Origin of the sequence: Pseudomonas sp. P867 (assembly GCF_019891455.1) — a bacterium.
GTDB classification, from domain to species: domain Bacteria; phylum Pseudomonadota; class Gammaproteobacteria; order Pseudomonadales; family Pseudomonadaceae; genus Aquipseudomonas; species Aquipseudomonas synxantha_A.
The window spans coordinates 1-57671 of record NZ_JAFLXB010000019.1; the positions used below are offsets into that span (position 1 = coordinate 1).

Sequence of the window (57671 nt, forward strand, 5' to 3'; positions counted from 1 at the left end):
AGATCTCTCCGAAGCGGGAGGCGAATTCTACAGCGTTACACGCTGCTGTCAACACCTCTTTTTCAACTTCCTTTTGGCTTCGATGAACTGAAGCAACCTGCTGCCGAAAACCACGTAACTCATTGTTTACCAAGGAGTTTTCCGTTTCGACTGCGCCGGAAGTGGGGCGAATTATAGACAGATATAATTCGCCGTCAACATCTATTTTCAGACTTATTCGGATTTGAGCGTAATTCGCGCGAACGCCTTCTTGCCCGCCTGACAAACGTGTGTGGCGCCCAGTTCATATATAAATGTGCGATCAACCACCTCACCATCTATACGCACACCACCCGACCCCAGGAGATCACGAGCGACCGCCGAGTTCTTCACCAAGCCCGCCTTATTAAGGACAGCCGCAATCGGCATAGCCTCGGCAGCGGTCAGTTCAATCTCCGGCAGATCATCCGGCAGCTCACCATCCTTCATACGGTTACCAGCGGCACGATGCGCACTGGCAGCAGCCTCTTCGCCATGGAAGCGCGCGACAATCTCCTCAGCCAGCTTGATCTTCACATCACGCGGATTGGCGCCCGCCTCTACGTCCGCACGCAACGCATTGATTTCGTCCATCGAGCGGAAGCTCAACAGCTCGAAGTAACGCCACATCAGCGCATCAGGAATGGAAACCAGCTTGCCGTACATTACGCCCGGCGCCTCCTGGATACCGACATAGTTACCCAGGGACTTGGACATCTTCTTGACGCCATCCAATCCTTCCAGCAACGGCATAGTCAGAATGCACTGAGCCTCCTGACCGTATGCGCGCTGCAACTCACGCCCCATCAGCAGGTTGAACTTCTGATCGGTACCGCCCAACTCAACATCCGCACGCAGCGCCACCGAGTCATACCCCTGGACCAATGGGTAGAGGAACTCATGAATCGCGATCGGCTGATTGGTGGAGTAGCGCTTGTCGAAGTCATCGCGCTCGAGCATACGTGCCACGGTGTACTGGGAGGTCAGGCGAATAAAGTCTGCCGGCCCCATCTTGTCCATCCAGGTGGAGTTGAATGCCACCTCAGTCTTGGCCGGATCAAGGATCTTGAACACTTGGGTCTTGTAGGTCTCGGCATTATCGAGAACCTGCTCACGAGTCAGCGGCGGGCGCGTAGCACTCTTGCCGCTGGGATCACCGATCATTCCCGTGAAGTCACCGATAAGAAAGATGACTTGATGGCCCAGCTCCTGGAACTGACGCAGCTTATTAATAAGCACGGTATGACCCAGGTGCAGATCCGGCGCAGTCGGATCAAAGCCAGCCTTGATACGCAGGGGCTGGCCACGCTTAAGCTTTTCGATCAGCTCAGCTTCAACCAACAGTTCTTCCGCACCACGTTTTATCAGCGCTAGCTGCTCTTCAACCGACTTCATAACAGACCCGCAAGGCTCAGATTCAAAAGGGAACCAACCATACAAGATCAGGGACTAATTACAAGTTTTGCCCTGCGCACGGACACCGTTCAGCGAGCCCAGCATTCGCGAGCTTGCGCCACAGATGATTTGGTTATATTTTATACAGTTATTTCATCTTCATCATGTCATTCATCTTTTCCATTTCATCTTCAAAGTCAAATTACCTATGACCACTGAACCGTCTAAAGCGCCGCCGCTTTACCCGAAGACCCACCTGCTCGCCGCAAGTGGTATCGCCGCCCTTCTCAGCCTGGCACTGCTGGTATTCCCTTCCAGTGACGTAGAAGCCAAACGAACATCCCTGAGCCTTGATCTGGAAAGCCCAGTTGAACAACTGACACAAGATCAAGACGCTTCCGACGCCCAACAAGCCACAAACACTGCAACTGAATCACCTTTCGCACAGATCGAAAGCGCTCCCGAAGACACCCAGCAAGCCGCCCAGGAAGCACCTGCGGCAGCTGCCGCAAAGAATCCCCAGCATCGCGAAGTCATCGTGGGCAAAGGCGACACGCTATCCACCCTGTTCGAAAAGGTTGGGCTGCCTGCCACCGCTGTGAATGAAGTGCTGGCCAGCGATAAGCAAGCCAAGCAATTCACCCAGCTCAAACGCGGCCAGAAGCTTGAATTTGAACTGACGCCAGACGGCCAGTTGAACAACCTGCACACCAGCCTCAGCGACCTGGAAAGCATCAGCCTGAGCAAAGGTGCCAAAGGCTTCGCCTTCAACCGCATCACCACCAAGCCGGTTATGCGTTCCGCCTACGTACACGGGGTGATCAACAGCTCCTTGTCACAATCGGCTGCCCGAGCCGGCTTGTCCCACAGCATGACCATGGACATGGCCAGCGTATTTGGCTATGACATCGACTTCGCTCAGGACATCCGCCAGGGCGACGAATTCGATGTGATCTACGAACAGAAAGTGGCCAACGGCAAAGTGGTGGGCACTGGCAATATTCTTTCTGCGCGCTTCACCAACCGCGGCAAAACCTACACAGCCGTTCGCTACACAAACAAACAAGGCAATAGCAGCTATTACACGGCCGACGGCAATAGCATGCGCAAGGCCTTCATCCGTACGCCCGTGGACTTCGCCCGTATTAGCTCGCGTTTCTCCATGGGCCGCAAGCATCCAATTCTGAACAAAATTCGCGCACACAAGGGTGTGGACTATGCCGCTCCGCGTGGCACACCCATCAAGGCGGCGGGCGACGGCAAGGTACTGCTGGCGGGGCGCCGGGGTGGTTACGGCAATACGGTGATCATCCAGCACGGCAACACTTACCGTACGCTATACGGCCACATGCAAGGGTTCGCCAAGGGCGTCAAAACCGGCGGCAACGTGAAGCAAGGTCAAGTGATCGGCTACATCGGCACCACCGGCCTGTCCACCGGACCGCACTTGCATTATGAGTTCCAGGTCAACGGCGTACACGTCGACCCCCTGGGTCAAAAACTGCCAATGGCCGATCCGATCGCCAAGGCCGAACGCGCACGCTTCATGCAACAGAGCCAGCCGTTGATGGCACGGATGGATCAAGAGCGCTCCACCTTGCTGGCTTCGGCGAAGCGTTAAGGTATGCCGCTCTATATCGGTGTGATGTCCGGAACCAGCCTTGATGGACTGGATATCGCCCTTATCGAGCAAGGTGCGGCGATCAAGCTGATCGCCACGCACTACATCCCGATGCCAGACACCTTGCGGGCTGAACTTCTGAGCCTGTGCGCCAGCGGCCCGGATGAAATCGCCCGCTCGGCAATCGCCCAGCAACAGTGGGTAACACTCGCCGCGCAAGGCATCCGGGCCTTGCTGGAGCAAAACCGCTTCAAGCCTCAGGACATCCGCGCAATTGGCAGCCATGGGCAAACGATCCGCCATGAACCCGCTCGAAGCTTTACCGTGCAGATCGGCAACCCTGCCCTGCTCACCGAGCTGACAGGGATCAGCGTAGTCAGCGACTTCCGCAGCCGTGATGTTGCCGCCGGAGGCCAGGGAGCCCCTCTGGTTCCAGCGTTTCATGAAGCTCTGTTTGGCGAGCACACTGGCAATCGCGCAGTGTTGAATATCGGCGGGTTCAGCAACCTCAGCCTCATCGAGGCGAACAAGCCTGTAGCGGGTTTCGACTGCGGTCCCGGGAATGTTCTTCTGGATGCGTGGATTCACCACCAGCGCGGTGAACACTTCGACCGCGACGGGCAATGGGCCGCCAGCGGCAAGGTTCAGCCTCAACTACTCAACGCATTGCTCAGCGACCCGTTCTTCTTGACCAAAGGCCCCAAAAGCACAGGTCGCGAAGTGTTCAATCTGGCCTGGCTGCAACAGCACCTGAGCCCGTTGCCCGTCTTTGAGCCCGAAGACGTGCAGGCCACTCTGCTGGAGCTGACGGCCCTCACCATCGTCGAATCTCTGCAAAGCGCACAGACGAGCACTGAGACGTTACTCATCTGCGGCGGCGGCGCGCACAACACGATGCTGATGAATCGGCTGACCGCGCTATTGCCTTCTACTCACGTCAGTAGCACAGCCACTTACGGGGTAGACCCGGACTGGGTCGAAGCCATGGCCTTCGCCTGGCTGGCGCACTGCTGCCTGGAAGGCATCGCCGCCAACCGCCCTAGCGTAACCGGCGCCCGTGGGTTACGGGTGCTCGGCGCCATCTACCCGGCCTAAACTGGCTTCAGACAGCAAAACGCCGCTTGGCCCATAAAAGCCAAGCGGCGTTTCTGTATCCGCTACCGATCAGATCGAGAACGAAGATCCGCAGCCACAGGTAGTGGTGGCATTAGGGTTCTTGATCACGAAACGCGAACCTTCCAGACCTTCCTGATAATCCACCTCGGCACCAGCCAGGTATTGGAAGCTCATCGGATCCACGACCAGGCTGACGCCCTCGCGCTCGACGATGGTGTCGTCATCGGCCACATCTTCATCGAAGGTAAAACCGTACTGAAACCCTGAACAACCGCCGCCCGTAACAAATACGCGCAGCTTCAAGCGATCATTACCCTCTTCATCGACCAGGCTCTTCACCTTGTGCGCAGCACCGTGGGTGAATTGCAAAGCCGTGGGGGTGAAGGATTCAACGCTCATGCTGATAATCTCCCGGCGTAGCGCCGCCATATGCGTAATGACCGGCATTATCCGCTTCTCCTAGAAAAGCGGTCAACTATTGTTACGGTATATCAATCTGTGCAGCCGCCATAAAAACACGAAAGGCCCGATCACCGGGCCTTTTGCGTAACCACCAGACTGCGTTAAGGCAACATTCCCGCGTGGGCCAGGCCCAACTTCTCATCCAGACCGAACAGGATGTTCATGTTCTGCACCGCCTGGCCCGACGCGCCTTTGACCAGGTTGTCGATCACCGACAGCACCACAACCAGGTCGCCATCCTGCGGACGATGCACGGCGATACGGCACACATTGGCACCACGCACACTACGAGTCTCCGGGTGGCTGCCCGCCGGCATCACGTCGACGAACGGCTCATTGGCATAACGCTTTTCAAACAGCGCCTGCAAGTCGACCGAGCGATCAGTGACGGTTGCATAAAGCGTGGAGTGAATCCCACGGATCATTGGCGTCAGGTGCGGCACAAAGGTCAGCCCCACATCCTTGCCCGCGGCGCGACGCAACCCCTGGCGGATTTCAGGCAAGTGGCGATGGCCTTTTACCGCATAGGCTTTCATGCTTTCCGACGTTTCGGAGTACAAAGACCCCACCGCCGCACCACGACCAGCGCCGCTGACGCCCGATTTGCAGTCGGCGATCAGGCGCGACGCATCCGCCAAGCCAGCTTCCAGCAATGGCAGGAACCCCAACTGTGTCGCCGTCGGATAGCAACCTGGTACCGCAATCAGGCGTGCTTGCTTGATCTGCTCACGATTGACTTCCGGCAAGCCGTACACCGCCTCCTCCAACAACTGCGGCGCTCCATGAGGCTGACCGTACCACTTGGCCCACTCATCGGCGTCCTGCAAGCGGAAGTCGGCCGACAAGTCGATAACCTTGGTGCCGGCCGCCAGCAACTCACCGGCCAGTGCATGGGCGACACCGTGAGGCGTGGCGAAGAACACCACGTCGCACGCGCCCAGGGTCTTGATGTCCGGCACGCTGAACGCCAGGCCGTCATAGTGGCCTCGCAGGTTCGGGTACATATCGGCCACGGCCAGCCCAGCTTCGGATCGGGAAGTGATGACCGCCACCTCAGCTTGCGGATGCTGAGCCAACAGACGCAGCAATTCGACACCGGTGTAACCGGTGCCGCCGACGATACCGACCTTGACCATAAACCTGCCCTCAACGAACCCACTGGAAAGCCGTCGATAATAGGGGCCGTATCGTCCTGCGACAACCGTCAACGTGACGTACGGGCGCATGAGCCACTACTATCTTCGCTACCGTGAACCTGGGAATAACCAAAATGCTCTATCTATGGGTCAAAGCCTTCCACATCGTCAGCATCGTCTGCTGGTTTGCCGGGCTGTTCTACCTGCCGCGCCTGTTCGTCTACCACGCCCAAAGCGAAGACAGCGTCAGCAAGGAGCGCTTCAGCGTTATGGAGCGCAAACTGTACCGCGGCATCATGGGACCGGCGATGATTGCCACACTGGTCTTCGGTATCTGGATGCTGGCGCTCAACCCCGGCATTTTCCAGTCAGGCGCGTGGATGCACGCCAAACTGACCCTGGTCGTTCTGCTGATCGGCTACCACCATATGTGTGGAGCGCAGGTAAAACGCTTCGCCCGTGGCGAAAACACCCGCAGCCATGTCTTTTATCGCTGGTTCAATGAAGTACCGGTTCTGATATTGCTGGCTATCGTAATTTTGGTCGTGGTCAAACCGTTCTAGTTTCAATTACTCGGGGGAACTTCCAATGTCGCTGCCCGCTTTACTGGAACAACATCTGCGCCTACCCGTCGTGGTGGCGCCGATGTTTCTGATTTCCAATCCGCAACTGGTCCTGGCCTGCTGTCGTAATGGCGTGGTTGGCAGCTTCCCGGCGCTCAACCAGCGTGAAAGCAGTGGTTTCAGGGCCTGGCTGGAAGAAATCGAAGCGGGCTTGGCCCAGTTGGACAACCCTGCTCCCTATGCTGTGAACCTGATCGTGCACAACAGCAACCCACGGTTGGAAGCAGACCTGGCAATCTGCGTAGAGCACAAGGTACCCATCGTCATCACCAGCCTCGGCGCGGTAAAGGAACTGGTCGATGCCGTCCACAGCTACGGCGGCCTGGTGTTTCATGACGTCACCACCCGGCGACATGCCGAGAAAGCCGCTGAGGCGGGCGTCGATGGCCTGATTGCCGTAGCCGCGGGTGCCGGTGGCCACGCTGGCACCTGGAGCCCCTTCGCTCTGATTGCCGAGATTCGCCAGTTCTTTGATAAAACCCTGCTGCTGGCCGGTTGCCTCAACCACGGCCACGAAATTCTCGCCGCCCAGTTGCTGGGCGCCGACTTGGCGTATTTCGGCACGCGCTTTATCGGTACTACCGAAAGCCACGCGCCAGATGCCTATAAAGAGATGCTGCTCACGTCGCGCGCCGCCGACATCGTGCACACTCCGGCAGTTTCCGGCGTACCTGCGAGCTTTATGCGCCAGAGCCTGGAAAATGCCGGTTTCGACCTCGCCGCGCTGCAAGGCAAAGGTGAAGTCAATTTCGGTTCCAAGCTCAAACCATTGAGTGATGAGGCCAAAGCGTGGAAAACTGTATGGTCAGCGGGCCAGGGCGTCGGTGAAATCGATGATTTACCCAGCGTCGATGAACTCGTCGCCCGCCTGGATGCCGAATACCGCAAAGCACGCGAGCATGCCGCGCAACTGCGCTGGCCACGCTGACCTACTGCACGGCCCGCCGATTGGACGGGCCTGCACACCCTCCCTGATTAAGTGACAAGGATGCCCGCATGAGCGACAACCGTTTCAAGATTGTGTTTGACGGAGCCTTGCTTCCGGGTGTCGAAAGCACCACCGCCAAGCTGAACCTCGCCGAGCTGTTCAAGAGCGATGTCGAGGCGATCGAAAAACTCTTTACCGGCCGCCCGGTCGCGCTCAAACGCGATCTTTCCCGCCCCGATGCCGAAACCTACCTGACGGCATTGAAAAACGCCGGGGTCGACGCACGCATCGAAGCCGAACAGCCCGTGGCGTTCAGCCTCGCTGAAACCCACGAGACGAGCTCCCCTGGCTCCGACTTTTCCCGCTCCGAAGCTTCGCCTTATGCCCCGCCACGCGCAGCGGTTGGCGATGACTTGCCGGAGTTCGCCACACTCAAGGTCTTCACCATCCACGGGCGCATCGGGCGCCTGCGTTATCTGGCCTGGACACTGGCGCTGACCGTCGCGTTGCTGGTAGCCGCAGGCATCATCAGTACCGTCGGCTTCGCAGTGGCGACAGCCTCGCCAACCATAGCCATCATCCTCGGCTCGCTACTGGGTTTCGCACTGTTTGTTACTCTGGTAGTCGTGAGCGTGCAAATCGGTGTGCAACGCTTGCACGATATGGGCTGGTCTGGCTGGCTGTACTTGCTGAACCTGGTTCCAGTGGTCAATAGCGTGTTCCCTATCCTGTTGCTGGTATTGCCGGGGAACGCGGGTGCCAACCAATACGGCGCACCGCCACCACCGAATTCTACTGCGGTGAAAATCCTGGCCTCGCTGTGGCTGGCGTTTATTCCATTGATGCTCATCATCGGCCTGACCCTGGGCATGAACGGCTACCTGGATCAACTTGAAGCCAACATGGACAGCAGCTACGAAAGCAGCTCAATGACCTCCGATGAAGGCGCCGATCAAAGCGTCATCACTGATGAGGCCGCAGAGCAAAGTGCTGACGACGCAGCCGAACCTGTAGACTCTACGCAACAGTGAAGAAACGCCCGCCTGCCTGTGACGCCACTGTCACAGGCAGGCGACGTTGCGATGGAGAAAGGCATGACCCGTTACGCTCTGATCACCGGCGCCTCCAGCGGCATCGGCCTGGCTTTGGCCGAAGCGCTGGCTCGACGCGGCCGCAGCCTGATTCTCGTGGCCCGTCAACGTGATCAGTTGGAAAGCATTGCCATCGAACTGACCCAACGCTTCGGTGTCGAGGTGTTGTTTCGTGCCTGCGACTTGGGCGAGCCGCTGCGTTTGTCCGGTTTTTTGCTGGAACTCGAAGAAGGCGAGCGGCAGATCGACCTGCTGGTCAACTGCGCAGGCATCGGCACCAGCGGGCCATTTTTGGCCCAGGACTGGATGACCGAGCAAGACCTGATCGAAGTCAACATCCTGGCGCTAACCCGTATGTGCCATGCCCTCGGCAACTCCATGGCGCTGCAAGGCGGCGGGCAGATACTCAATGTCGCTTCGATCGCCGCCTTTCAGCCAGGCCCGTGGATGAGCAGCTACTACGCCAGCAAAGCTTATGTATTGCACTTCTCTGAGGGCTTGCGCGAAGAACTGAAGACCTGCGGCATCAAGGTTTCAGTGCTGTGCCCCGGCCCTACGCGCACCGCGTTCTTCGGCACTGCGCAGATGGACACCGCAAAACTCGACCGCAGCCAGCAGCTAATGAGCCCGGAGGAAGTCGCGCTCTACACCGTACGCGCGCTGGAAAAGAACAAAGCCATCATCATTCCCGGGCGCCGCAACCGCTGGCTGGCATTCAGCCCACGTTTCAGTCCACGCTGGCTGACCCGCAAGATTGCCGGCGCCATCAATAAAGCCTATTGCCCACGCTAACCGCCTGATTACACTTACCTAGACTTTCACCCTGGAGAAACAGCTGTGGATACTCTGTTCACCAAGATCATCAACCGAGAAATACCCGCCAGGATTATCTATGAAGATGATCAAGTCCTCGCCTTCCACGATATCGCCCCACAGGCGCCGGTGCATTTTCTGGTTATTCCGAAAAAGCCGATTCGTACCCTCAATGACTTGACCGAGGAAGACAAAGCCCTGGCCGGCCATATTTTGTTCACCGCCCAGCGCCTGGCCGTGGAACAGGGCTGCGAAAAAGGCTTTCGTGTGGTGATGAACTGCAATGAAGACGGTGGGCAGACTGTCTACCACATCCATATGCACGTGCTGGGTCAACGTCAGATGAACTGGCCGCCGGGTTGAGTGCCCAGGGTCAAATTGACTCAGCGCAAACGCTTCGTCCTCTCTTGCGGTAAACTGGCCGCCGAGATTCTTCCCGGAGGTCAGCATGACTACCCAACGTCACTACTCGCCGATTGACCGTCTGCTGCTGCAAGCCGATATGGCCATGCGCACGCTGTTGCCATTCAGTGGCCAACCGTACCGCCCGTCACCGGCCATCGTACAGCCCGATGCCCAGATGAGCGAAACGGACACCCGCCATGTCGCCGGCCTGATGCGCATCAACCACACCGGCGAAGTGTGTGCCCAGGCGCTGTATCAAGGCCAGGCGTTAACTGCCAAATTGCCGCAGGTACGTGCAGCGATGGAGCATGCGGCCGAGGAAGAGATCGACCACCTGGCCTGGTGCGAACAACGTATCCGCCAATTGGGCAGCCACCCCAGCGTGCTGAACCCGCTGTTTTACGGTTTGTCATTTGGTATCGGCGCCGCCGCTGGTTTGATCAGCGACAAAGTCAGCCTCGGATTTGTCGCCGCGACAGAACATCAGGTGTGCAAGCATCTGGATGAGCATCTTGAGCAACTGCCGGCCGAAGATGAAAAATCCCGCGCCATCCTTGAGCAGATGCGCATCGATGAAGAACACCATGCAGATAGCGCGCTGGACGCAGGCGGTTTCCGCTTTCCAGCACCGGTGCGCTTCGGCATGAGCGTTTTAGCCAAGGTCATGACCAAAAGCACCTACAGGATCTAAACCCAAAAAAGGGCGCTCGAAGCGCCCTTTTTTTTGCCAATTGCCGCAATCAGCCCAACTCGATGATTTCATAATCGTGAGTGATGGCCACACCCGCGGCCCCCAGCATGATCGACGCCGAGCAATACTTCTCGGCCGACAGCTCGATGGCACGCTTGACCTGGGCTTCCTTCAACGCCCGGCCCTTGACCACGAAATGCATATGGATCCTGGTAAATACCTTGGGGTCTTCAGTGGCGCGCTCGGCTTCCAGGAAGGCTTCGCAGCTTTCCACTGCCTGGCGGGACTTCTTCAAGATGCTGACCACATCAAAATTGCTGCAACCGCCAACACCCAGCAGCAACATTTCCATCGGGCGTACACCCAGGTTACGGCCACCGGCTTCCGGCGGACCGTCCATGACCACCACATGGCCACTGCCCGACTCACCGAGGAACATGGCTTCGCCCGCCCATTGGATGCGTGCCTTCATCGCCCAGACTCCACTGCTAAAAAAGGGTCGCCAGCTTAGCACAGGCCCTTGAAACAGCAGCGCCCCGGATAAAATCGATAAATGACTGCGTTTGCCGCTAAATTGGCTAATCGAGGCAGAATGTGTCTGGTAAGCTGGCGCCAAATAAATGGCGCATTGCCATGATTCTTACAGCCGGCATCAATGCCGATGCCGCTGGATAAAAACAACGCCACTTACACCGTGCAGTCTTTTCGGGATACAACCATGGTTGCTCTTACTCCCACACCCAAGATCAAGAACCTCGACAAGCTGTTGATGCATTGTCAGCGTCGGCGTCATCCGGCCAAGCACAACATCATCTGCGCCGGCGAGCGCTCGGAAACCCTGTTCTTCATTATCAAGGGCTCAGTCACCATCCTGATCGAAGATGAAGACGGTCGCGAAATGATCATTGCCTACCTCAACACCGGCGATTTCTTCGGAGAGCTGGGGTTGTTTGAACAAGCAGGCAAAGAACAGGAGCGTAGCGCCTGGGTACGGACCAAAGTCGAGTGCGAGGTGGCCGAGATCAGCTATGCGAAATTTCGCGAATTGGCCCAGCATGATCCGGATATCTTGTATGCCCTGAGCGGCCAGATCGCCCAGCGCCTGCGCGACACTACGCGCAAGGTCGGCGACCTGGCGTTCTTCGATGTGACCGGTCGTGTGGCGCGTTGCCTGTTGGAGTTGTGCAAGCAACCCGATGCCATGACCCATCCCGACGGCATGCAAATCAAGATCACCCGCCAGGAGATCGGGCGCATTGTCGGTTGTTCGAGGGAGATGGTCGGCCGCGTGCTCAAGGACTTGGAAGAGCGCAACCTGGTACACGTCAAAGGCAAGACGATGGTGGTATTCGGCACCCGTTAAACCGGCAGGAAGCTGGCCAGCATCTGACGGTACAAGGTATCGAGCCGATTGATCGCATCCGGTGCCGGAAAGGCTTCGTGCAGCGCGATATGGCTCTCGGCGCGAACCCGCTGCTCCAAGCCACGGGCTTGATTGAAGCGGTTGACCGCCGCAATCAACTCCTCACGATCATTCTCCAGCAACATCGCCCCATGCACCAACCCGACCGGGCGGCCACCGCTTTGCCGCCAACGCTGGGCCGTGCCCACCATTTTGCGACCATTGAGATTGACGTTGTAACGACCGTCGCAAAAGGCACCGTCAATTTCGCCGACGGATGCATCGCCGCCCAATTCAATCAATAGATCACAGATCGGTTGGCACAAGCGCTGATAACCCGTCTCGATGCGCCCTTGGTCGCCTTCGCTACGGGGCGGGGCATAGACCAGGGCGATATTGACCGTGGCGCCGGACTGCGGCACAGGCTCACCGCCGGTTTCACGCAGCAATACCGGCCAACCCGCACCGGCCGAGACTTGGCTCGCCGCCGCGAAGGCAGGCAGCCGGCTCAAACGGCGCGGCATGACCAGCGCTTGGTCGCTGGGCTGCCAGAACAGCAGCCCGAATTCCTGCTCATGCGCGCAAACGGCTGCCAATAGGGCTTGCTCGGCGGCAAGGCCTGCTTCGACAGTCATGATCACGGGCTGGAGCATCGAACACTTACCTATCTGAATAAACACAAAACCCAATATGGGAACTGGCTTGCCTGCGATAGCGGTGTGTCAGCTACACAGAGGTTGGCTGACCCGCCGCTATCGCAGGCAAGCCAGCTCCCACAGTTTCGAGCGTATTTCACATCAATCCAATGTCGAACTGCTGATCGTCGTACCGCGCTCCGGAAAGAACAGGCGCTGCAGTTCTGCTCCCGGGTTCTCGGCGCGCATAAATGTCTCGCCCACCAGGAATGAGTAAACGCCGCTGATTTCCATCAGTTCCACATCGGCACGGTTGACGATGCCACTCTCGGTAATCACCAGGCGGTCGCGAGGAATACGCGGCAACAGATCCAGGGTATTTTCCAGGCTGACTTCAAAGGTATGCAGGTTACGGTTGTTGACCCCCACCAGCGGGGTGTCGAGGGTTTTCAATGCGCGCTCCAGCTCATCGCCGTCATGCACCTCAACCAACACATCCAGGCCGACACTTTTGGCCACGGCCGCCAACTCCGCCATCTTCACGTCATCCAGCGCCGAGACGATCAGCAATACGCAGTCGGCGCCCAGAGCACGGGCTTCGACGATCTGGTACGGGTCAACCATGAAATCCTTGCGGATCACCGGCAACTTGCACGCCGCGCGAGCTTGTTGCAGGAATAGGTCGCAACCCTGGAAGTAGTCGATATCGGTCAACACAGACAGACAAGTCGCCCCGCCCTTCTCATAGCTGACGGCGATTTCAGCTGGTACGAAGTTTTCGCGGATCACGCCTTTGCTCGGCGAGGCTTTCTTGACCTCGGCGATCACTGCCGGTTGCTTGAGCTTGGCCTGGGCGATCAGAGCATTGGCAAAGCCACGCGGCGCATCAGCAGTTTTAGCCTGCGCCTCAAGCTCAGCCAGGCTCACACGGGCGCGGCGTTCGGCCACTTCCTCGGCCTTGCGGGCCAGGATCTTTTCCAGAACGGTTGGCACACTCATCCCTCATTCTCCATCTTGAATACGGCAGTGAATGCACCCAGCTCTTCGAGCTTCTCTCGAGCCAGACCGGTGTGCAGCGCATCGTGGGCCAACGCGACACCTTCCTTAAGACTATAGGCATGGTCGGCTGCGTAAAGTGCCGCGCCAGCATTCAGAACGATCATTTCCGCAGCTTTCTGACCGTTTTCGGTTTTGCGACGCCCCAGGGCATCGCGAATCAGTTCCAGCGAAGCTGCCGGGCTCTCCACTGCCAGACCGTGCAAACTCTGGCTTTTCATGCCCAAGTCTTCAGGCTCGACCCAGTATTCGATGACCTCGTCGTTTTTCAGCTCTGCAACAAAGGTCGGCGCCGCCAGGCTGAACTCGTCCAGGCCGTCTTTGGAATGCACTACCAGCACATGCTTGCTGCCCAAGCGTTGCAAGACTTCGGCCAGCGGCCGGCACAACGCCTGGCTGAACACTCCCACCACCTGATGCTTCACACCGGCCGGATTCGTAAGCGGGCCAAGCATGTTGAACAGGGTACGCAGGCCAAGGTCCTTGCGCGGGCCGGCCGCGTGTTTCATGGCGCCGTGATGAGATTGGGCAAACATGAAGCCTATGCCAACGCTGTCGATACAGCGCGCGACTTGCACAGGCGTGAGATTCAGATAGATGCCGGCCGCTTCCAGCAAGTCGGCACTGCCGCTCTTGCCGGACACCGCGCGGTTACCGTGCTTGGCAACGGTGCAACCAGCGGCGGCCACCACGAAGGATGACGCTGTCGATACGTTGAAAATATTCGCACCGTCACCGCCGGTGCCGACCACATCGACGACGCCGTCGAGGGTCTTGAGCTCAACCTTGTCCGCCAGCTCGCGCATCACCGAGACGGCGCCGACGATTTCGTCGATGCTCTCGCTCTTCATGCGCATTGCCATCATAAAGGCGCCGATCTGCGCGTCGGTGCATTGACCGGTCATGATTTCGCGCATCACATCGCTCATTTCAGCGGTGCTCAGGTCCAGATGGCCGACGATACGGCTCAGGGCAGTCTTGATATCCATGAAAAGTCCTTAGCGCGTGCCGCCGCTCTGCTTGAGAAAGTTGGCGAACAGCTCGTAGCCCTGCTCGGTCAGGATTGATTCAGGGTGAAACTGCACCCCTTCGATGTTCAGTGTCTTGTGACGCAGGCCCATGATCTCGTCGACCGAACCGTCTTCCAACTGGGTCCAGGCGGTCAGTTCCAGGCATTCAGGCAAGGTGTCACGCTTGACCACCAGCGAGTGGTAACGGGTCACCGTCACCGGCATGTTCAGGCCTTGGAATACACCAAGGTCCTTATGGAACACCGGGCTGGTCTTGCCATGCATCACCTGACGCGCACGCACCACATCGCCGCCAAACGCCTGACCAATGGACTGGTGACCCAGGCACACACCCAGGATCGGCAGCTTACCGGCGAAATACTGGATGGCTTCCAGCGAGATACCCGCCTCGGTCGGCGTGCAAGGGCCAGGCGAAACCACAATGCGCTCAGGGTTCAGGGCGGCGATTTGCGCAACGGTCAGCTCATCATTGCGCACCACCTTGACATCCGCACCCAGCTCGCCCAGGTACTGCACAACGTTGTAGGTAAAGGAATCGTAGTTATCAATCATCAGCAACATGTGGGTTCAAACCTCTTGAATTCACTGATTTCAAATGACCGCCTTCCAGAAGGGTAACCCGCTGCCAAACGCACGTTCCGGTTGCCGGGGTTGGCCGGCAAGGGGCGTCAGACACAGGGTGAAGAAGGCAGATCGGTACAGGTCCGGCCAGGCCGGCAGAGAAAAATGTCAGGCGCGCCAACGCCAACGGGCGTGTGCCTTGACTACTCGCATCAAGAGTTTGCTGATGATCAACACGGGGAGGGTCTCATTCATACGTTCAGGCACAGTAACGTAGCCTCGCCAGCGGTGCAATATGGAGCAGCAAATACGGGGGCCTGCGTAGACGCATTCCGCATATCTCTAAAGAAAATGCCGGAAGTTTTGCTAGTGTTTCGTTTCCTGCATAAAAACAACCAAATGGAATTCTCATGCTCAAACCAGCGTTTTTCACACCCCTTGCCGGCTGCCTCTTGGCACTGGCCTGCACCCAAGCCTTTGCCGCCCCGTCACCTTATTCAGCCATGGTGGTTTTCGGCGACAGCCTGGCCGATGCAGGCCAGTTCCCCGATGGTTCGAATGGCTCGACACTACGTTTTACCAACCGGACAGGTCCAAACTTCCAGGGTGAGTACGGCCTGGTTTCATCAACCCTGTTGGGCACCAAACTGGGTGTGGCCCCCAACGACTTGAATGCCTCCACCTCACCGGTTCGGGCGGCCCAAGGCTTGCCAGATGGAAGCAACTGGGCGGTCGGTGGCTACCGCACCGATAACATCCTGGACTCTATTACCTCGGTCTCCAACGCCGCGATCCCACCCGGAAATCCTGGCGGTGGCACAGTGTTGCGTAGTCGCCAGGGCTATCTACCGGCTAACGGCGGACGAGCCGACCCGAACGCGCTCTACTTCCTTTCCGGTGGTGGCAATGACTTCCTTCAAGGCCGCGTGCTCAGCCCCGCGCAAGCAGTCGCCGCAGGTGGGAGACTGGCCGACAGTGCCCAAGTGCTGCAGCAAGCCGGTGCGCGTTACATCATGGTGTGGATGCTGCCCGACCTGGGGCTGACGCCCGCCATCAACGGCACCCCACAGCAGGCCGCGACCTCTGCCCTGAGCAATATTTTCAACCAATCGCTGGTACAGCGCCTGTCGCAAATCGATGCCCAGGTTATTCCACTGAACATCCCGCTGCTATTGAACGAAGCCTTCGCCGATCCTGCGCGCTTCGGCCTCGCAACCGGGCAAAACCTGACCGCCACCTGCTTCAGCGGCAACAGCTGCACCGCCAACCCGGTCTATGGCATCGGCGGTACCAACCCGGACCCGACCAAGCTGGTCTATAACGACTCGGTCCACCCCACCGTAGCCGGGCAACAGCTGATCGCCGACTATGCTTACTCGCTGCTCGCAGCGCCCTGGGAGCTGACCTTGCTGCCGGAAATGGCCCAAGGCACGTTGCGCGCCCATCAGGACGAACTACGCAACCAATGGCAAGCAGACAACGGCCACTGGCAAGCCGTCGGCCAATGGCGCGCAATCGTGGCCGGCGGCGGTCAGCGCCTGGACTTCGATGATCAGAGCAGTTCAGCCAGTGGTGACGGCAGCGGCTATAACCTGAATATCGGTGGCAGCTACCGGCTTGATGACAATTGGCGTGTGGGCGTTGCAGCCGGCCTGTACCGGCAGACACTCGAAGCCGGGGCCAGCGACTCGGACTACAAGCTCAACAGCTACATGGGCACGGCATTCGCGCAATATCAGCACAATCAGTGGTGGGCCGACGCCGCGTTAACGGGTGGCAAGCTGGACTTCGACAGCCTCAAACGCAAGTTCGCCCTGGGCGTCAACGAAGCGTCCGAGAAAGGCGACACCGACGGTTGGCTCTGGGCCTTGAGCGCTCGCTTGGGTTACGACCTTGCTGCACCGGGTAGCGATTGGCACCTGTCACCCTTCGTCAGCGCCGATTACGCACGCGTCGAAGTGAATGGCTACTCGGAGAAAAACAGTCGCTCCACCGCACTGACCTTTGATGACCAACAACGCGACTCCAGGCGCCTGGGCGTCGGCCTGCAAGGTAGCTACCGCATCACCCCGCAAACCCAGGTATTTGGCGAAGTGGCCCACGAGCATGAGTTCGAAAATGACACCCAGAAGGTGAACATTTCGCTCAACAGTGTTCAGGGGATCGACTTCAAGCTGGACGGCTACACGCCTCGCAGCAACTCTGACCGTTTGAGCCTTGGGGTCAGCCACAAACTGACTCAGGAGCTGGCGTTGCGGGCGGCATATAACGTGAGGAAGGATGACAACCTGACCCAGCAAGGGGTCAATGTGGGGGTGAGTCTGGATTTCTAAATACCACGCAAAACAAATGTGGGAGCTGGCTTGCCTGCGATGGCGGTGGATCAGTCACTGAATATCTCGACTGATACACCGCCATCGCGGGCAAGCCCGCTCCCACACTTTTTATTCCAGCTTTAGTCTTGTGGGGTTTGCTCTGCCAGCGCCACAGCACGAAACATCGCCCGGCGCTTGTTCAAGGTTTCTTCCCACTCAAGGGCCGGCACCGAGTCCGCCACAATCCCGCCACCGGCCTGTACATGCAGTTCGCCATCCTTGATCACCGCGGTGCGGATCGCGATCGCAGTGTCCATATTGCCGTTCCAGGCGAAGTAACCGACGGCACCGCCATACACGCCACGCTTGACCGGCTCCAGTTCGTCGATGATTTCCATCGCACGGATTTTCGGTGCGCCCGACAAGGTGCCCGCCGGCAAAATCGCGCGCAGTGCATCCATCGCCGTCAGCCCGGCCTTCAGTTCGCCAGTCACGTTGGACACGATGTGCATCACGTTGGAGTAGCGCTCGATGACCATCTTCTCGGTCAACTTCACCGAACCGATTTCTGAAACACGCCCGGTGTCATTGCGCCCCAGGTCGATCAGCATCAGGTGCTCGGCGATTTCCTTGTCATCGCTGAGCAGGTCTTCTTCCAGCGCCAGGTCTGCCTCTTCGGTTGCGCCACGTGGGCGTGTGCCGGCAATCGGGCGTACGGTGATCAGGTTATCTTCGACGCGCACCAGCACTTCCGGCGAGCTGCCCACCACGTGGAAGTCGCCAAAGTTGAAGAAGTACATATACGGCGTCGGGTTGAAGCACCGCAGCGCACGGTACAGGTCGATCGGCGCGGCCTTGAAGTCGATGGACATGCGTTGTGACGGCACCACTTGCATGCAGTCACCGGCGAGGATGTATTGCTTGATGGTATCGACTGCGCGCTCGTAGTCATCCTGCGTAAAGCTGGAGCGAAACACCGGGTCGGCCGCAGGTGGGCGGCTCAGGTCAAGGCCGCGACGCGGGGTGATCGGCTGGCGGAGTTTTTCCAGCAGCGCCTGCAGACTGGCCTGGCCTTGCTCGAAGGCATCCGCTTGAGCAGGGTCGGCAAGGACAATCGCATGCATCTTGCCGGCAAGGTTGTCGAACACCACTACTGCGTCGGAGACCATCAGCAATATGTCCGGCACACCCAATGGGTCTGGGTTCGGACATTTCCCAAGACGCTTTTCGACATAGCGCACGCAGTCATAGCCGAAATACCCCACCAGGCCACCGTTGAAACGCGGCAGGCCGGCAATGGTCGGTACGTTGTAGCGCGCCTTGAACGCTTCGACGAAGGCCAGCGGGTCTTCAACGTCATGGCTTTCGATCTCTACGCCATCGTGGGTGATGCTGACATGATGGTCGTGCACGCGCAGCACCGTGCGGCATGGCAGGCCGATGATCGAGTAACGGCCCCATTTCTCGCCGCCCTGTACCGATTCGAGCAGGTAAGAGTTGGGCGCATCGGCAAGCTTCAGATAAATCGACAACGGCGTGTCGAAGTCGGCCAGGGTTTCGCAGGCCAGGGGAATACGGTTATAGCCGGCAGCGGCCAAACGCAGGAATTCTTCACGGATCATGGGGGAGCCTCGTGGCTTGAGGGTCAAACGGTCAGGTAGGCAAACGTGCCGCAGCGCGGCGAGAATCAGTCAGGCGCGCCAACGCCAGCGGGCCAGGGCCTTGATGACTTTCATCCAGAGTTTGCGAGTGACCACCACGATGGCGTTTCCAGAAGGGGACGGATCAATGTCGGGCAACGTTATCTCAGCGCCCGCTCCCAGGCAACCGGGGATTAGCAGGCGCAGATCATCAATCACCAGCGCCGGCGACTCTTCGGCAATCGGGCGCCCGTGGTTGTAGCCGTAGCTCAAGGCTACGCACTGTACGCCTGCAGCTTTTGCCGCCAGTACATCACTGCGCGAATCGCCGACAAACAATGACTGGGACGCCGGGATATTCGCCATTTTCATCACAAAGAACAGTGCGGCCGGGTCAGGCTTCTTCTGCGGCAAGGTATCACCACCGATGATCCAGCGAAAATAACGGCCGATTTTCATCTGGTCCAACAGCGGCGCGACAAAGCGCTCCGGCTTGTTGGTGATCAAGGCCATTTCCACACCCTGCTTGCTCAGCCATTTGAGAGTGTCACGCACGCCGGGGTAGACCACGGTGAGTTCGTGGCCGTTTTCGTACGCGACATTGAACAGCTCCAGAGCGTGCTCGGCTTCCACCTCATCGACACCCGAAGCGTCGATATTGTTGGCCAGGGCTCGGCGCACCAGCATCGGCGCGCCGTTGCCGACCCACTCGCGCACCGACTCGATCCCCGCCGGCTTGCGCCCCAGTTTGAGCAGCATCTGGTCCACCGCCGCTGCCAGGTCAGGCACCGAGTCGATCAGCGTACCGTCCAGATCGAACATCACCAGCCGTGGCAGCTTGCCGGGGAACAGCTGCTCGAAGCCGCTCATGGACGCGTCAGCGCCAGTTCGGCACGCATCGTGTCGATGACGGCCTGGTAGTCCGGTGCGTTGAAGATCGCCGAGCCTGCCACGAAGGTATCGGCGCCGGCGGCAGCGATTTCACGAATATTGTTGACGTTGACGCCGCCGTCGATCTCCAGGCGGATATCGCGCCCTGAGGCGTCGATCAGCGCTCGCGCTTCACGCAGCTTGTTCAGGGTGCCCGGGATGAATTTCTGCCCGCCGAAACCTGGGTTGACGCTCATCAGCAGCACCATGTCGACCTTGTCCATCACGTACTCAAGTACGTTCAGCGGAGTGGCTGGGTTGAACACCAAGCCCGCCTTGCAGCCGCCTTCGCGGATCAGTTGCAGGGTGCGGTCGACGTGCAGCGTGGCTTCCGGGTGGAAGGTAATGTAGGTCGCGCCGGCCTCGATGAAGTCACCGATGATGCGGTCCACGGGGCTGACCATCAGGTGGGCGTCGATCGGCGCGGTGATGCCGTATTTGCGCAGCGCTGCGCAGACCATCGGGCCTATGGTCAGGTTGGGTACGTAGTGGTTGTCCATGACATCGAAGTGCACGAAGTCGGCACCCGCGGCCAACACCTTGTCCACCTCCTCACCCAGGCGGGCGAAGTCGGCGGAGAGAATCGATGGAGCAATGACGAAGGGCTGCATGACGCACCTTTTTTGAGCTAAATCACGATGGCGCGCATTGTATACCTCATGCTTTGCTGCGCGCACCGTGACCTAACTCAACGGTTAGTAAGCCGCCCGGTAGATTTTCTCGATATCGGCCGCACTGAGCTGACGCGGGTTATTGCGCATCAGGCGCTCGATACCCGCAGCTTCCGTGGCCATGGCCGCAATGGCGTCTTCGGGCACCCCGAAACTGCGCAGCCCGGCGGGGATCTCGACGGCGGCGCATAGTCGCGTCATTGCCTCCACGGCCTGGTCGGCAGCCTCGTTGACACTCAGCCCCGTCACATTCACGCCCATGGCTTGGGCAATATCCTGCATACGTTCGACGCAGGCCAACTTGTTCCAATGCATGACGTACGGCAGCAACAGCGCATTGCTCACACCATGGGCAATATTGAAACGCCCGCCCAACGGGTAAGCCAGCGCATGCACGGCACCGACTCCGGCATTCCCGAATGCCATGCCGGCCATGAGGCTGGCGGTCGCCATGTCATCACGGGCCTGCAGGTTGGCCGGGTTGGCGTAAGCCTTGGGCAGCGCGTTGGCAATCAGCTTGATGGCGCCGATGGCCAGGGCGTCGGTGATCGGCGAGGCGTTCAGTGACAGATAGGACTCAATGGCATGCACCAAGGCGTCCACACCACTGGCCGCGGTGACACTGCGCGGGCAGGTCAGAGTCATTTGTGGGCTGATCAGCGCGACATCCGGCAGCAGGTAGTCGCTGACGATGCCTTTTTTCAGCTGTGCGGCCTTGTCGGAGAGGATCGCCACATTGGTCACCTCCGAACCGGTGCCCGCCGTGGTCGGGATGGCGATCAGCGGCGGGCCCTTGCGCGGCACCTGGTCGACCCCGAACAAATCCGCCAGCGCACCGTGGTAGCCGGCATACGCCGCCACGCTCTTGGCGATATCGATGGCACTGCCGCCGCCCACACCAATGAGGCCGTCATGCCCGCCTTCGCGGTACGCACGCATGCAGTCTTCAACGATGGCGATTTCCGGGTCGGGCAGTACGCGATCGAAGATTTCGTAAGCACGATCGCCCAGCTGTTCGAGGGCCAGGGCCACAGTGCCAGACTTGACCAGGGCCGCATCGGTGACGATCAGCGGGTTATCCACATCCAGCCGGGTCAGTTCCGCGGCCAATTGCTCGATGGCGCCCGCGCCGGTCAGCAGTTTATGGGCGATCTTGAATGAGGAAGTACTCATGTGCGCGGCCTCTTATGAATGATGGGCTGGCACAAGAATAGCTGCCCATCGCGTGTTGTCTGCCATTCACTGGTTGAATGGTCATCGCCGATAACCTGCTGGCAGAAAACCACGCCCCACATCACTGACAAATACTGACCAACCCATTAGGCTGCTCACATCACTTATGGCCGGAAATTAACGATGCTTTTTCTCCACCGTTCGGCACTGCCAACGTTGTGCCTGTCGCTACTATGTGCCAGCGCCCTGCCTGCTCACGCCGCCGACGCGCCCGCGCCCGCTGCCGAAAAACCTGCTGAGCGCCAACCTCTGCCCGAGCGCAGCCAGTCGCAAGCCAGCGCTCTGGAGCGCCAGATTCCGCAACCGGAACAACAACAGCTGCAAGCCGGTAGCGATTCGTTCCTGGCCCTTTGGAAACCCGCCAACGGCGCAGAGGCCGAAGGTGTGGTGATTATCGTACCGGGCGCCGGGGAGAACGCCGACTGGCCGCAAGCAATCGCCCCCTTGCGGCGCAAGTTACCGGATGCGGCCTGGGGCACCTTGAGCCTGTCACTGCCGGACGTAAATGTAGACACCTTGCCGCCACGGGTCATCGAACCGCCAAAAGCTGCGGTCGACACCAGCAGCAAGGACGGCAGCACGGCCGCCAAACCTGTCGAACAGGCCGCCAGCGCCGAGGCCGAAGGCACTGATCCGGCGGTGGTGCCGGATGCAGATGAACAGGACAAGACCGACGCCAAGCGCATCTTCGACCGCATCGACGCCGCCGTCGCCTTCGCCCAGACCCAAAGCGCCCGCAGTGTGGTGCTGCTCGGCCACGGCACCGGCGCCTGGTGGGCCGCACGTTACCTGAGCGAGAAACAGCCATCCCAGGTGCAGAAGCTGATCATGGTGGCCGGGAAGACGCCGGCAGCTCGCCAACCGGACCTGCAACAACTGGCGCCGAGCTTGAAGGTGCCCACGGCGGATGTGTTTTATCAAGACGCCCCCCAGGAACGCAAAAACGCGCAGGAGCGTATCCAGGCGGCCAAGCGCTCGAAGAATGACGGTTACAAGCAGGTATCGCTCACGGCGTTGCCCGGCAATAGCGCAGCAGAGCAGGAACAGTTGTATCGGCGGGTTCGCGGGTGGCTCAGCCCGCAGGGCGGCGCAGACTGATCATGCCTTCGAACCTGTTGTAGAAACAATGTGGGAGGGGCCTCTCAGGCCGACAGCCTCAGCGAAAATCCCGACGCTCGCGAATCAATGCATAAGCGTTATGCAGCTCCCGGGTGCGTTCGGTGGCTTCACGCACTTGTGCGGGGCTGGCGCCCGTGCCGGCGATCTTGTCCGGGTGGTGGCGGCTGAGGAGGCGACGGTAGGCACGCTTGATCACCGAGGGCTCAGTGGTCGCCGTCACACCCAGAACCCGCAACGCCTCCTGATAGGCTCCGCCACGATTGGCCAATGGCTTGCGCTGCGGCGCGTAATCAGTTGCCAGTGCCTGGAGTTGTTGCGGCGTCCAGCCCAGCCATTTGCCCCACAGGTCGATCAGGTCGCGCTCGGCGTCATCCGCCCGCCCGTCCGCCCAGGCCATGCGCCAACAGGCACGTAGCACGCCTTCCGCCGCATGGGGTTGCGCCTTGAGCACACGCAGGTAGCTGCGCACACGGTCGCTGCCAGACTTGCCTCGGTTGAAGGCGCTGATAGCGCGACGCTGGGCCGGCTCGGACATATCCAACGCGCGCATCTCCTGACGCGCCTGCTGGATATGCCCATCCACAACCCGGCCGTTACTCTTGGCCAACCGCCCCAACAGTACAAACAACAGCTCGTCGTTGCGCAACGCCGGGCGCCCGCCCAGGCGTTCACGCAACTGCGCCCAACTGTGCAGTTGCAGACGACGATCCAGCGCCTGCCCCAGCAATGCACCCAACAAGGCCCCCGGAATACTGGCAATGGCAAAGCCAGCCCCGGCGCCGATCAGCGTCCCTGGCCACAACATCCTACTGCTCCGCTGTCAGCAAGGTTTCGACTTGCGCCAGACGCTCCAGCGTCCCGACATCCACCCAGCGTCCCGTCATGTGCTCCCCCGTTACCAGACCTTTAGCCATGGCCGCACGCAACAGCGGCGCCAACTTGAAGGCACCGGCGCTGCAACCCGCGAACAATTTGGGGTCGAGCACTGAAATGCCACTGAAGGTCAGGTTATCGGCACCGGGCGCGGCATCATGAAGCAGACCTTTATCCAGGTAGAAATCCCCGCCTGACGGGTGGTGCTCAGGGTTGTCGACCATCACCAAGTGCGCCAGGCCCTGGATCGGCTGCCCGAGGCGGGTAAAATCGTAGTCAGTCCAGATATCGCCATTGACCACCAGGAAGGGGTCATCCCCCAGCAGCGGCAACGCCTGGAATATCCCGCCCCCCGTTTCCAGCGGCTCCCCCTCCGGCGAGTAGCGGATGCGCAGCCCGAACTGGGCGCCGTCACCCAAGTACTTCTCAATTTGCTGGCCTAGCCAGGCATGATTGATCACGATCTCGGTAAAGCCGGCCTTCGCCAAAGCTTCAAGGTGATACTCGATCAACCGCTTGCCGCCGGCTTGCACCAGCGGCTTGGGCGTATGCAGGGTGAGCGGACGCATGCGCTCGCCCTTGCCCGCCGCAAGGATCATCGCCTTCATACAATGGCCTCGGCGGGCTGGCGCAGGCTGGCGAGCAGTTCGCCCAGTTCGCTCAACTCGGGTCGGTCGGCGAGCACCGCGTCTATATAAGCAAAGAAACGCGGCACGTCGGCCAGGTAGCGCGGTTTGCCGTCACGGTGGCAAATACGCGAAAAAATACCGATGACCTTGAGATGACGCTGCACGCCCATCAGGTCGCTGGCGCGCAGAAAGTCTTCGAAGTCGTCCTGCACCGGGATCCCCAACTGCCCGGCGCGCTGCCAGTAGCCGTGTTGCCATTCACGCACACGCGCCTGGGGCCAACTGAGGAAGGCGTCCTTGAACAGGCAGGTAATGTCATAAGTCACCGGGCCGTAGACTGCATCTTGAAAATCCAGTACGCCGGGGTTCGGCTCACTGATCATCAGGTTGCGCGGCATATAGTCGCGATGCACCAGCACCTTGGGCTGCGCCAGGGCACTGTCGATCAATTTTTCGCTGACGCGTTGCCAGAGGGCTTGTTGCTCAGCGTCGAAGTCGATCCCCAGGTGACGGCGCACATACCATTCCGGGAATAACTCCAGCTCGCGACGCAACAAGGCCACGTCGTAGCTGGGCAATGGTGCGTCCATCGGCAATTGCTGGAAAGCCAGCAGCGCATCGATGGCATCGGCAAATAATTGATCGGCATTTTCAGCGTCAATCACATCCAGATAGGTTTTTCTGCCCAGGTCATTGAGCAAAAGAAAGCCACGAGGCAAGTCTTCTGCATAAATTTTTGGCACATTTATTCCTGATTTCGCCAGCAAATGCGCGATATCGACGAAAGGTTTGCAGTTTTCCTGGGGGGGTGGCGCGTCCATTACGACGAACGTATGGGCACCGCCCTCCCACCGGAAGTAACGCCTGAAACTCGCGTCGCTGCTGGCCGCGGTCAATGTGGCCGGGGGTACGGGGCCCCAGTCCTGAGCGTTGAAGAGGATCGGCAACTGCTCATCCAGCCAGACTTCCAGCTGTTGTAAACGTAGATCTTGCTCGGGCATTACAAGGGTCTCCGACGGCGCTAGCCGTCAAGCGGGGCATGCTTTATTATCACGCATCTTTTTCAGACCATCGAGAGGCGTGCGGCCCAAACCGCGGGCAGATGGCACGCAGGAAGCCCGGACTAATAAGATGGCATTGAAATCCCCCGCGTTTCGTAGAAAATTTCCGTTGCTGGTAACCGGCAGTCTGCTGGCCTTGCAACCTTTCGCCACCTCATTCGTGGTCGCCGCGGAACAGTATGACTGCTCAGTCTCTGCTTCGGGTGCCTGGGATTGCGCGCCGAAGACCGCCGCAGCCCCATTGCCACCGCGCCCGGTGCATGACGGTTCTGCCGTCAGCTCGGCCAACGGCACGCCGCAAGGCAAGGCTGGCGGCAGCGTCGACGCCGAGCCCAAGACCGTGCTGGTCACCGAATCCAAGGGCCGTGGCCTGCGCTCGCGCAGCGCCGACTACAGCCACCTGGACTGGGTGCCTCGCGACAAGCTGACTGCAGCGCAGCTGGCCGAGACCGGCCCTTACTGCGGCGGCGCCTACATCGAGCCGACTCGTCCTGGCATGAACGACAAGACGGACAAGAGCGATGCGCCGACCTTCATCGGTGCCAAGGCCTCGCGTTACGAGCAGGAACAGCAGGTCGCAACCCTGGCCGGTGACGTGGTCATGCGCCAGGGCAGCATGCAGCTTGAAGCGGACGAAGCCAGCCTGTACCAGGCCGAGAACCGTGGCGAGCTGAACGGCAAGGTGCGACTGCGCGACAACGGCGCGCTGATCGTGGGCGACCATGCCCAGGTCCAGCTCGACACCGGCGCCGCCCAGATCGACAACGCCGAATACGTGATGCACAAGTCGCGCATTCGCGGTAACGCCCTGTACGCCAAGCGTGCCGAGAACGCGATCATCCGTCTCAAGGACGGTACGTACACCACCTGCGAGCCGGACAGCAACGCCTGGCAGCTCAAGGGCAACAACATCACGTTGAACCCGGCCACCGGTTTCGGTACGGCCACCAACGCGACGTTGCGGGTCAAGAACATCCCGATCCTGTACACCCCGTACATCTACTTCCCGATCGACGACCGTCGTCAATCCGGCTTCCTGCCGCCGAGCTTCAGCACCGGCAGCGAGACTGGCTTTACGCTGGTAACGCCGTACTACTTCAACCTGGCACCGAACTACGATGCCACGTTGTACCCGCAATACATGACCAAGCGCGGCTTGTTGATGGAGGGCGAATTCCGCTACCTGACCAAGTCGAGTGAAGGCCAGTTTGGTGGGGCGTATCTCAATGATGATAGCGACGAGCGGAAGAAGCAGACCGATTACGAAAAAACCCGTTATATGCTCAATTGGCAGCATAAGGGTGGGTTGGATTCGCGCCTGACGACTCAGGTCGATTACACCAAGATCAGTGATCCGTTCTACTTCCAGGATTTGAAGTCGTATCAGGAAGGCGTTGAGAGCCAGGACTACCTGAATCAGCAAGGCTCGGTGACCTACCGTGGTGACAGCTATCAAGCTCGCGTGAATCTGCAGTCGTATCAATTGGCGACGATTTCGCAGATCACTCCGTATGACCGTTTGCCGCAGATCACCTTCAATGGTCAACTGCCGTATCACCCGGGTGGGCTCAACTTCTCCTACGAGACTGAAGCCGTAAGATTTGACCGAGACCTTCGAAAGGGTAATGTGGTCAATGAAGACGGCGGGCCGTTCAACGAAGATGGCACCATCGGTGAACGACGCCTGGATACCTACGTAAACGGCCTGACCCGTGCAAACGGAACACGCTTGAACGTAGCTCCCGCTGTCGAGTACCCAATGAACTGGAGCTATGGCTTCATTACGCCGAAACTCAAGTACGTCTATACCAAATATGATCTTGACCTCGATAGCATAGGCAAGGGTGACATTGTCCGCGCGCAGCAGGATGCTGCTCAGCCTGGCGCAGCCCCTTATGCCGGCGGCGTGTTCAAAAGTTCACAAGATCGTGCAGTCCCGATCGCCAGCATCGACAGCGGCCTCTACTTTGACCGCACCACCAATTGGTTCGGCAAGGACTACAACCAGACCCTTGAGCCTCGCGCCTTCTATCTTTACGTACCAAACAAAGATCAAAGCGATATTCCGGTCTTCGATACGGGTGAGTACTCGTTCAGCTACTCCTCCCTGTTCCGCGATAATCGTTTCAGCGGGTCAGACAGGATCGGTGATGAGAATAAGCTTTCCCTGGGCGTAACCAGCCGCTGGATCGAAGAAAACGGCTTTGAACGCCAGCGTGTTTCCGTCGGTCAGGCTGTGTACTTCAAGGATCGCGAAGTCCAACTGCCGGGTGTATTGGCCGCTGATCGCGACGATGCACGCTCAAACGTCTCGCCTATCGCTCTGGAATACGCGTTCCGCTTCAACCGCGATTGGCGTGCAACAGCCGACTACAACTGGGACCCGGAAAGCCACGCCCCTCGTTCGGGCAGCGCGATGTTCCACTACCAGCCGGAAGACAACCCGAACAAGGTCGTCAACCTCGGCTATCGCTATCGCAACGACCAGGTGGTCTACAACCAGCTGACCGGCAAATGGCAGTTTGGTGGTGATTACGGCCAACCAAGTGATCCGAACTATGTGAAGGATTACTACAAAATCCAGCAACACGACTTCTCGATGATGTGGCCGATCATTCCTCAGTGGAACCTGATCACCCGCTGGCAGTATGACTATGCCCGCAACCGCACCCTGGAAGCCTTCGGTGGTTTCGAGTACGACAACTGCTGCTGGAAACTGCGCGTCATCAATCGCTATTGGGTTTCCAACGACGAATACAGCCAGATCGCCCCGCTTAACGAAAAGGGTGACCACGGGCTCTTCTTCCAGATCGTCCTCAAAGGACTCGGCGGCCTGACCGGCGCCAAGGTAGAGAGCTTCCTCGACAAAGGCATTGAAGGTTATCGTGAACGTGAAGACAAAGCTTTCTGAGTGTTTGCGCCCGCTAGTGCTGGGCGCGCTGTTCCTGGGTACTGTTTCGGCACACGCCGCGGTTCAACAGCTGGATAAAGTAGCGGCCATCGTCGACAACGACGTGATCATGCAGAGCCAGCTGGACCAACGGGTCAAGGAAGTTCAGCAAACCATCGCCAAGCGTGGCGGTGGTGTGCCGCCGACCAGCGTCCTGGAACCCCAGGTACTGGAGCGTCTGATCGTCGAAAACCTGCAGTTGCAGATCGGCGAACGTTCCGGCATCCGGATTTCGGACGAAGAGCTGAACCAGGCCGTCGGCACCATCGCTCAACGCAACAACATGAGCATTGATCAGTTCCGCGCCGCCCTGGCTCACGATGGCTTGTCCTATGAGGACGCCCGCGACCAGATCAAGCGCGAGATGATCATCAGCCGTGTGCGCCAGCGCCGTGTGGCCGAACGGGTCCAGGTATCGGAGCAGGAAGTGAAGAACTTCCTGGCCTCGGACCTTGGCAAGATGCAGCTCTCCGAAGAACTGCACCTGGCCAATATTCTTATTCCTACCCCTGACGCCGCCAACTCCGAGCAACTGAATGCCGCTGCGGCCAAGACCCAAGCGGTGTACGACCGCCTGAAAGCCGGTGCTGACTTTGCCCAGACCGCCATTGCCGTCTCCGGCAGCGATAACGCACTGGACGGCGGTGACATGGGCTGGCGTAAAGCCGCACAGCTGCCGCCTCCGTTCGATCGCGAGCTGAGCTCCATGGAAGTCGGCGGCATCACCCAACCGGCACGTACCCCAGGTGGCTTCATTATCCTCAAGCTGCTGGGCAAGCGCGGCGGCGAGACCTCGCTGAAAGACGAAGTACACGTTCGTCACATCCTGGTCAAACCAAGCGAAATCCGTACCGAGGCACAAACCAAGGAACTGGCGCAGAAGATCTACGACCGCATCGAAAGCGGTGAAGACTTCGCCACCCTGGCCAAAAGTTTCTCGGAAGACCCTGGTTCTGCCCTTAACGGCGGCGACTTGAACTGGATCGACCCGAAAGCCCTGGTGCCCGAGTTCCAACAGGTCATGGCCGACACACCGCAAGGCGTATTGTCCAAGCCGTTCAAGACTCAATACGGCTGGCATGTCCTGGAAGTCCTTGGCCGTCGCGCCACCGACAACACCAACCAGGCCCGCGAGCAGCAAGCCCTGACCGTGCTGCGTAACCGCAAATACGACGAAGAGCTGCAAACCTGGTTGCGTCAGATCCGTGACGAAGCCTACGTAGAGAACAAGCTGCCAGGCGCCGAGCAAACAGGCACCGACCAGGCAACCCAGTGAAACCCCAGCGTTTCGCGGTGACACCCGGCGAGCCGGCCGGCATTGGTCCAGACCTGTGCCTGCTGCTCGCCTCGCAACCTCAGCCACACCCCCTGATTGCCATTACCAGCCGCGACCTGCTCCTTGAGCGGGCCGCGCAGTTGGGCGTGGCTGTCAACTTGCTGGAAGTGGCACCGGGCAATTGGCCGGACCTGCCCGCCCCGGCCGGCAGCCTGTATGTATGGGACACCCCTTTACAGGCCAAGGTGGTCGCCGGGCAACTGAACAAGGCCAATGCAGCCTTTGTGCTGGAAACCCTGACACGCGCCGGGCAAGGCTGCATCGACGGCGACTTTGCCGGCATGATCACCGCGCCCGTGCATAAAGGCGTGATCAACGAATCCGGCATCGCGTTTTCCGGCCATACCGAATTCCTCGCCGAGCTGACCCATACCGAACAGGTCGTGATGATGCTGGCGACCCGTGGCCTGCGTGTTGCGCTGGTGACCACACATCTGCCACTGCGCGATATTGCCGACGCCATCACCGCCGAGCGCATAGAGCGCGTCACGCGCATCCTGCATGACGACCTGCAACACAAATTCGGCATTGCCCGACCGCGTATCCTGGTCTGCGGGCTAAACCCCCATGCCGGTGAAGGCGGCCACTTGGGCCATGAAGAAATCGACATCATTGAACCGACCTTAGAGCGCCTGCGCCAAGAAGGCATGGACCTGCGCGGCCCATTGCCTGCAGACACTCTGTTTACCCCCAAATATCTGGAGCACTGCGACGCAGTGCTGGCGATGTACCACGACCAGGGGCTGCCCGTGCTGAAGTACAAAGGCTTCGGTGCTGCAGTCAACGTGACACTGGGCCTGCCGATCATCCGCACCTCCGTCGACCATGGCACTGCCCTGGACCTGGCGGGCAGCGGCAAGATCGATACCGGCAGCCTGCACGTAGCCCTGGAAACCGCCTATCAGATGGCCGAGACCCGTATATGACTGAGCATTACCAACACCGGGCGCGCAAGCGCTTCGGACAGAACTTCCTGCACGACGCGGGCGTGATCGACCGCATCCTGCGCTCCATCCACGCCAAGCCAGAAGACCGCCTGCTGGAAATCGGCCCGGGCCAGGGCGCGCTGACCCAAGGCCTGCTTGCCAGCGGCGGGCAACTGGACGTGGTGGAACTGGACAAGGACCTGATCCCGATCCTGAACCAGCAGTTCGCTGGCAAGCCCAACTTCAACCTGCACCAGGGTGATGCGCTGAAGTTCGACTTCAATAGCCTGAATGCCGCCCCCAATAGCCTGCGGGTGGTGGGCAACCTGCCGTACAACATCTCCACACCGCTGATTTTCCACCTGCTGAACAACGCCGGGATCATCCGCGACATGCACTTCATGCTGCAGAAGGAAGTGGTGGAGCGCCTGGCCGCAGGCCCTGGCGGTGGCGATTGGGGCCGTTTGTCGATCATGGTCCAGTATCATTGCCGCGTGGAGCACCTGTTCAACGTCGGCCCGGGCGCGTTCAACCCGCCGCCGAAGGTTGATTCAGCCATCGTACGCCTGGTGCCGCATGCCGTGCTGCCCCACCCAGCCAAGGATCACAAGCTGCTGGAGCGCGTTGTGCGTGAAGCGTTCAACCAACGCCGCAAGACGCTGCGCAACACGCTCAAGGCCCTGCTGAGCAACGCTGAAATCGAAGCTGCCGGTGTCGATGGCAGCCTGCGCCCCGAACAGCTGGACTTGGCCGCGTTCGTACGCCTGGCTGACCAACTGGCGATTCAGCCAGCTCCGACAGAAGGATAAGGCTCAACGCGATCCAATGTGGGAGGGGGCTTGCTCCCGATAGGGGAGTATCAGTGGATACATTTTCAACTGACACATCGCTATCGGGAGCAAGCCCCCTCCCACATTTGGATCACGTATCTGGCCTAGTGCCCACCTCATGGCCTAGACTGACCCGCATCTGCTGTCCCCTGCTTTTAAGGCCTCTTGCATGTCCGATCCTCGCTATCAGATCGACGTCAGCGTCGTCACCCGCTTCCTGGCGGACCAATCGCAACCCGAACAGAACCGCTTTGCCTTTGCCTACACCGTCACCGTAAAAAACAACGGGTTGGTCCCGGCCAAGCTGCTGTCGCGCCACTGGGTCATTACCGATGGCGACGGCCAGGTCGAGGAAGTGCGTGGAGCAGGCGTTGTCGGCCAGCAACCCTTGATCAACAGCGGCGCCAGCCACACCTACAGCAGCGGCACGGTGATGACCTCCAAGGTCGGCACCATGCAGGGCTCGTATCAGATGAAAGCTACCGACGGTCATTTGTTCGACGCAACGATCGAGCCCTTCCGCCTCGCGGTGCCCGGAGCCCTGCACTGATGGCGACGTACGCGGTCGGCGACCTGCAAGGTTGCCTGGAACCTCTCAAGTGCCTGCTCGAGCGCGTAGCCTTTGACCCCGCAAGCGATCGCCTGTGGCTGGTGGGCGACCTCGTCAACCGAGGCCCCCACTCCCTGGAGACCCTGCGCTATCTCTATAGCCTGCGTGACTCGCTGGTATGCGTACTCGGCAACCACGACCTGCACCTGCTCGCGGCCGGCAATAACATCGAGCGCCTGAAAAAGGGCGACACCCTGCGCGAAATCCTCGAAGCGCCGGACCGCGCCGAGTTGCTCGACTGGCTGCGCCGGCAAAAACTCATGCACTACGATGAGGGCCGCAACATGGCCTTGGTGCATGCAGGCATCCCACCTCAGTGGACGCTGAAAAAAGCCCTCAAATGCGCCGCTGAAGTCCAAAGTGCACTGGCCGATGACACCCTGTACACCACCTACCTGGACGGCATGTACGGCAACGAACCGGTGAAGTGGGACAACGACCTCACGGGCGTAACCCGCCTGCGCGTGATCACCAACTACTTTACGCGGATGCGCTTCTGCACCGCTGAAGGCAAGCTGGACCTCAAGAGCAAGGAAGGCGCCGACACCGCGCTACCCGGCTACAAGCCATGGTTCGCCCATAAGGAGCGCAAGACCCGTGATACGAAGATCATCTTTGGTCACTGGGCCGCCCTGGAAGGCAAATGCGACGAACCCGGCGTGTTCGCCCTCGACACCGGCTGCGTATGGGGCGGCGCCATGACCCTGATGAACATCGACACCGGCGAGCGCTTCGGCTGCCAGTGTGAACCCCCTCTTTCCATTACCCAGCCGGCCGCCGCCAAACCATAGGAGCCCGCCATGACCGAATTCAAACGTATCCCTCCCCAAGAAGCCCAAGCGCTGCGCGAGCAAGGCGCGGTGGTCGTCGATATCCGCGACCAGCCTACCTATGCGGCAGCTCATATCCCCGGCGCCAAGCATCTGGACAACGTCAACATCGCCGACTTCATCCGCGCCGCCGACCTCGATGCGCCGCTGATCGTAGCCTGCTACCACGGCAATTCCAGCCAGAGCGCGGCCGCTTATCTGGTCAGCCAGGGCTTCTCCGACGTCTATAGCCTGGACGGCGGCTTTGAGCTGTGGCGTGGGACCTACCCTTCGGAAATTTCCAAAGGCGATTCGCAATAATTTTTTTCACACCCCGCTATCCCGCGTGACGCTTGGGCTTGCGCCGTTTCTGACGAACGGCGCAGCCAAACTAATTGCGCATCGCGCCTTGACCTCCCGGATTCCGAACTATCCTTAAGCGCAGGCCATCCGAATCAGGGGAGAGCCGGTACACCGGCGTACGGGTCATCGGTAGCGTTTCAGGGTGTTCTGGGGGGAAAACAGCCATTGGCGCGTGTCAATGACTGCCAGCATCCGCTGATTGATCCGGCGTCGGCTCCACGTATCGAGCGAGGTGACGACGTCATGAGTATCTTTAGCCACTTCCAACAACGCTTCGCGTCCACGCAGCAGGAAGAACTCACGCTTCAAGAGTATCTCGAGCTGTGCAAGCAGGACCGCAGCACCTATGCCTCTGCCGCCGAACGCCTGCTATTGGCGATCGGCGAGCCGGAGCTGGTGGAAACCGCCAACAATTCGCGCCTGTCGCGAATATTCTCCAACAAGGTGATCCGCCGCTATCCGGCCTTTGAAGACTTCCATGGCATGGAAGAATGCATCGACCAGATCGTCTCCTACTTCCGCCATGCCGCCCAAGGCCTGGAAGAGAAGAAACAGATCCTTTACCTGCTCGGGCCAGTCGGCGGCGGCAAGTCGTCCCTGGCGGAAAAGCTAAAGCAGTTGATCGAGAAGGTGCCCTTCTACGCGATCAAGGGCTCGCCGGTCTTCGAGTCGCCCCTGGGCCTGTTCAACGCCACGGAAGATGGCGCGATTCTCGAAGAAGACTTCGGTATACCGCGGCGCTACCTCAACACCATCATGTCGCCTTGGGCCACCAAGCGCCTGGCCGAGTTCGGCGGTGATATCAGCCAATTCCGCGTAGTGAAGCTCTACCCGTCGATCCTCAACCAGATCGGCGTAGCCAAGACCGAACCGGGCGACGAAAACAACCAGGATATTTCGGCACTGGTGGGCAAGGTCGATATCCGCAAACTCGAAGAATTCCCACAGAACGACGCTGACGCCTACAGCTACTCGGGCGCGCTGTGCCGGGCCAACCAAGGCTTGATGGAGTTCGTGGAGATGTTCAAGGCGCCGATAAAGGTGCTCCACCCACTGCTCACCGCTACCCAGGAAGGCAACTACAACAGCACCGAAGGCCTGGGCGCGATTCCGTTCACCGGGATCCTGCTGGCCCACTCCAATGAATCGGAATGGCACACCTTCCGTAACAACAAGAACAACGAAGCCTTCATCGACCGGATCTATATCGTCAAGGTGCCGTACTGCCTGCGGGTCAGCGATGAGATCAAGATTTACGACAAGCTGCTGTTCAACAGCTCCCTGGCCAAGGCCCACTGCGCACCCGACACGTTGAAGATGCTCGCCCAGTTCACCGTACTGTCGCGCCTCAAGGAGCCGGAGAATTCGAATATCTATTCGAAAATGCGGGTGTATGACGGCGAGAACCTCAAGGACACCGACCCCAAGGCCAAGTCGATCCAGGAGTATCGCGATACAGCGGGCGTCGATGAGGGCATGAATGGCCTGTCGACACGCTTTGCGTTCAAGATCCTGTCCAAAGTCTTCAACTTCGACCCCCACGAGATCGCCGCCAACCCGGTGCATCTGCTGTATGTACTGGAGCAGCAGATCGAACAGGAGCAATTCCAGGCGGAAACCCGCGAACGCTACCTGCGCTTCCTCAAGGAATACCTGGCACCGCGCTACATCGAGTTTATCGGCAAGGAAATCCAGACCGCGTACCTGGAGTCCTACAGCGAGTACGGTCAGAACATCTTCGACCGCTATGTGCTGTACGCCGACTTCTGGATTCAGGACCAGGAGTACCGCGATCCGGAAACCGGCGAAATCCTCAATCGAGTGGCGCTCAACGAAGAGCTTGAGAAGATCGAGAAACCGGCCGGCATCAGCAATCCAAAGGATTTCCGCAACGAAATCGTCAACTTCGTACTGCGCGCCCGTGCCAACAACAATGGCAAGAATCCCACCTGGCTCAGCTACGAGAAGCTGCGGGTGGTCATCGAAAAGAAAATGTTCTCCAACACCGAGGATCTGCTGCCGGTCATCAGCTTCAATGCCAAGGCCAGCAAGGAGGATCAGCAAAAACACAACGACTTCGTCACACGAATGGTCGAGCGCGGCTACACCGACAAACAGGTACGACTGCTCTCCGAGTGGTACTTGCGGGTGCGTAAATCGCAGTAAGGCAGCGACAAGCCAACGCTGCCAGGCATCCGGCCTGGCGGCTGACCGCTTGTCTCTAAGCTTCCAGCTCGCGGCTTGAAGCTTGTAACGTGAAGCTGCCCGGAGGGCTCCCCATGAGCTATGTGATCGACCGACGCCTTAATGGCAAGAACAAGAGCACGGTAAACCGCCAGCGTTTCCTGCGGCGTTACCGTGACCACATCAAAAAGGCCGTAGAAGAAGCCGTCAGCCGCCGCTCCATTACCGACATGGAGCATGGCGAGCAAATCAGCATTCCCGGCCGGGACATCGACGAGCCCGTGCTTCACCACGGGCGCGGTGGCAAACAGACCGTCGTGCACCCCGGCAACAAGGAGTTCACCACCGGCGAACACATCCAGCGCCCACAAGGCGGCGGTGGCGGCAAAGGTCCGGGCAAGGCCGGTAATTCCGGCGAAGGCATGGACGAATTCGTGTTCCAGATCACCCAGGAGGAATTTCTCGAATTCATGTTCGAAGACCTGGAGTTGCCCAACCTGGTCAAGCGCAACCTGACCGGCACCGACACGTTCAAGACCGTACGCGCCGGGATCAGCAACGAGGGCAACCCCTCGCGCATCAACATCATCCGCACTTTGCGTTCAGCCCATGCACGACGCATCGCCCTCTCGGGCAGCAGCCGCGCAAAACTGAAGGCGGCCAAGGAAGAGCTGGCGCGTTTGAAGCGTGAAGAACCAGACAACTTCGGCGATATCCAGGAAATAGAGGCAGAAATCGAGAAACTCAGCGCACGCATTCACCGCGTGCCGTTCCTCGACACCTTTGATTTGAAATACAACCTGCTGGTCAAGCAACCCAACCCCAGCTCCAAGGCCGTAATGTTCTGCCTGATGGATGTCTCCGGCTCCATGACCCAGGCCACCAAGGACATCGCCAAGCGTTTCTTCATCCTGCTGTACCTGTTCCTGAAACGGAACTACGACAAGATTGACGTAGTTTTCATTCGCCATCACACCAGCGCACGGGAAGTGGATGAAGAAGAGTTTTTTTATTCGCGGGAAACCGGCGGCACCATCGTATCCAGCGCCTTGAAGCTGATGCAGGAAATCATGGCCGAGCGCTACCCTGCCAACGAATGGAACATCTACGCTGCACAAGCTTCGGATGGCGACAATTGGAACGACGATTCGCCGATCTGCCGCGACATTCTGATCAACCAGATCATGCCGTTCATGCAGTACTACACCTATGTTGAAATCACCCCCCGTGAGCATCAGGCCCTGTGGTTCGAATACGAGCGCATCGGCGAAGCCTTTGCCGACACGTTCGCCCAACAGCAACTGGTCTCGGCCGGCGATATCTATCCGGTCTTCCGTGAACTCTTCCAGCGCAGGTTAGTGACATGACCGCCAAAAAAGAGAACAAGCGCCAACCCCTATCCACTGGCTCCGAGTGGACCTTTGAACTGATCCAGGCCTATGACCGGGAAATCAGCCGTATCGCGGCAGGTTATGCCCTGGACACTTACCCCAACCAGATTGAAGTGATCACCGCTGAGCAAATGATGGATGCCTATGCCTCGGTGGGCATGCCGCTGGGTTATCACCACTGGTCCTATGGCAAACACTTCCTCAGCACCGAGAAGTCCTATACGCGAGGCCAGATGGGCCTGGCCTACGAGATCGTGATCAACTCCGACCCGTGCATCGCCTATCTGATGGAAGAAAACACCATCTGCATGCAGGCGCTGGTGGTGGCTCATGCCTGCTATGGACATAACAGTTTCTTCAAAGGCAACTACCTGTTTCGAACCTGGACCGACGCCAGCTCAATCATCGATTACCTGGTGTTCGCCAAGCAGTACATCATGCAGTGCGAAGAACGACACGGCATTGATGCGGTGGAAGACCTGTTGGACTCCTGCCATGCACTGATGAATTACGGGGTCGACCGCTACAAGCGTCCCTATCCGATTTCAGCCGAGGAAGAGCGCCTGCGCCAGAAGGAACGCGAGGAGCACCTGCAGAAACAGATCAACGACCTGTGGCGCACCATTCCCAAGCGCGCCGGCAAAAACAACGACAAGGACAATGCACGCTTCCCCGCCGAACCCCAGGAAAACATCCTGTATTTTCTGGAAAAACACGCCCCGCTGCTGGAGCCTTGGCAACGTGAGATTGTGCGTATCGTGCGCAAGATCGCCCAGTATTTTTATCCGCAGCGTCAAACACAGGTGATGAACGAAGGCTGGGCAACATTCTGGCACTACACGCTGATGAACGACCTGTACGACGAGGGCCTGGTCACGGACGGCTTCATGATGGAGTTCCTCACGTCCCACACCAGCGTAGTCTTCCAACCCGGCTTCGACAGCCCGTATTACAACGGCATCAACCCCTATGCCCTGGGCTTTGCCATGTACCGCGATATCCGTCGCATGTGCGAACACCCCACCGAGGAGGATCGTCGCTGGTTCCCGGAGATCGCTGGCAGCGACTGGTTGTCGACCATCAAGTTCGCCATGAGCAGCTTCAAGGACGAGAGTTTCATCCTGCAGTACCTCTCACCTCAGGTGATTCGTGACCTCAAGCTGTTCAGCATTCTGGATGACGACCTGAAAGACGACCTTGTGGTCCCGGCTATCCATGATGAACCCGGCTACCGCATCATTCGCGAAACCCTGGCCGCCCAATACAACCTGGGCAACCGCGAGCCCAACGTGCAGATCTACAGCATCGATGTGCGCGGCGACCGTTCGCTCACCCTGCGTCATCAGCAACACGACCGTAAGCCGTTGGGCGATTCCACCGAGGAAGTGCTCAAGCACCTGCACCGACTGTGGGGGTTTGACATCCACCTGGAGACCCTGCAAGGCGATCAGGTGATGAAAACCCATCATGTGCCCCCGCGCAGCGATCATAACGACAACGACTACGGCCGCTTGGACATGGCCGTCGTTCACCTCTGAAACAGCAAAGCCTCCATTGCTCAGGCACAGGCGTTATCCTGTGCCGCTAATGGAGGCTTTTTCATGAAAATCTACAAAGTCGGCGGTGCGGTGCGTGATCGCCTGCTGGGCATCAAGGTCACCGATATCGACCGTGTCGTCGTAGGTGCAACGACCGAAGAGATGCTCGCCAAAGGCTATAAGCCCGTAGGGGCCGATTTCCCGGTATTTCTCGACCCGAAAAACGGCGATGAGTACGCCCTCGCCCGCACCGAACGCAAGAGTGGCCGAGGCTACGGTGGTTTTGTGTTTCACGCGAGCCCCGATGTCACGCTGGAGGAAGACCTGATTCGTCGCGACCTGACCATCAATGCCATGGCAGAAGACGATGACGGCACCCTGACCGACCCTTATCACGGCCAACGCGATCTTGAAGCGCGCATTTTGCGTCATGTTTCCCCCGCGTTCGCCGAAGATCCTCTGCGAGTACTGCGCGTCGCCCGCTTTGCCGCACGTTATGCACACCTGGGTTTCAAGGTCGCACCCGAGACGCTGGAATTGATGCGCCAGCTCAGTGAGTCCGGCGAACTGGAGGCCCTTACCCCCGAGCGCAGCTGGAAGGAAATCTCCCGCGCACTGATGGAGGATCAGCCACAGGTTTTCATCCAGGTGCTACGCGACTGCGATGCGCTGAAAACCCTGATGCCGGAGGTAGATGCCCTGTTCGGCGTACCGCAACCCGAAGCCCATCACCCGGAAATAGATACTGGCGTACACACCTTGAGCGTGCTGGAACAAGCTGCATTGCACAAACAGCCGCTGACCGTACGCTGGGCCTGCCTGCTGCACGATTTGGGCAAGGGCCTGACGCCTGTGGATAAGTTGCCGCAGCACATTGCCCATGAGCACCGTGGCTTGAAGCTGATCAAGGCGGTGAACGAACGCTTCAAGGTACCGAGGGATTGCCAGGAACTGGCCTTGCTGGTGGGGCAATTTCATACCCATGGGCATCGAGCGCTGGAGCTGAAAGCCTCGACTTTGCTGGAGTTGCTGCAAAGCTTTGACGTGTACCGCCGGCCGCAACGCTTCGAAGAGTTTGTGGTGGCCTGCGAAATGGATGCCCGGGGCCGCAAGGGTCTTGAGCAGCGCAGTTATCCACAGGCGGATTATTTGCGCGGCGCGGCGAAGGCTGCACGCGAAGTACCGGTCGCACCACTGCTGGAAAAAGGTTTCAAAGGCCCCGAGCTGGGAGAAGCGCTCAAGCGCGAACGGCTGAACACGCTGAAAGCCTACAAGGAACAGCCTTCACCGAAATAACGGCCTTTGTGGCGAAGGAGCTTGCTCCCGCTGGAGTGCGAAGCGCTCCCAAAATAGTGGGGCTGCTGCGCAGCCCAACGGGAGCAAGCTCCCTCGCCACGGCAAGCTCGGCTTCTACAGGAGGGTGTCCGGTGTAAGTTGCTGGCCTTGCCACTCGAAGCCGACAGGCGCCAGCACCTGATCGATCTGCGCATCGCGCCACAGCTCGGCCATTGTCTTGCCCGCCTCAGGGTGAACACGGTCCGGCGCCATCATCGACAGCGGCCACAATACAAAGGCGTTTTTCAGAATTTCGGCTCGCGGCAGGATCAATCCATCAAAATCCCCCACCAAGTCGCCATACAACAGCACATCGATATCCAGCGGTAACCCTTTGCGGTCAGGTGCATACCGGCCATTATCGGCCTCGATGAGTTTGAGTCGACGGTCCAGCTCCATCAACGGCAGGTCGGTATAGGCCGACACCACCAGGTTGAAAAACGGCCCGCTCTTGATACCCACCGGCTGGCTCTCGAACACCGCCGAGCAGCGCATCTGCGTCAGGAACCCTGCCAGCGCATCCAGGCCGGCACATAGACGGCTCTCGCGCTCGATGTTGCTGCCAAGCCCGAGGTAAACCTGAGTCAACGACATCCGCGCTCGATCTCCACGCCCACGCCCTTGGCAGCGGGCACCGCGCCTGGCTTGGTCAACTTGAGGTGCAACCAGGGAATCTGGAATTCGCTCATCAGCACTTCGGCCAGGCGCTCGGCAAAGGTTTCCACCAACTGATACTGGGAATGCTCGGCAAAGGCCTGGATACGCGCGGATACACTGGCGTAGTCCAGCGCCAGGGTCAGGTCATCACCCGCGGCGGCCGGGCGATTATCCCAAGCAAAGCTCAGGTCCAGGCGCAGGCATTGACGGATGCCGCGCTCCCAGTCGTAGGCACCGATCACGGTGTCCACTTCCAGGCCTTCGATAAACACTCTGTCCAAGCACTCTTCTCCGCAGCACGACAAGGGCGCGATGCCCCGTTAGAATCAGGGCGTCCTCGCCCGGAATAGTTAGCATGTTTTGGTCACTGGCGATTTTCGCCTACCTGCTCGGCTCGCTGTCCTTCGCCATTTTGCTCAGCCGCCTGACGGGAAATCCCGATCCGCGAATGAGTGGTTCAGGCAATGCCGGCGCCACCAATATGTTGCGCCTGGCCGGCAAGAAACTTGCCGTCCTGACCCTGCTGGGCGACGTTTGCAAGGGCCTTCTGCCCGTGCTGATCGCCAGTCTCGCCGGCCTTACTTTGCAACAGCAGGCCTGGGTGGGCATATGCGCCGTCCTCGGTCACCTGTTCCCATTGTACTTCCGCTTTCGCGGTGGCAAGGGTGTCGCCACCGCGGCCGGGATGCTGCTGGGCATCTACCCACCGGCAGCATTGCTGGCCATGCTCGCCTGGCTGCTGACGTTCTACCTGACCCGTACCAGCTCGTTGGCCGCGCTGATTGCCACGCCGCTTACCCTGCCGCTGTTGGCCTGGCAGGCACCGCAGGCGTTACTGCCGATGAGCGTGCTGACACTGCTGATCGTCTGGCGCCACCGCGGCAATCTACGCGACCTGTTTGCCGGGCGCGAACGGCATTTTTAAATACGCCGGGCGAAACCGGTTCACGTAAGCCCTACAGCGGCGGCAACTGCTCCATCGGCCAGCGCGCCTGCACGCTGATCGCCAGGCTTTCATGCTGCCCGGCCTGCAAGCGCTGGCAGCCGGCGTAGGCAATCATCGCGCCGTTGTCAGTGCAGAATTCCGGGCGGGCGTAGAACACATGGCCTTGCATGTCGCCGAGCATTTTTTCAAGCGAACTGCGCAACGCCTTATTGGCGCTGACGCCGCCTGCGATCACCAGCCGCTTCATACCTGCCTGCTTGAGGGCGCGCTTGCACTTGATGGTCAAAGTCTCTACCACGGCCTGCTGGAACGCCAGTGCGATGTCGCAACGGGCTTGCTGACCGTCGTCCCCGGCGCTGACGCTCTGCTGCCAGGTATTCAGCGCGGACGTTTTCAAACCGCTGAAACTGAACATCAGCCCCGGCCGATCACACATCGGACGCGGGAAAACGTAGCGCCCGGCGACGCCTTTCTCGGCCAGACGGGCGATTTCCGGACCACCAGGATAGTTAAGCCCCATCATCTTCGCGGTTTTGTCGAACGCTTCACCGGCGGCATCATCCAGGGACTCGCCCAACAGCGTGTATTGGCCGATTCCATCGACCTGAACCAACTGCGTATGACCACCCGACACCAACAAAGCGACGAACGGGAACTCTGGAGGTGTTTTTTCCAACATCGGCGCCAGCAAATGGCCTTCCATGTGGTGCACGCCAAGGGCGGGAATACCCCAGGCAAAGGCCAGCGCCTGGGCGCAAGAAGCCCCAACCAGAAGGGCTCCGACCAATCCGGGGCCTGCCGTGTAGGCGATGGCGTCGATCTCGGTCGGCACACAGCCGGCCTCATCCAGCACCTGGCGAATCAACGGCAACATGCGTTTGACATGATCACGGCTGGCCAGCTCCGGAACCACGCCGCCATAGGCGCGGTGCAGGTCGATCTGACTGAACAGTGCATCGGCCAAAAGCCCGCGTTCACTGTCGTATAGTGCGACTCCGGTTTCGTCGCAGGAGGTTTCAAGTCCCAGTACTAGCATGGGTTTGCGCCTTGTAGAGGCTGAATTCGAAGGCGCGCATAATAGTCGCCACTCCCCCTCCCGACTAGCGGTTTTCGATCAGAGGCTTTGCATTCCGGCCAATGAGGGGTTAACATCCGCAACCCTTAAAAACCGACGACCTCAGCCGCGAATTTTTTGCGACGAGAACGTTGATTCCCGGTAATGAAAGAAGGTAGCTCTGGATGCCAGCCGTCAAAGTAAAAGAGAACGAACCCTTCGACGTAGCTCTGCGTCGTTTCAAGCGCTCCTGCGAAAAAGCCGGTGTTCTGGCTGAAGTTCGTAGCCGCGAATTTTATGAGAAGCCAACTTCTGAGCGTAAGCGTAAAGCAGCAGCCGCTGTTAAGCGTCACGCCAAGAAAGTTCAGCGCGAACAGCGCCGCGCCGTTCGTCTGTACTAATACACAGACGTTCGTAGCAAGCTTCTGCCAAGCCCGGCCCTCAGCCGGGCTGTTGGCATTTGCGGATATCGCTTGATGCTTCACCGTCGACGCCGCACATGCGACCGAGACACTGCTTCACACGTCAGGGCTGGCTCTTTTGCCAGCGGTGCACGTCTCTTCTGACGAGCCTAACAAGGCTACTGACGAGCACACCTATTCTTCAAGCAGACGATCAACTGTATCGGCTGTGCCCATCGATGCGTTTCCGAGGCCCACCATTGGCCAAGACCGGACGCCCGGGCAACATTTCCATGCCGAACACTGATCAGAAACTACCCTCAGTGAATATTCGGCAGATACACTTCCTGAAGACCCATGCAGACGATGATGATCAAGCACTCCATACGTGCGCTTGAACACTTCACGGGCCCTCATTTACACGCAGTGATGACGAGAACGCCATGGCCGGGCTGATTCCCCAGAGCTTTATTGACGACCTTCTGAACCGCACCGACATCGTCGATGTTGTCAGCTCACGCGTACAGCTGAAAAAAGCCGGCAAAAACTACACCGCCTGCTGCCCGTTCCATAAAGAAAAAACGCCGTCATTCAGTGTCAGCCCCGACAAGCAGTTCTATTATTGCTTCGGTTGCGGCGCTGGCGGCAACGCCCTCGGCTTCCTGATGGACCACGACAACCTGGACTTTCCCCAGGCCGTCGAGGATCTGGCAAAAGCCGCGGGCATGGAAATCCCCCGGGAAGAAAGTGGCCGCCCGCACAAACCCCGGCAACCCACCGATTCGCCGCTGTATCCGCTGCTGACCGCGGCCGCCGACTTCTATCGCCAGGCGCTTAAAAGCCATCCGCAGCGCAAGGCCGCCGTTGACTACCTCAAGGGCCGCGGCCTCACCGGTGAAATCGCCCGCGACTTCGGCCTCGGCTTCGCCCCGCCCGGCTGGGACAACCTGTACAAACACCTGAGCAGCGATACCCTGCAGCAAAAGACCATGATCGATGCCGGCCTGCTGATAGAAAACGCCGAGACCGGCAAGCGTTATGACCGTTTCCGCGACCGCGTGATGTTTCCGATCCGCGACAGCCGTGGCCGCATCATCGCCTTCGGTGGCCGCGTACTCGGGGACGACAAGCCCAAGTACCTGAACTCCCCGGAAACCCCGGTGTTCCACAAGGGCCAGGAACTCTACGGCCTGTTCGAAGCGCGCAAGAACAACCGCAACCTCGACGAAATCATCGTGGTTGAAGGCTATATGGACGTGATCGCCCTGGCCCAGCAAGGTCTGCGCAACGCCGTGGCAACCCTGGGCACCGCCACCAGCGAAGAGCATTTGAAGCGCCTGTTCCGCGTTGTGCCCAGCGTGCTGTTCTGCTTTGACGGCGACCAGGCCGGCCGTAACGCCGCCTGGCGTGCGCTTGAGGCCACACTGTCAAGCCTGCAGGACGGGCGCCGCGCACGCTTCCTGTTCCTGCCCGAAGGCGAAGACCCGGATACCCTGGTCCGTTCGGAGGGTACCGACGCGTTCCGTGCGCGCATCAATCAACATGCGCAGCCGCTGGCGGATTATTTTTTCCAGCAATTGACCGAAGAAGCCGACCCGCGCTCGCTCGAAGGCAAGGCTCATATGGCCACCCTCGCTGCGCCATTGATCGACAAGGTGCCAGGCGCCAATTTGCGCACGCTGATGCGCCAACGCCTGTTGGAAATTACCGGTTTGAGTGGCGAAGCCGTGAGCCAGCTGGTGCATAGCGCACCGCAAGATGCGCCGCCAGCCTACGATCCAGGCATGGATTACGACGCCATGCCGGACTATGCCGACTTTCACCAGCCTCAGGAGGCCTTTGCCCCCCAACAGGAGTGGACGCCGAAAAAGCCCGGGGCCGGCGGCAAGAAATGGGACAAGAAACCCTGGAGCAAAAACGGCAAGCGCGGTGATCGCGATGAAGCCTACGCTCCACGCACACCCGTAGCAGTGGAAGCCCCGACGCTTATTGCGCTGCGTACGCTGATTCATCACCCACAACTGGCCGGCAAGGTTGAAAGCGCCGACCACTTTGCCAACGAAAGCAACACCTACGCCCAGGTGCTGATTGCCCTGATCGAGGCGGTGCAGAAAAATCCCAAGCTAAACTCAATCCAGCTGATGGCTCGCTGGCACGGCACGGAACAAGGCCGTTTATTGAAAGCATTGGCGGAAAAGGAGTGGCTAATTGACGGCGACAACCTTGAACAACAGTTTTTAGACACCATTAATAGGTTATCTGCGGGTCAACACACTCAGACCCTCGATGAGCTCATTAAGAGAGCAAGGCAGCCGGGATTGTCGGCTGAAGAGCAGATTCAGATAGCAAAACAGATGCGCGACCTCTTAAAACAGAATGTTTACGCATCAAACCCGACCTCAGCTGGCGTGTGAGGTCATAGCTCGGGTATAATCCTCGGCTTGTTTTTTGCCCGCCAAGACCTTCAGTGGATAGGGTGTTATGTCCGGAAAAGCGCAACAGCAGTCTCGTATCAAAGAGTTGATCACACTTGGTCGTGAGCAGGGTTACCTGACTTACGCGGAGGTCAACGACCACCTGCCTGAGGATATTTCAGATCCAGAGCAGGTGGAAGACATCATCCGCATGATTAACGACATGGGGATCAACGTATTCGAAGTCGCGCCAGATAAGGATTCCCTTATGCTGGCCGACGCTGATACCGACGAGGCCGCCGCTGAGGAAGCTGCTGCCGCGCTGGCTGCAGTAGAGACCGATATCGGCCGCACGACGGACCCGGTGCGCATGTATATGCGTGAAATGGGTACTGTCGAGCTGCTGACACGCGAAGGCGAAATCGAAATCGCCAAGCGTATCGAAGAGGGCATCCGTGAAGTGATGGGCGCAATTGCGCACTTCCCAGGCACGGTTGACCACATTCTCTCCGAGTACACCCGCGTCACCACCGAAGGTGGCCGCCTGTCCGACGTCCTGAGCGGTTACATCGACCCGGACGACGGCATTGCGCCGCCTGCCGCCGAAGTACCGCCGCCTGTCGACGCCAAAGCCGCGAAAGCGGATGATGACGCCGAAGACGACGACGCCGAAGCCAGCAGCGACGACGAAGATGAAGTCGAAAGCGGCCCGGACCCAATCGTCGCGGCCCAGCGTTTCGGTGCGGTTTCCGATCAAATGGAAATCACCCGCAAGGCCCTGAAGAAGCATGGTCGCTCCAACAAGCAGGCAATTGCCGAGCTGGTGGCGCTGGCTGAGCTGTTCATGCCGATCAAGCTGGTGCCCAAGCAATTCGAAGGTTTGGTCGAGCGCGTTCGTAGCGCCCTTGAGCGTCTGCGTGCACAAGAGCGTGCAATCATGCAGCTGTGCGTGCGTGATGCCCGTATGCCGCGTACCGACTTCCTGCGCCAGTTCCCGGGCAACGAAGTTGACGAAAGCTGGACCGACGCACTGGCCAAGGGCAAGGCGAAATACGCCGAAGCCATCGGCCGCCTGCAGCCCGATATCATCCGCTGCCAGCAGAAGCTGACTGCGCTTGAGACCGAAACCGGTCTGACGATTGCTGAAATCAAGGACATCAACCGTCGCATGTCGATCGGTGAGGCCAAGGCCCGCCGCGCGAAAAAAGAGATGGTTGAAGCGAACTTGCGTCTGGTGATCTCGATCGCCAAGAAGTACACCAACCGTGGCCTGCAGTTCCTGGATCTGATCCAGGAAGGCAACATCGGCTTGATGAAAGCGGTAGACAAGTTCGAATACCGTCGCGGCTACAAGTTCTCGACTTATGCAACCTGGTGGATTCGTCAGGCGATCACTCGCTCGATCGCCGACCAGGCCCGCACCATCCGTATTCCGGTGCACATGATCGAGACCATCAACAAGCTCAACCGTATTTCCCGGCAGATGTTGCAGGAAATGGGTCGCGAACCGACCCCGGAAGAGCTGGGCGAACGCATGGAAATGCCTGAGGATAAAATCCGCAAGGTATTGAAGATCGCTAAAGAGCCGATCTCCATGGAAACGCCGATTGGTGATGACGAAGACTCCCATCTGGGTGACTTCATCGAAGACTCGACCATGCAGTCGCCAATCGATGTCGCCACCGTTGAGAGCCTGAAAGAAGCGACTCGTGACGTACTGTCCGGCCTCACCGCCCGTGAAGCCAAGGTACTGCGCATGCGTTTCGGCATCGACATGAATACCGACCACACCCTTGAGGAAGTCGGTAAGCAATTTGACGTGACCCGCGAGCGGATCCGTCAGATCGAAGCCAAGGCACTGCGCAAGTTGCGCCACCCGACGCGAAGCGAGCATCTGCGCTCCTTCCTCGACGAGTGATACCAGAACCCCCGGCCCAGGCCGGGGGTTTTGTTTTGCACAGATAAAATTCCCCGCAACACCCCTCCCCTGAAATGCCCGTCTACACTCGAACTATTCCCCGTGCCATAACGAGACCGTTATGCCCAGATTGCCGACCGTGTTGCTACTGTCGCTGCTGACCTGGACCGCAACGGCTGGCGCGTTGACTCTCACGGAGGATGAGCGTAGCTGGTTGGCGGACCATCAGGAGCTTCGCCTTGGGGTGGACGCGTCCTGGCCCCCCTTTGAATACCGTGATGAGAATGGTCGTTACCAGGGCCTGGCTGCCGACTATGTGCGCCTGATCCAGGACCGACTGGGTGTCAGGATCAAGCTGATCGAACCGGCAAACTGGACCGCTGTACTTGAACAAGCCCGGAGCAACCAGCTCGACTTACTACCCGGCATCATGTCCACTCCGGAGCGCCAAAGCTACCTGGCCTTTACACGCCCCTACCTCGACTTTCCCATCGTCATCCTTGCCCATGAAGGCGGCGCGAAACCACGCAACCTAAAGGGTTTGTACGGGCTGAAAATTGCCGTGGTGGAAAACTATGCGCCCCATGAATTGCTGCGCACTCACCACCCGGACCTGAATCTGGTGGCGATGCCCAACGTCAGTTCGACGCTGCAAGCCCTGGCCACCGATGAAGTGGACGCAGTCGTCGGCGACTTGGCATCCAGCGTCTGGAGCCTGCGCCAACTCAAGCTCGATGGCTTGTACGTCAGTGGCGAAACGCCCTATCGCTACCAATTGGCAATGGGCGTCCCGCAGGAACAGAAAATGCTGGTGGGCATCCTGGACAAAGTCCTCGCCGACCTTAGCTCAGCCGAAACCGATGCGATCCAGCAACATTGGGTCGGCAGCTTCACCGATCACCGCACCTTCTGGGTCGACCTGCTGACGTACGGCCTGCCCGCCGTATTGTTGCTCAGTACCGTGCTGGCGGTGGTCATTCGGATCAATCGCCGGCTCAGTTCGGAAATCTCCCGCAGGGTCGCCCTTGAACAAGAACTGCGCAGCAGCGAATACCACTATCGCGGCCTGGTAGAGAGCTTGTCCGCCATCGCCTGGGAAGCGAGCATCAGCGATTTCACCTACAGCTATGTGTCGCCCCATGCCGAAGACTTGCTCGGATATCCGCGCGCCCACTGGCTGATTCCGGGTTTCTGGCGCAACATCATTCACCCCGCCGACCTCACGCGCACCGAAGCGTATTGCTACCGGGAAACCCGTGCCAATCGTGATCACAGCGTCGATTACCGGGTCATCACGGCGGACGGCCGTTGCCTGTGGGTGCGCGATATTGTCAGCCTGATCGAACACGGCCATGAGCCAGTGCTGCGCGGCCTGATGATCGATATCAGCGAAGCCAAGCGCACGGAGGAAGCCCTGCAACTGTCCGAGCAGAAGTTTGCGTCGGTGTTCCAGCAATGCCCCGACATTCTGGTGATCGCCAGGCTATCCGATGGCTGCCTGCTGGAGGTCAACAAGGCATTCGAGGACCAGATTGGCCTGACCGCCGACGAGGTCGTGGGCAAAGCCGCCTCAGATCTGAATATATGGCGCATTCAGGGCGTCGGGCCGGATTTGCTGCAGCGGGTACAGACCACCAGTATCCGCAACCTGGAAATGTCCTTTCTGCGCAGCAACGGCCAAGCGTTTACGGGGCTGATCTCAGCTGAGCCTTTCCAACTCGACACCACCGAAGCTCTGGTGGTGGTGGTGCGCGATATCACCCAGCTCAAGGAAACCCAACAGCAGCTGCAAACCTCCGAAGAGAAATTCGCCAAGGCGTTCCATGCGTCCCCCGACGGCTTGCTGCTGAGTCGCCAAAGGGATGGCCTATTGATTGAGGTGAACGAAGGTTTCAGCCATCTGACCGGCTTCACCAGCGCCTCTTCGCTCGACCAATCAACCCTGGACCTGGGTATCTGGGTCGATCTCAACGAACGCAAGCACATGCTGGAGTTGATGCAGCGCGACGGCTTCGTGCGTGATTTCATCTGCCATATCCGTCGCGCCGACGGCCAGCTTCGCCTCTGCGAAGTCTCCAGTCGCCCGCTGCCCATCGGTGACGAAGACTGCATGCTGACCATCGCCCGGGACATCACCGAACGCCAGCAGATGCAGGAAAAACTGCAACAGGCCGCCACGGTATTCGAGAGCACCGCTGAAGGCGTTTTGATCACCGACACACGACAGAACATCAGTGCCGTCAATCGCGCCTTCAGTGAGATCACCGGCTACAGCGAAATCGAAGCACTCGGCCATACCCCGCGCCTGCTCGCCTCGGGCCTGCATGACAGCGCATTCTATGCGGCGATGTGGCACCAATTGACGGCCCATGGACACTGGCAGGGAGAGATTTCCAACCGCCGCAAGAACGGCGAGGTGTACCCAAGCTGGCTGACCATCAGCGCCGTGCGTAACCGCGACCAATTGATCACGCACTTCGTTGCCGTGTTTGCCGACATCTCCAGCCTCAAGCTGGCCCAGGCACGCCTGGACTATCAGGCCCACCACGACCCGCTGACCGGTCTGCCCAACCGCACCCTGTTTGAAAATCGACTGCAGGCCGCCCTTAACGGCCAGCAGGAAAGCGGCAGGCAAGGCGCGGTGTTGTTTCTTGACCTGGACCGTTTCAAACACATCAACGACAGCCTCGGCCACCCGGTCGGCGACCTGCTGCTCAAAGACATCGCCGTACGCCTCAAGCAGCAACTGCGCGACGTCGACACCGTTGCCCGCCTGGGCGGGGATGAATTCATCATCTTGCTGCCCGGCTTGCAGCAGGCCGGCGATGCCCAGTATCTGGCGAACAAACTGCTCGACTGCTTTACACCCCCATTCCAGGCCGGTGACCATGAGTTTTTTATCAGCGCCAGTATTGGCACCAGCCTTTACCCACAGGATGGCACCGACGTCGCCACTCTGGTCAAGAACGCCGATGCTGCGATGTATCGCTCCAAGGCCAAGGGCCGCAACCGTGTCGAAAGCTATACCCGCGACTTGACGGCCCAAGCCAATGAACGCGTAGCGCTGGAGCACGAGCTGCGCCGTGCCATCGAACGTGAAGAGCTGAGCCTCTATTACCAACCCAAGCGCAGCCTGTTGACCCAGGAGCTGATCGGCGCCGAAGCCCTGATCCGCTGGCATCACCCGACCTTGGGCGACGTCCCGCCCGAACACTTCATCGCCCTGGCCGAAGAGAACGGCACGATCCTGCAGATTGGCGACTGGGTGCTGGAACAAGCCTGTCGGCAGTTGCACGCCTGGCAAGAGGCTTTCGACGATTTCGGGCCACTGTCGGTCAACCTCGCAGGCGCGCAGCTGCGTCACCCCAACCTGTTGTCACGCATCGAACAACTGCTGCGCGATTACCGCCTTGAACCTGGCTGCCTGCAATTGGAGATCACCGAGAACTTCATCATGAGCCAGGCCGAAGAAGCCCTGGGGGTTCTGCATCAACTCAAACGCTTGGGCGTCCAGCTGGCGATCGATGATTTTGGCACTGGCTACTCGTCCCTCAGCTACCTCAAGCGCCTGCCCCTGGACTTCCTCAAGATCGACCAATCCTTCGTTCGAGGCCTGCCCGACGATCCCCACGACGTCGCCATCGTGCGCGCCATCATCGCGCTGGGCCACAGCATGCAATTCATCATCATTGCCGAAGGCGTGGAGACCCCCGCACAGCAAACATTCCTCGCCGCCGAAGGCTGTGAACAGATGCAAGGCTACATCGTCAGCCTGCCCCTGCCGCCGGAGCTTTTTGCCGCGAGCTTCCTTCGTACGAAGCTGGAGGATTTTTCGGATGGCACAGTGAACAAACCATCGTTATAATCCGCGACCTACTGAGGGCCTATAGCTCAGTTGGTTAGAGCAGGGGACTCATAATCCCTTGGTCGCAGGTTCGAGTCCTGCTGGGCCCACCAACTTGAAAGCCGCGCATTGCGCGGCTTTTGCGTGTCTGGTGTCACGGTTCTTTCGGCCGGACCCAGCCTGTACCATGCGTACTCATTGTCGTCCGCACCGGAGTCCCCCCCTTGCCCGCCCTAGACGAAATCGACCGCCAACTGATCGCCGCCCTGCAGCTCAATGCCCGCGAAAGCGTGGCCATGCTTGCCCGGCAACTGGGGATTGCGCGCACCACAGTCACGTCACGCCTGGCACGCCTGGAGAAAACCCAGGTGATCACCGGTTACGGCGTACGCTTGGGCCAGCGCGTCGCGGATGGGGGTTTGCAGGCTTATGTGGGGATTACCGTGCAACCACGCTCAGGCAAAGAGGTGCTGCGCAGGCTGAGTGCCATGGCGCAGGTGCAGCAGTTGTGTGCGGTCAGCGGCGAATTCGATTACGTGGCCTGGCTGCGCACCGATTCGCCGGAGCAACTGGACCAACTGCTCGACCAGATCGGCAGTGTCGACGGTGTGGAGAAAACCACCACCTCGATCATCCTCAGCAACAAATTGGATCGCGGACAGCCAATCTGATCGATAACTTCGTCATATTGACAAAAATCAGTGCAATCCGACGACACATTGCGTCTTATTAACGAGCGCTACGCTCCCTAAACTGGCTGCCATCTTTTCCTATACTCAACAGGCCATATCCCGCCGAGCCGTCAGTAAGGTCAGCCATGAGCATTCCGTCCAGCACTATCAGCAAGACCAATCGTCACCCAGCAGACGGCAAGAAACCCATCACCATTTTCGGCCCGGATTTCCCGTTCGCATTTGATGACTGGATCGAGCACCCCGCCGGGCTGGGCAGTATTCCCGCCGCCAACCATGGGGCCGAAGTGGCGATCGTGGGCGCCGGTATCGCTGGTTTGGTCGCGGCCTACGAGCTGATGAAGCTGGGGCTCAAGCCAGTGGTGTATGAAGCCTCGAAGATGGGTGGCCGCTTGCGCTCCCAGGCCTTCGAAGGCGCCGAAGGCATCATCGCCGAGCTGGGCGGGATGCGTTTCCCGGTGTCGTCGACGGCGTTCTACCATTACGTAGACAAGTTGGGGCTGGAAACCAAACCCTTTCCCAACCCGCTGACCCCAGCGTCCGGCAGCACTGTGATTGATCTGGAAGGCCAGACCCACTACGCACAAAAACTCTCCGACTTGCCTGCGCTGTTTCAGGAAGTGGCCGATGCCTGGGCCGATGCACTGGAAGCCGGCTCGCAGTTCGGCGATATCCAGCAGGCGATCCGCGACCGTGATGTACCGCGGCTCAAAGAACTGTGGAACAAGCTCGTGCCGCTGTGGGATGACCGTACCTTCTACGACTTCGTCGCAACCTCCAAGGCCTTTGCCAAGTTGTCGTTCCATCATCGCGAGGTGTTTGGCCAGGTCGGCTTCGGCACCGGCGGCTGGGACTCGGACTTCCCCAACTCCATGCTGGAAATCTTCCGCGTGGTGATGACCAACTGCGACGACCATCAACACCTGGTCGTTGGCGGCGTAGCGCAAGTGCCCATGGGCATCTGGCGTCATGTGCCGGAGCGCTGCGCCCATTGGCCGGCCGGCACCAGCCTCAGCTTGCTGCATAGAGGCGCACCACGGGCAGGGGTCAAACGCATTGCTCATGCGGCCGATGGCCGTTTCGCCGTCACTGACAACTACGGTGATACCCGCGAGTACGCCGCGGTGCTGACCACCTGCCAAAGCTGGCTGCTGACCACCCAGATTGAATGCGACGAAACCTTGTTCTCGCAAAAAATGTGGATGGCCCTGGACCGCACGCGCTACATGCAGTCGTCGAAAACCTTCGTGATGGTTGACCGCCCATTCTGGAAAGACAAAGACCCGCAAACCGGCCGCGACCTGATGAGCATGACCCTCACCGACCGCCTGACCCGCGGCACCTATCTGTTCGATAATGGCGACGACAAGCCGGGGGTGATTTGCCTTTCCTACTCGTGGATGAGCGACGCCCTGAAAATGCTGCCCCAGCCTATCGACAAGCGGGTGAAGCTGGCCCTGGACGCGTTGAACAAGATCTACCCCAACGTCGATATCAAGGCACGCATCATCGGCGACCCGATCACGGTTTCCTGGGAAGCCGACCCGCACTTCCTCGGGGCTTTCAAAGGTGCACTGCCCGGCCACTATCGCTACAACCAGCGGATGTACGCGCACTTCATGCAGAAAGACATGCCCGCCGAACAACGCGGGATTTTCATCGCCGGTGACGACGTATCGTGGACGCCCGCGTGGGTCGAAGGCGCCGTACAAACCTCGCTCAACGCGGTGTGGGGCATCATGACTCACTTCGGTGGCAGCACCCACCCAGAGAACCCGGGCCCCGGCGATGTGTTCGATGAAATCGGGCCAATCGCCCTGGCCGAGTAAGGAGCTGAACATGCGTGTCGCCCTGTACCAATGCCCGCCGCTGCCGCTGGATGTGGCCGGTAATATCCAGCGCCTGCGCCAACTGGCGCAAGAGGCATCCGACGCCGATGTGCTGGTGCTGCCAGAGATGTTTCTCTCGGGCTATAACATCGGCGCCGAAGCTGTTGGCGCGTTGGCCGAGGCGCGGGATGGGGAGTCTGCCCAAGCCATTGCCGAGATCGCGCAAAACGCCGGGCTGGCCATTCTCTACGGCTATCCGGAGCGGGCTGACGATGGGCAGATCTACAACGCCGTCCAGTTGATCGACGCCGAGGGTCAGCGCCTGTGTAACTATCGCAAGACCCACCTGTTTGGCGATCTGGATCACGCCATGTTCAGCGCAGGCGACGATGATTTTCCGGTGGTAGAACTCAACGGCTGGAAGCTGGGGTTTCTGATTTGCTACGATCTGGAGTTTCCGGAGAATACCCGGCGTCTGGCCCTGGCCGGCGCCGAACTGATTCTGGTGCCCACCGCCAACATGGTGCCGTTCGATTTTGTCGCCGACGTCACCGTGCGTTCGCGGGCGTTTGAAAACCAGTGCTTTGTGGCCTATGCCAATTACTGCGGGCACGAAGGCGAGATTCATTACTGTGGACAAAGCAGCATTGCCGCACCGGATGGCCAACGTATCGCCCAGGCCGGCCTGGACGAAGCCTTGATCGTCGGCACCCTGGATCGCCAGTCAATCCTCAGCGCACGCGCCGCCAACCACTACCTGCAAGACCGACGCCCCGAACTCTACGGCGCGCTGCACAAGCCCTGACCCCACGGGTTTGCTAGCATAGGCACTTCTCACGCCTCGGAAGTGCCCATGCCTGCGCCGGTTCACCCTCACCCCGTTCATCTGACCCTGGCCAATGGCCTGCGAGTATCCCTGCGCCATGCGCCGCGCTTGAAGCGCTGCGCCGCCGTTCTGCGCGTGGCTGCCGGCAGTCACGATGTGCCATTGGCCTGGCCGGGGCTGGCACACTTTCTTGAGCATTTGCTGTTTCTCGGTACCGAGCGTTTTCCGGCCGGGGAAGGATTGATGGCCTACGTGCAGCGCCTCGGTGGGCAGGTCAATGCCAGTACCCGCGAGCGAACCACCGAGTATTTCTTTGAGCTGCCGGTGTCGGCCTTCGCTGACGGGCTGGCGCGGTTGGCAGACATGGTGACTCATCCACGCCTGACGCTCGACGATCAACGACGTGAACGCGAAGTGCTGCACGCGGAGTTCGTGGCCTGGTCCGAGGACGCCAGGGCACAACACCAAGTTGCGTTGTTGCAAGGTTTAGCGGCCGATCACCCGCTGCGAGGATTCCATGCCGGCAACCGCGACAGCCTGACGGTGGAAAGCGACGATTTTCAGCAAGCCTTGCGCGAATTCCATAGGCATTTCTATCAAAGCGGGCAGATGACCTTGAGCCTCGCCGGTCCGCAATCGCTGGCAGATTTGCAAACCCTTGCCCAGCAGTTCGGTGACGAACTGATTGCCGGCCCCCTGCACCCGCAAACCGCGCCACCACCCCTGATGCACGGCCAGGCACGCAGCTATCAACACACCGCCAGCCAGCACCTGCATCAGGTCATCATCTGTAACGCCCCCCGCCAAGCACTGGAGTTTCTCTGCACCTGGCTCAACGCTTCGGCGTCGGGCGGGTTGTTGGCCGAACTGAAAGCTAGCCAACTGGCCAGCGCGCTGCATGCGTCAGTGCTGTACCACTACGCGGACCAGGCGGTGCTGGATATCGACGTTACCCTCGATAGCGACCACCAACCGGCGACGCAGATCGAAGCCTTGTTGTATGACTGGCTGAGCTTTTTCGCACACAGCGACTGGAATCCATTACGTGAAGAGCTTGCCTTGCTCAATGCGCGTCAACAGCAGGTTCAAGGCGCCCTGACATTGGCTCGCGACGACAGCAAAGACCTGTCGGACCAAGGCATTGCAGCCCTCAAGGCCATGCTTGCATCGCTGCATCTGCCCGCGTCTGAACACAGTTGGCAACTTCCACCGGGCAACCCCTTTCTTCGTGCGCCGGCCAAGGAAGAACGCGCCGGTTTGATCCGCGGCCAAACCAGCGCCCATCGGGGCTTGCGTACCTTTGCCCAGGATCGCTTACGGGGCCGGAGGGAGTTATCGGCGCTGACCTTCAGCAACGCACTGGCGGATGACACCGACGAAGGCGCGCTGTACCTGCATTGGCGGTTTGACGCTGCCGTACCCGCCGGATTGGAAAGCCTGTTGCAGCCGTTGCGCGAGCAAGCCCGTCAAGCGGGTGTCGAGTTGTCTTGCGAAACCATTGGCAACGATTGGCGGGTGAACATGCACGGCCTTCACGAACCGATGCCGGCCGTGCTCGAAGCGTTGGCGCGCAGCCTGAGCAGCTCGGATGCACATCTGTCATCACCGACGCCCCCGCCGATGATCGCCATTCGCGAACTTCTCAAGGCGTTGCCAGCTTGCTGCGTCGGTGTTTCAGCCGACTCCTCGGAGACACCAGCGTCGTGGTCCACTGCTCACTGGCAGGGGCTGGGTGCGGGTTTGCCTGCGGCCAGTGAAGCGGCGATCAAAATCGCCGCCGCCCGCTTGCCAGGGCAGCCGGCCAACATTCAATGCACACCTGAAGTTCTCAACGGGCAGCGGATCTGGCACCCGGTGAACACCGCATCCAGCGACGCTGCGCTGCTGCTTTTTTGTCCAGTGCCGAGCCAGTCTCTCGTCGATGAGGCCAACTGGCGACTGCTCGGGCATATGCTCCAGGGCCCGTTCTACCAACGTTTGAGAGTTGAGCTGCAAATCGGCTACGCCGTGTTCAGCGGCATCCGACAAATCAACGGGCAAACCGGCCTGTTGTTTGGCGTGCAATCGCCCAGCCTGTCACTGGGCAGGATCGCCGAACACCTGCAAGCCTTCCTGCAACAACTGCCGTCTTTGATCGAACGCAGCGCAGACGTGGGCAATCAGCCTCTTGCGCAGCAATTCACGGCGCAGGCACTCCCCGTCAGCCAAGCCGCCGATTTGCTTTGGCACGCGCAGTTGGCGGGTCATTCGTCGAGTTACCTGGATCAACTTCAACACCTGATCCAAAGCCGCACACGCGAGGACTTGCAGCACGCAGCCCAACAACTCCTTGAAGCAGCAGGCGGCTGGCGTTGCGTGGCTAACGGCCCGCGTATCAGCGATGACTGGCAAGCGGCACAATGATCGTTGCCAACCCTGCAACAGGCTTTTTCCATCGAGACAGCGCTAACTTGAAAAGAATTGCGTAACATTGCGCAGCAATATCTGAACATCTCCAGTGGGAGGTGGACTATATGTATTACTTGGTAGTGAACGTCCCATCCCTTGATAGGAGTAAGAATATGACCTGGTCCAAACCTGCTTACACTGATCTGCGTATTGGTTTCGAAGTCACCATGTACTTCGCCAGCCGTTGATTGGCTGAGTAATACAACGCCTCGGTTCGCCCGGGGCGTTTTTGTTTTGAGCTGCGCTTGATGGAGAGATCATGTTTGTCCAGATTCTAGGTTCCGCCGCCGGCGGTGGCTTCCCGCAGTGGAACTGCAACTGCGTGAACTGCGCAGGCTTTCGCGATGGCAGCCTGCGGGCCCAGGCGCGCACCCAGTCGTCCATCGCGATCTCCGACGACGGTGTGAATTGGGTACTGTGCAACGCGTCGCCGGATATCCGCGCGCAACTCCAGGGCTTTGCGCCCATGCAACCCGGGCGCGCCCTGCGCGATACCGGTATCAGCGCAATCATCCTGATGGACAGCCAGATCGACCACACCACTGGCCTGTTGAGCCTGCGGGAAGGCTGCCCGCATCAGGTATGGTGCACCGACATGGTCCATGAAGACCTGAGCACCGGGTTCCCGTTGTTCACCATGCTGACCCACTGGAACGGCGGCCTGGCCTGGAACCGCATCGAACTGGACGCCAGCTTCACCATCCCGGCCTGCCCCAACCTGCGTTTCACCCCACTGCCGTTGCGCAGCGCAGCGCCGCCCTACTCGCCGCACCGCTTCGACCCGCACCCTGGTGACAACATCGGCCTGATCGTCGAAGACCTGCGCACCGGCGGTAAACTGTTCTACGCCCCGGGCCTGGGCAAGGTCGACGCGCCGCTGCTGGATATCATGGGCGGCAGCGATTGCCTTTTGGT

At 59.4% G+C, this 57671-nt stretch carries 51 protein-coding genes and 1 tRNA gene (1 of these 52 running past the window's edge); 34 read left to right on the top strand and 18 right to left on the bottom strand.

Translation table 11 applies throughout. The features are described from left to right. Nucleotides 1–213: 213 nt before the first annotated feature. Nucleotides 214–1413 (bottom strand): tyrosine--tRNA ligase, encoded by a 1200-nt coding sequence (gene tyrS / locus J1G33_RS25595; protein ID WP_005791998.1) that lies wholly within the window; start codon nt 1411–1413, stop codon nt 214–216. A 208-nt stretch (nt 1414–1621) separates the two neighbouring features. Here tyrS and J1G33_RS25600 point away from each other — a divergent pair, with 208 nt between their 5' ends. Both J1G33_RS25600 and J1G33_RS25605 read left to right on the top strand, forming a co-directional pair. Beyond that, complete coding sequence (locus J1G33_RS25600; protein WP_005792000.1) at nt 1622–3034, top strand: peptidoglycan DD-metalloendopeptidase family protein; 1413 nt, start codon at nt 1622–1624, stop codon at nt 3032–3034. 3 nt (nt 3035–3037) lie between these two features. After that, nucleotides 3038–4129, top strand: coding sequence for an anhydro-N-acetylmuramic acid kinase (locus tag J1G33_RS25605; protein ID WP_032879209.1), 1092 nt, complete (start codon nt 3038–3040; stop codon nt 4127–4129). Nucleotides 4130–4198: 69 nt separating this feature from the next. Here J1G33_RS25605 and erpA read toward each other — a convergent pair whose 3' ends face one another. Together erpA and argC are read right to left on the bottom strand one after the other, a co-directional pair. Beyond that, complete coding sequence (gene erpA, locus J1G33_RS25610) at nt 4199–4549, bottom strand: iron-sulfur cluster insertion protein ErpA (protein WP_003176443.1); 351 nt, start codon at nt 4547–4549, stop codon at nt 4199–4201. 164 nt (nt 4550–4713) lie between these two features. Further along, a complete protein-coding gene (argC, locus tag J1G33_RS25615; protein ID WP_103735227.1) occupies nt 4714–5748 on the bottom strand; it encodes an N-acetyl-gamma-glutamyl-phosphate reductase in 1035 nt (344 codons plus the stop codon). A gap of 134 nt (nt 5749–5882) precedes the next feature. On the opposite strand from argC, the gene hemJ reads away from it, so the two are divergent. From hemJ to coq7, 6 genes are all read left to right on the top strand, one after another. Then, nucleotides 5883–6311 (top strand): protoporphyrinogen oxidase HemJ, encoded by a 429-nt coding sequence (gene hemJ, locus J1G33_RS25620; RefSeq protein ID WP_005792007.1) that lies wholly within the window; start codon nt 5883–5885, stop codon nt 6309–6311. Between the two features lie 25 nt (nt 6312–6336). Next, on the top strand, nt 6337–7299 hold the full coding sequence (locus tag J1G33_RS25625; RefSeq protein ID WP_005792009.1) for a nitronate monooxygenase family protein: 963 nt from the start codon (nt 6337–6339) through the stop codon (nt 7297–7299). 68 nt (nt 7300–7367) lie between these two features. Further along, nucleotides 7368–8330: a DUF805 domain-containing protein gene (locus J1G33_RS25630; protein ID WP_223019014.1), complete on the top strand. Its 963-nt coding sequence runs from the start codon at nt 7368–7370 to the stop codon at nt 8328–8330. Nucleotides 8331–8393: 63 nt separating this feature from the next. Then, entirely contained in the window at nt 8394–9182 is a 789-nt protein-coding gene (locus tag J1G33_RS25635; protein ID WP_032879204.1) for an SDR family oxidoreductase, read from the top strand. A gap of 45 nt (nt 9183–9227) precedes the next feature. Beyond that, nucleotides 9228–9566, top strand: coding sequence for a histidine triad nucleotide-binding protein (locus J1G33_RS25640; RefSeq protein WP_032879203.1), 339 nt, complete (start codon nt 9228–9230; stop codon nt 9564–9566). 85 nt (nt 9567–9651) lie between these two features. Then, nucleotides 9652–10299: a 2-polyprenyl-3-methyl-6-methoxy-1,4-benzoquinone monooxygenase gene (gene coq7 / locus J1G33_RS25645; protein WP_005792017.1), complete on the top strand. Its 648-nt coding sequence runs from the start codon at nt 9652–9654 to the stop codon at nt 10297–10299. A 49-nt stretch (nt 10300–10348) separates the two neighbouring features. On the opposite strand, the gene J1G33_RS25650 is transcribed toward coq7, so the two are convergent. Then, nucleotides 10349–10771 (bottom strand): OsmC family protein, encoded by a 423-nt coding sequence (locus J1G33_RS25650; RefSeq protein WP_003210947.1) that lies wholly within the window; start codon nt 10769–10771, stop codon nt 10349–10351. A 246-nt stretch (nt 10772–11017) separates the two neighbouring features. Between J1G33_RS25650 and crp the strand changes: the two genes are divergently transcribed. Continuing rightward, nucleotides 11018–11662: a cAMP-activated global transcriptional regulator CRP gene (gene crp, locus J1G33_RS25655; protein WP_223019015.1), complete on the top strand. Its 645-nt coding sequence runs from the start codon at nt 11018–11020 to the stop codon at nt 11660–11662. Here the strand turns inward: crp and J1G33_RS25660 are convergent. The 4 genes from J1G33_RS25660 to J1G33_RS25675 all read right to left on the bottom strand — a co-directional run bounded on the left by J1G33_RS25660 (nt 11659) and on the right by J1G33_RS25675 (nt 14984). Beyond that, nucleotides 11659–12354, bottom strand: coding sequence for a lipoate--protein ligase family protein (locus J1G33_RS25660; RefSeq protein ID WP_216090382.1), 696 nt, complete (start codon nt 12352–12354; stop codon nt 11659–11661). The genes crp and J1G33_RS25660 overlap by 4 nt on opposite strands. A gap of 144 nt (nt 12355–12498) precedes the next feature. Beyond that, on the bottom strand, nt 12499–13335 hold the full coding sequence (gene trpC, locus J1G33_RS25665; RefSeq protein WP_032879200.1) for an indole-3-glycerol phosphate synthase TrpC: 837 nt from the start codon (nt 13333–13335) through the stop codon (nt 12499–12501). Further along, nucleotides 13332–14381: an anthranilate phosphoribosyltransferase gene (trpD, locus tag J1G33_RS25670; RefSeq protein ID WP_032879199.1), complete on the bottom strand. Its 1050-nt coding sequence runs from the start codon at nt 14379–14381 to the stop codon at nt 13332–13334. Before trpD ends, trpC begins: the two co-directional genes overlap by 4 nt. A gap of 9 nt (nt 14382–14390) precedes the next feature. Then, nucleotides 14391–14984 carry an aminodeoxychorismate/anthranilate synthase component II gene (locus tag J1G33_RS25675; protein WP_032879198.1) on the bottom strand — a complete coding sequence of 198 codons (594 nt, stop codon included), beginning with the start codon at nt 14982–14984 and terminating at the stop codon, nt 14391–14393. A gap of 410 nt (nt 14985–15394) precedes the next feature. On the opposite strand from J1G33_RS25675, the gene estP reads away from it, so the two are divergent. Beyond that, nucleotides 15395–17317, top strand: coding sequence for an esterase EstP (estP, locus tag J1G33_RS25680; protein WP_032879196.1), 1923 nt, complete (start codon nt 15395–15397; stop codon nt 17315–17317). Nucleotides 17318–17439: 122 nt separating this feature from the next. Here estP and trpE read toward each other — a convergent pair whose 3' ends face one another. The 4 genes from trpE to J1G33_RS25700 all read right to left on the bottom strand — a co-directional run bounded on the left by trpE (nt 17440) and on the right by J1G33_RS25700 (nt 21713). Next, nucleotides 17440–18921: an anthranilate synthase component I gene (trpE, locus tag J1G33_RS25685; RefSeq protein WP_005792028.1), complete on the bottom strand. Its 1482-nt coding sequence runs from the start codon at nt 18919–18921 to the stop codon at nt 17440–17442. Between the two features lie 69 nt (nt 18922–18990). Further along, nucleotides 18991–19809 (bottom strand): phosphoglycolate phosphatase, encoded by an 819-nt coding sequence (locus tag J1G33_RS25690; RefSeq protein ID WP_005792030.1) that lies wholly within the window; start codon nt 19807–19809, stop codon nt 18991–18993. Then, on the bottom strand, nt 19806–20480 hold the full coding sequence (rpe, locus tag J1G33_RS25695; protein ID WP_005792031.1) for a ribulose-phosphate 3-epimerase: 675 nt from the start codon (nt 20478–20480) through the stop codon (nt 19806–19808). Before rpe ends, J1G33_RS25690 begins: the two co-directional genes overlap by 4 nt. An 84-nt stretch (nt 20481–20564) precedes the next feature. Beyond that, nucleotides 20565–21713 (bottom strand): iron-containing alcohol dehydrogenase, encoded by a 1149-nt coding sequence (locus tag J1G33_RS25700; protein ID WP_103735234.1) that lies wholly within the window; start codon nt 21711–21713, stop codon nt 20565–20567. 183 nt (nt 21714–21896) lie between these two features. Here J1G33_RS25700 and J1G33_RS25705 point away from each other — a divergent pair, with 183 nt between their 5' ends. Continuing rightward, entirely contained in the window at nt 21897–22871 is a 975-nt protein-coding gene (locus J1G33_RS25705; RefSeq protein WP_223019016.1) for an alpha/beta hydrolase family protein, read from the top strand. Between the two features lie 58 nt (nt 22872–22929). Here the strand turns inward: J1G33_RS25705 and J1G33_RS25710 are convergent, their stop codons facing one another. Genes J1G33_RS25710 through J1G33_RS25720 form a run of 3 tightly spaced genes read right to left on the bottom strand, consistent with a single transcriptional unit; the run spans nt 22930 to nt 25395 of the window. Continuing rightward, a complete protein-coding gene (locus J1G33_RS25710) occupies nt 22930–23697 on the bottom strand; it encodes a TerB family tellurite resistance protein (RefSeq protein ID WP_078822474.1) in 768 nt (255 codons plus the stop codon). A 1-nt stretch (nt 23698) separates the two neighbouring features. Beyond that, nucleotides 23699–24373, bottom strand: a complete 675-nt coding sequence (gene murU, locus J1G33_RS25715; protein WP_223019017.1) for an N-acetylmuramate alpha-1-phosphate uridylyltransferase MurU — start codon at nt 24371–24373, stop codon at nt 23699–23701. Further along, nucleotides 24370–25395, bottom strand: coding sequence for a phosphotransferase (locus J1G33_RS25720; RefSeq protein ID WP_223019018.1), 1026 nt, complete (start codon nt 25393–25395; stop codon nt 24370–24372). Before J1G33_RS25720 ends, murU begins: the two co-directional genes overlap by 4 nt. 130 nt (nt 25396–25525) lie before the next feature. Between J1G33_RS25720 and J1G33_RS25725 the strand changes: the two genes are divergently transcribed. From J1G33_RS25725 to J1G33_RS25775, 11 genes are all read left to right on the top strand, one after another. Then, nucleotides 25526–28366, top strand: coding sequence for an LPS-assembly protein LptD (locus J1G33_RS25725; protein WP_223019019.1), 2841 nt, complete (start codon nt 25526–25528; stop codon nt 28364–28366). Beyond that, nucleotides 28347–29681, top strand: a complete 1335-nt coding sequence (locus J1G33_RS25730; RefSeq protein ID WP_143508490.1) for a peptidylprolyl isomerase — start codon at nt 28347–28349, stop codon at nt 29679–29681. The genes J1G33_RS25725 and J1G33_RS25730 overlap by 20 nt, the downstream gene beginning before the upstream one ends. Further along, on the top strand, nt 29678–30667 hold the full coding sequence (gene pdxA / locus J1G33_RS25735) for a 4-hydroxythreonine-4-phosphate dehydrogenase PdxA (RefSeq protein WP_078822479.1): 990 nt from the start codon (nt 29678–29680) through the stop codon (nt 30665–30667). The genes J1G33_RS25730 and pdxA overlap by 4 nt, the downstream gene beginning before the upstream one ends. Continuing rightward, on the top strand, nt 30664–31476 hold the full coding sequence (gene rsmA, locus J1G33_RS25740; RefSeq protein ID WP_005792048.1) for a 16S rRNA (adenine(1518)-N(6)/adenine(1519)-N(6))-dimethyltransferase RsmA: 813 nt from the start codon (nt 30664–30666) through the stop codon (nt 31474–31476). Before pdxA ends, rsmA begins: the two co-directional genes overlap by 4 nt. A 190-nt stretch (nt 31477–31666) precedes the next feature. Beyond that, nucleotides 31667–32047 carry a Co2+/Mg2+ efflux protein ApaG gene (gene apaG, locus J1G33_RS25745; RefSeq protein WP_223019020.1) on the top strand — a complete coding sequence of 127 codons (381 nt, stop codon included), beginning with the start codon at nt 31667–31669 and terminating at the stop codon, nt 32045–32047. Next, nucleotides 32047–32898, top strand: coding sequence for a symmetrical bis(5'-nucleosyl)-tetraphosphatase (locus J1G33_RS25750; RefSeq protein WP_078822480.1), 852 nt, complete (start codon nt 32047–32049; stop codon nt 32896–32898). The genes apaG and J1G33_RS25750 overlap by 1 nt, the downstream gene beginning before the upstream one ends. A gap of 9 nt (nt 32899–32907) precedes the next feature. Next, nucleotides 32908–33237 carry a thiosulfate sulfurtransferase GlpE gene (glpE, locus tag J1G33_RS25755; protein WP_223019021.1) on the top strand — a complete coding sequence of 110 codons (330 nt, stop codon included), beginning with the start codon at nt 32908–32910 and terminating at the stop codon, nt 33235–33237. 285 nt (nt 33238–33522) lie between these two features. Next, the gene (locus J1G33_RS25760; protein WP_003194732.1) at nt 33523–35445 is read left to right on the top strand and encodes a PrkA family serine protein kinase; all 1923 of its coding nucleotides are present in this window, start codon (nt 33523–33525) and stop codon (nt 35443–35445) included. Between the two features lie 113 nt (nt 35446–35558). After that, a complete protein-coding gene (locus J1G33_RS25765) occupies nt 35559–36830 on the top strand; it encodes a YeaH/YhbH family protein (protein ID WP_223019022.1) in 1272 nt (423 codons plus the stop codon). Then, nucleotides 36827–38392: a SpoVR family protein gene (locus J1G33_RS25770; RefSeq protein ID WP_005792056.1), complete on the top strand. Its 1566-nt coding sequence runs from the start codon at nt 36827–36829 to the stop codon at nt 38390–38392. Before J1G33_RS25765 ends, J1G33_RS25770 begins: the two co-directional genes overlap by 4 nt. A gap of 63 nt (nt 38393–38455) precedes the next feature. Beyond that, nucleotides 38456–39688: a multifunctional CCA addition/repair protein gene (locus J1G33_RS25775; protein WP_223019023.1), complete on the top strand. Its 1233-nt coding sequence runs from the start codon at nt 38456–38458 to the stop codon at nt 39686–39688. A 114-nt stretch (nt 39689–39802) separates the two neighbouring features. Here J1G33_RS25775 and folK read toward each other — a convergent pair whose 3' ends face one another. Both folK and folB read right to left on the bottom strand, forming a co-directional pair. Further along, nucleotides 39803–40321, bottom strand: a complete 519-nt coding sequence (folK, locus tag J1G33_RS25780; RefSeq protein WP_032879174.1) for a 2-amino-4-hydroxy-6-hydroxymethyldihydropteridine diphosphokinase — start codon at nt 40319–40321, stop codon at nt 39803–39805. Beyond that, the gene (gene folB, locus J1G33_RS25785; RefSeq protein WP_032879173.1) at nt 40312–40665 is read right to left on the bottom strand and encodes a dihydroneopterin aldolase; all 354 of its coding nucleotides are present in this window, start codon (nt 40663–40665) and stop codon (nt 40312–40314) included. Before folB ends, folK begins: the two co-directional genes overlap by 10 nt. Before the next feature lie 74 nt (nt 40666–40739). Here folB and plsY point away from each other — a divergent pair, with 74 nt between their 5' ends. Further along, complete coding sequence (gene plsY, locus J1G33_RS25790) at nt 40740–41309, top strand: glycerol-3-phosphate 1-O-acyltransferase PlsY (RefSeq protein WP_005792062.1); 570 nt, start codon at nt 40740–40742, stop codon at nt 41307–41309. 31 nt (nt 41310–41340) lie between these two features. Here the strand turns inward: plsY and tsaD are convergent, their stop codons facing one another. After that, complete coding sequence (tsaD, locus tag J1G33_RS25795; protein ID WP_005792063.1) at nt 41341–42366, bottom strand: tRNA (adenosine(37)-N6)-threonylcarbamoyltransferase complex transferase subunit TsaD; 1026 nt, start codon at nt 42364–42366, stop codon at nt 41341–41343. A gap of 203 nt (nt 42367–42569) precedes the next feature. Between tsaD and rpsU the strand changes: the two genes are divergently transcribed. The 11 genes from rpsU to pqqB form a co-directional block, all read left to right on the top strand. Continuing rightward, nucleotides 42570–42785: a 30S ribosomal protein S21 gene (rpsU, locus tag J1G33_RS25800; RefSeq protein WP_002551877.1), complete on the top strand. Its 216-nt coding sequence runs from the start codon at nt 42570–42572 to the stop codon at nt 42783–42785. A gap of 443 nt (nt 42786–43228) precedes the next feature. Continuing rightward, nucleotides 43229–45199 (top strand): DNA primase, encoded by a 1971-nt coding sequence (gene dnaG, locus J1G33_RS25805; protein WP_223019024.1) that lies wholly within the window; start codon nt 43229–43231, stop codon nt 45197–45199. A gap of 67 nt (nt 45200–45266) precedes the next feature. Further along, nucleotides 45267–47117 (top strand): RNA polymerase sigma factor RpoD, encoded by a 1851-nt coding sequence (gene rpoD / locus J1G33_RS25810; protein ID WP_005792068.1) that lies wholly within the window; start codon nt 45267–45269, stop codon nt 47115–47117. Between the two features lie 121 nt (nt 47118–47238). Then, a complete protein-coding gene (locus tag J1G33_RS25815; protein ID WP_223019025.1) occupies nt 47239–50982 on the top strand; it encodes a bifunctional diguanylate cyclase/phosphodiesterase in 3744 nt (1247 codons plus the stop codon). A 15-nt stretch (nt 50983–50997) separates the two neighbouring features. Beyond that, nucleotides 50998–51074 (top strand) — tRNA-Ile (locus J1G33_RS25820). Nucleotides 51075–51185: 111 nt separating this feature from the next. Then, nucleotides 51186–51632, top strand: a complete 447-nt coding sequence (locus tag J1G33_RS25825; RefSeq protein WP_003194755.1) for an Lrp/AsnC family transcriptional regulator — start codon at nt 51186–51188, stop codon at nt 51630–51632. A gap of 167 nt (nt 51633–51799) precedes the next feature. Next, on the top strand, nt 51800–53482 hold the full coding sequence (locus tag J1G33_RS25830; protein ID WP_032881195.1) for an NAD(P)/FAD-dependent oxidoreductase: 1683 nt from the start codon (nt 51800–51802) through the stop codon (nt 53480–53482). Between the two features lie 10 nt (nt 53483–53492). Continuing rightward, the gene (locus tag J1G33_RS25835) at nt 53493–54287 is read left to right on the top strand and encodes a carbon-nitrogen hydrolase family protein (RefSeq protein WP_032879127.1); all 795 of its coding nucleotides are present in this window, start codon (nt 53493–53495) and stop codon (nt 54285–54287) included. Nucleotides 54288–54335: 48 nt separating this feature from the next. Beyond that, the gene (pqqF, locus tag J1G33_RS25840) at nt 54336–56711 is read left to right on the top strand and encodes a pyrroloquinoline quinone biosynthesis protein PqqF (RefSeq protein WP_223019026.1); all 2376 of its coding nucleotides are present in this window, start codon (nt 54336–54338) and stop codon (nt 56709–56711) included. Between the two features lie 158 nt (nt 56712–56869). Beyond that, nucleotides 56870–56944 (top strand): pyrroloquinoline quinone precursor peptide PqqA, encoded by a 75-nt coding sequence (gene pqqA / locus J1G33_RS25845; protein WP_003194766.1) that lies wholly within the window; start codon nt 56870–56872, stop codon nt 56942–56944. Between the two features lie 71 nt (nt 56945–57015). Beyond that, nucleotides 57016–57671, top strand: the 5' portion of a protein-coding gene (gene pqqB, locus J1G33_RS25850; RefSeq protein WP_005792074.1) for a pyrroloquinoline quinone biosynthesis protein PqqB. The gene runs 256 nt beyond the window's last position; only the first 656 of its 912 coding nucleotides appear in the window; its start codon is at nt 57016–57018; its stop codon lies off the right edge, out of view.

What these genes read in the sequence shown, in the direction of transcription:
- tyrS (WP_005791998.1), bottom strand. Translation starts at nt 1,413, where the DNA reads ATGAAGTCGGTTGAAGAGCAGCTAGCGCTGATAAAACGTGGTGCGGAA.
- J1G33_RS25600 (WP_005792000.1), top strand. Translation starts at nt 1,622, where the DNA reads ATGACCACTGAACCGTCTAAAGCGCCGCCGCTTTACCCGAAGACCCAC.
- J1G33_RS25605 (WP_032879209.1), top strand. Translation starts at nt 3,038, where the DNA reads ATGCCGCTCTATATCGGTGTGATGTCCGGAACCAGCCTTGATGGACTG.
- erpA (WP_003176443.1), bottom strand. Translation starts at nt 4,549, where the DNA reads ATGAGCGTTGAATCCTTCACCCCCACGGCTTTGCAATTCACCCACGGT.
- argC (WP_103735227.1), bottom strand. Translation starts at nt 5,748, where the DNA reads ATGGTCAAGGTCGGTATCGTCGGCGGCACCGGTTACACCGGTGTCGAA.
- hemJ (WP_005792007.1), top strand. Translation starts at nt 5,883, where the DNA reads ATGCTCTATCTATGGGTCAAAGCCTTCCACATCGTCAGCATCGTCTGC.
- J1G33_RS25625 (WP_005792009.1), top strand. Translation starts at nt 6,337, where the DNA reads ATGTCGCTGCCCGCTTTACTGGAACAACATCTGCGCCTACCCGTCGTG.
- J1G33_RS25630 (WP_223019014.1), top strand. Translation starts at nt 7,368, where the DNA reads ATGAGCGACAACCGTTTCAAGATTGTGTTTGACGGAGCCTTGCTTCCG.
- J1G33_RS25635 (WP_032879204.1), top strand. Translation starts at nt 8,394, where the DNA reads ATGACCCGTTACGCTCTGATCACCGGCGCCTCCAGCGGCATCGGCCTG.
- coq7 (WP_005792017.1), top strand. Translation starts at nt 9,652, where the DNA reads ATGACTACCCAACGTCACTACTCGCCGATTGACCGTCTGCTGCTGCAA.
- J1G33_RS25650 (WP_003210947.1), bottom strand. Translation starts at nt 10,771, where the DNA reads ATGAAGGCACGCATCCAATGGGCGGGCGAAGCCATGTTCCTCGGTGAG.
- crp (WP_223019015.1), top strand. Translation starts at nt 11,018, where the DNA reads ATGGTTGCTCTTACTCCCACACCCAAGATCAAGAACCTCGACAAGCTG.
- J1G33_RS25660 (WP_216090382.1), bottom strand. Translation starts at nt 12,354, where the DNA reads ATGCTCCAGCCCGTGATCATGACTGTCGAAGCAGGCCTTGCCGCCGAG.
- trpC (WP_032879200.1), bottom strand. Translation starts at nt 13,335, where the DNA reads ATGAGTGTGCCAACCGTTCTGGAAAAGATCCTGGCCCGCAAGGCCGAG.
- trpD (WP_032879199.1), bottom strand. Translation starts at nt 14,381, where the DNA reads ATGGATATCAAGACTGCCCTGAGCCGTATCGTCGGCCATCTGGACCTG.
- J1G33_RS25675 (WP_032879198.1), bottom strand. Translation starts at nt 14,984, where the DNA reads ATGTTGCTGATGATTGATAACTACGATTCCTTTACCTACAACGTTGTG.
- estP (WP_032879196.1), top strand. Translation starts at nt 15,395, where the DNA reads ATGCTCAAACCAGCGTTTTTCACACCCCTTGCCGGCTGCCTCTTGGCA.
- trpE (WP_005792028.1), bottom strand. Translation starts at nt 18,921, where the DNA reads ATGATCCGTGAAGAATTCCTGCGTTTGGCCGCTGCCGGCTATAACCGT.
- J1G33_RS25690 (WP_005792030.1), bottom strand. Translation starts at nt 19,809, where the DNA reads ATGAGCGGCTTCGAGCAGCTGTTCCCCGGCAAGCTGCCACGGCTGGTG.
- rpe (WP_005792031.1), bottom strand. Translation starts at nt 20,480, where the DNA reads ATGCAGCCCTTCGTCATTGCTCCATCGATTCTCTCCGCCGACTTCGCC.
- J1G33_RS25700 (WP_103735234.1), bottom strand. Translation starts at nt 21,713, where the DNA reads ATGAGTACTTCCTCATTCAAGATCGCCCATAAACTGCTGACCGGCGCG.
- J1G33_RS25705 (WP_223019016.1), top strand. Translation starts at nt 21,897, where the DNA reads ATGCTTTTTCTCCACCGTTCGGCACTGCCAACGTTGTGCCTGTCGCTA.
- J1G33_RS25710 (WP_078822474.1), bottom strand. Translation starts at nt 23,697, where the DNA reads ATGTTGTGGCCAGGGACGCTGATCGGCGCCGGGGCTGGCTTTGCCATT.
- murU (WP_223019017.1), bottom strand. Translation starts at nt 24,373, where the DNA reads ATGAAGGCGATGATCCTTGCGGCGGGCAAGGGCGAGCGCATGCGTCCG.
- J1G33_RS25720 (WP_223019018.1), bottom strand. Translation starts at nt 25,395, where the DNA reads ATGCCCGAGCAAGATCTACGTTTACAACAGCTGGAAGTCTGGCTGGAT.
- J1G33_RS25725 (WP_223019019.1), top strand. Translation starts at nt 25,526, where the DNA reads ATGGCATTGAAATCCCCCGCGTTTCGTAGAAAATTTCCGTTGCTGGTA.
- rsmA (WP_005792048.1), top strand. Translation starts at nt 30,664, where the DNA reads ATGACTGAGCATTACCAACACCGGGCGCGCAAGCGCTTCGGACAGAAC.
- apaG (WP_223019020.1), top strand. Translation starts at nt 31,667, where the DNA reads ATGTCCGATCCTCGCTATCAGATCGACGTCAGCGTCGTCACCCGCTTC.
- J1G33_RS25750 (WP_078822480.1), top strand. Translation starts at nt 32,047, where the DNA reads ATGGCGACGTACGCGGTCGGCGACCTGCAAGGTTGCCTGGAACCTCTC.
- glpE (WP_223019021.1), top strand. Translation starts at nt 32,908, where the DNA reads ATGACCGAATTCAAACGTATCCCTCCCCAAGAAGCCCAAGCGCTGCGC.
- J1G33_RS25760 (WP_003194732.1), top strand. Translation starts at nt 33,523, where the DNA reads ATGAGTATCTTTAGCCACTTCCAACAACGCTTCGCGTCCACGCAGCAG.
- J1G33_RS25765 (WP_223019022.1), top strand. Translation starts at nt 35,559, where the DNA reads ATGAGCTATGTGATCGACCGACGCCTTAATGGCAAGAACAAGAGCACG.
- J1G33_RS25770 (WP_005792056.1), top strand. Translation starts at nt 36,827, where the DNA reads ATGACCGCCAAAAAAGAGAACAAGCGCCAACCCCTATCCACTGGCTCC.
- J1G33_RS25775 (WP_223019023.1), top strand. Translation starts at nt 38,456, where the DNA reads ATGAAAATCTACAAAGTCGGCGGTGCGGTGCGTGATCGCCTGCTGGGC.
- folK (WP_032879174.1), bottom strand. Translation starts at nt 40,321, where the DNA reads ATGTCGTTGACTCAGGTTTACCTCGGGCTTGGCAGCAACATCGAGCGC.
- plsY (WP_005792062.1), top strand. Translation starts at nt 40,740, where the DNA reads ATGTTTTGGTCACTGGCGATTTTCGCCTACCTGCTCGGCTCGCTGTCC.
- tsaD (WP_005792063.1), bottom strand. Translation starts at nt 42,366, where the DNA reads ATGCTAGTACTGGGACTTGAAACCTCCTGCGACGAAACCGGAGTCGCA.
- rpsU (WP_002551877.1), top strand. Translation starts at nt 42,570, where the DNA reads ATGCCAGCCGTCAAAGTAAAAGAGAACGAACCCTTCGACGTAGCTCTG.
- dnaG (WP_223019024.1), top strand. Translation starts at nt 43,229, where the DNA reads ATGGCCGGGCTGATTCCCCAGAGCTTTATTGACGACCTTCTGAACCGC.
- rpoD (WP_005792068.1), top strand. Translation starts at nt 45,267, where the DNA reads ATGTCCGGAAAAGCGCAACAGCAGTCTCGTATCAAAGAGTTGATCACA.
- J1G33_RS25815 (WP_223019025.1), top strand. Translation starts at nt 47,239, where the DNA reads ATGCCCAGATTGCCGACCGTGTTGCTACTGTCGCTGCTGACCTGGACC.
- J1G33_RS25835 (WP_032879127.1), top strand. Translation starts at nt 53,493, where the DNA reads ATGCGTGTCGCCCTGTACCAATGCCCGCCGCTGCCGCTGGATGTGGCC.
- pqqF (WP_223019026.1), top strand. Translation starts at nt 54,336, where the DNA reads ATGCCTGCGCCGGTTCACCCTCACCCCGTTCATCTGACCCTGGCCAAT.